This is a genomic window from Psychromonas saccharinae, assembly GCF_051201515.1.
In the GTDB taxonomy this organism is placed as follows: domain Bacteria; phylum Pseudomonadota; class Gammaproteobacteria; order Enterobacterales; family Psychromonadaceae; genus Psychromonas.
The window spans coordinates 2,883,574-2,941,244 of record NZ_CP195153.1; the positions used below are offsets into that span (position 1 = coordinate 2,883,574).

Sequence of the window (57,671 nt, forward strand, 5' to 3'; positions counted from 1 at the left end):
AGGACAGAGGAGTGAAAAGCAACACAGACTAATGCACAACCATATCCGTCCATTAAAAAGATATTTAAGTATTCGGATATCACCGCTTAGCAATCAATTATGAATAATGCCATAATTCAGCGTGCCCTTCGCTCTTGTCCTTAGATAGCTACCGTTATTTTTAAGGAAAACAATGAACAACTTACAATCTTTATTACAAAGCCTAGATAGTTTTATCTGGGGACCACCCTTGCTTATTTTACTTGTCGGTACAGGTGCTTATTTCACTTTCCGTTTAGGGTTATTACAATTCCGCCATTTGCCAACGGCATTAAAGATGGTGTTTAGTAAAAGTAAAGCAGGAAGCGGCGATATCTCTAGTTTTGCTGCATTGTGTACGGCACTTTCAGCAACCATTGGAACCGGCAATATTGTAGGTGTAGCCACCGCAATCAAGTTAGGTGGTCCGGGTGCATTATTCTGGATGTGGCTTGCCGCTGTTTTCGGGATGGCAACAAAATATGCTGAATGTTTACTAGCCGTCAAATATCGCAAGGTCGATGATAAAGGCGAAATGGTTGGTGGGCCAATGTATTACCTTCGCTACGGTGTAGGTTCGAAAGTATTAGCGTCTTTATTTGCTGTATTTGCAATTGGTGTTGCCTTTTTCGGTATTGGTACCTTCCCACAGGTAAATGCTATCGTTGATGCTTCTCACCTTTCCTTTGGTATATCACGCGAGTTATCAGCAACCGTACTTACCATACTAGTCGCGATCGTTACGATTGGTGGCATAAAATCAATTGCAAAAGTAGCCGGCAAAGTTGTACCTGCAATGGCACTATTCTATATTTTAGCCTGCTTAAGTGTACTTATTACCAATTCTGAGCACCTTATCGGCGCAATTCAATTAGTGTTAACCTCTGCTTTTTCTTCAACGGCAGCAACTGGTGGCTTTCTGGGCGCGGGTATGATGCTAGCCATTCAATCGGGTATCGCACGCGGAGTTTTTTCAAATGAATCCGGCTTAGGCAGTGCGCCAATGGCCGCAGCGGCAGCAAAAACAGATTCCTGTGTTCGTCAGGGGTTAATCTCTATGACAGGAACTTTCTTTGACACGATAATTATTTGCACCATGACTGGTTTGGCGCTTATTTTAACTGGTGCATGGCAAACAGAATTAGCCGGGGCAGCCATGACAACACATGCTTTTGCGGTAGGATTAGACTCTGATACAGTTGGCCCATTATTGGTTTCTATCGGTTTAATCTTTTTTGCCTTCACCACCATTCTTGGCTGGAATTATTATGGTGAACGTTGTGTGGTTTATCTTTTTGGTACTAAAGGTATATTGACCTACAAAGTTATCTTTATTGCATTAATCGCTTCAGGTGCATTTTTACATTTAGATATGATTTGGATTATAGCTGATATTGTTAATGGATTAATGGCTATACCTAATTTGATTGGTTTAATCGCACTACGCCACGTCGTGATTGCAGAAACTAAATTATTTTTCAAGCTGAATGATGACATTGATGTCGATGGTATTCCAGCTCAAAACTAAATACATAATAGCCTTTACTATTAACCCGTAAAGGCTATTACAAATACATATTTTAAACGTTAAAATAAATTTTATTTGCCCAATTTTTATACCTTCAAATCCCATCCACATAGCAATATGACAATAACCATAAAAACAGTCAGATTATATTTACAACCTCCCCTAAAAAAAGTACTCTTGCGCACTTTCCGTTATCCAGATTTTAGTCTCTGTAACGACTCTATTTTTATACTTTTTTAAGGTGAACAATGTGACGGCGAAAACACTAGCTGAAGCAGCAACAATAACCAGAAAAAAACATTCTCTGGCAACCATTTTAACTTTTATTATCCCTTCATTAATTGGTTTACTGTTGTTTATGACGCCAATTAGCTATCAGGGAGCAATAACCATTCCTATTGCCGTTATTGCAAAGGGGTTACTCGGTGTTTTGGGTGATTCATCAACAACACTTTTACTAGCCATTGTATTATTTACCGCACTAATCACACTGTTAAATCGACTTTTAAATATTACATTTATTAATAATAATACATTTTTAACTGGCTTATTCACGGTTTCTCCAGTGTGGTTTATAACCCGTATATTAGGTGCATTGTTTATCGTGATGGCATTCTTTAATGTTGGTCCAGAAGCGATTTATTCAAGTAATACCGGTGCATTAGTATTAAATGATTTATTGCCCGTTTTGCTATGCGTATTTATCTTTGCCGGCATGTTACTGCCCTTATTGTTAAATTTTGGCTTACTTGAATTGTTTGGCACATTATTAACAAAAGTCATGCGTCCAGTCTTTAATTTACCCGGCCGCAGCGCCATTGATTGTATGGCATCTTGGTTAGGCGATGGCAGCGTAGGTATTTTATTAACCAGTAAACAATATGAATCTCGCTTCTACACTCAACGTGAAGCCGCAGTTATCGGTACGACCTTTTCTGCCGTCTCAATTACATTTTCATTAGTTGTTATTTCACAGGTTAAGCTTGAACATTTATTTGTACCATTTTATTTAGCCGTTTGTGCGGCCGGTCTTATCGCAGCGATTGTCGTTCCAAAATTGCCACCGCTTTGTTGGAAAAAAGATCATTATATTAATGGTGAAAAACGCTCAAAAGAAGATGAATTAACACCCGAAGGCCATAATGTTTTCTCATGGGGTCTGGCAAATGCGTTACATCGTGCGGATAACTCAACGGGATTTAAAGCGACTTTTATAGACGGCATTAAAAATGTAATTGATATGGTATTTGGTGTTATTCCGGTCATTATGGCGATTGGGACTATTGCATTAGTTGTAGCAGAATACACCCCTATTTTTGATTATTTAGGCTATCCATTTATTCCATTTTTAGAATTATTACATATTCCAGAAGCGACTGAAGCCTCAAAAACCATTGTCGTCGGATTTGCTGATATGTTTATCCCTTCAATTCTAGCTGCATCGATTGAGTCAGATATGACACGCTTTGTCATTGCAGCCATGTCAGTAACACAACTTATTTATATGAGTGAAGTTGGTGCATTAATGTTAGGAAGTAAAATTCCCATTAATGCCATCGAATTATTTGTTATCTTTATCTTACGCACATTAGTAACCTTGCCCGTTATTGCTGGTATTGCTCACTTGATTTTTTAAAACGATTGGTGAATTAGGTGGACATCTCCACTCGTACAAGTATATCGTCAACGTTGCGCAAGAAAAAATAAGAACAAAGCATTTGATTGAAAAATAGCTAGGTATTAACGTTGCAAACAACAACGCTAGCAATAATTTTAACAAGCAAAATTGGTTTGATATTGATGCGGATAGTTATAACTTAATTCGCAACTACTTTTATAGGAATGAGACATGGATATCTCGGTTTATTTACATGCATTAACCGCATTGTTTGTTATTATCGATCCTATTGGGGCGGCGCTAATTTTTAATTCACTGACACGTGATAGCGATGAAAGCTACCGAAAAAAAATGGCAATAAAAGCAGTAATCATTAGTGCAATCACATTGCTATTATTCGGTAATTACGGTGAAACCTTCTTTGCTCACCTTGGTATTAATATTAATTCATTACGTATATCGGGTGGTTTACTGCTTTTCTATACGGCATTCAATATGATCACCCAATCAACAACTGTATCGGCATCGGGTAAAAATCAAGATATTTCCGTATTTCCCATGTCTATCCCTCTCTTGGCAGGCCCTGGTACATTAACATTATCAATATTATTGTTTTCACATACGGACAATACGGCTGGTACTATATCGGTTTATTTAGCTATTCTTAGCACATTAATGTTAACGCTCGTATTAATGCTGTTAGCTAAATACCTGAAAAAAGTAATTGGTAAAACCGGAGACGAGATTTTAAAACGATTCCTAGGTGTGATACTTGCTGCGCTTGCTATTCAATTTATTTATGATGGCATTGTTAATATTGGGACATAAAAAAAGGCACCGAATAAAGTGCCCTTTTACTTTAACTTGTTCTATTAAAGAATAGAACTTAAGCCTTTTTGTAGCAGAGAACTAGCAGTACTATTATCACTGCTTGTAAAGTAACTAGTTGCAATACTTGCAAACTGAGAAATCATATCAGAACTTAACCCTAGTGCTTCAAATTGCTTGGTTAACGTTGCAATGGTATTAATTGATGATGCAGCACCACCCGCACTAGCCAATAAGTCAGTCACACCACTTGTGCTATCGCTAGATGTTAAAGAAGGTGCAGCTGCTAATAATGTACTCATATTAGGTACACTATCACTTAAAGAGCTGAAATCATCAGTCGATAATGAACCCTGAGCGACTTGCATCAACGATCCTAATCCACCTGTTGCTTGTGTATCCGTCACACCTAATTGAGATGTTAAAGCTGACAATAAGCTACTTGAAGTAGAGCCTGAAGTTGCAGAAGCAACGGCTGCAGTTGTTGTTGCAGTAGTCGCCGTTGATTTAACAGCATCCACAGCAGAAGTCATCTGAGATTTTGCTGCATCAGTAACAGTTTCAACTTGTGCTTCAGTCGTTGTTTTGACTTCTGCAGCTGTTGTCGTTTCTTCATCACTACCAAATAATGAGTCTAAAAAACCTGCATTTGCAACACTTGTTGCTGATACTAATACGGCTGCTGCCAATAGTTTCATTTTCATAATAATTCCTATTTCAATTTATTGTTTAACGGCGGAATAATAACAGTAAAATGTGATTTACACACTATTTCTTAATATTCTACCTATTTTTGAATGAAATAAGCAAGCTTTCGTGCTATGGAGCTTGGTAAAAATTTTGCCCCTAACACACTCATTTTATTAACAAAACCAGGAATAACGATCGCCTTATGTTGATTGGCTAAGGCATATTTAACAACCGCATGTTTATCCATCACAAAATGTTTAAATAATGGGGATTTTGGCATATTAGCCTGCTCAAAAAACTCCGTATCCGTCGGACCAGGACAAAGTGTACTGACTTTAATGCCTTGTTTTTTCAGCTCTTCATAAAGTGCTTCAGAAAAAGAAAGCACAAAAGCTTTGCTGGCATAATAAACACTCAAATTAGGCCCTGCCACAAATGCAGCAATGGACGCCACATTAATAATAAAACTACCATCATGTTTCGCTAATAATGGAATTGCAAGGTGTGATAAAGAAACCAAACTACTAATATTGACCCGTAGCATATCCATCTGGCGCGATAATGCGATGTCTGAAAATTGCCCACGCTGACCAAAGCCGGCATTATTAATAACCCCATTTAACGGCAATCCTTGGCTGTTTATATAATCCATTATTTGTTGTCCGCTGGATGCATCGTTTAAGTCAACGCACAGGCAAAACACACGGACATTCGCATGCTTTTTGATTATATCGCGCTGAATATATTGCAACCTTTCTAAACGACGTGCAACTAGCAAAAGAGAATTCCCCTGCGCCGCTAATTGAAAAGCAAATTCTTCGCCTAGACCTGAGCTTGCTCCCGTAATAAGTATGAGCTTTTCCATTTAATAAAAACCTTTTTCGATAAAACTTAATTGTACTGCAGTTTGCTCATGCTTAATTTTATTTTCGAGTCCCACTGACACACCAATTAATCGAATATGTTTACCTTGATGTTGTTGCAATAGATGATGCAATAAAATAGAAAGAAGTGAAAGCGATACCCTTGTTGATTTTCGCTCCGTGGTTTTTTGAGTAAAATCTGAAAATTTCAATTTAACACCAACCCGTATAATCGACTTTTGATCTAATACTTTTACTAACCGTCTTTCCAATTCATTAAATAAGCCAGTCAACTTTTCAAGGCATTGTATTTCACTATGCAAATTCTGCCCAAAGGTATGCTCAACAGCTAATGACTTTCTTTCTCGATTTGGTTCCACACAGCGATTATCAATCCCCTGACTAAAGGCAATCAATCGCGCGCCCTGCTTACCAAATTCGGACAATAATAAGGTAGGTTGATATTGTTGAATATCTAAACAGGTAAATAACCCTCGTTGCGCTAACTTTTCCTGGGTAACTTTCCCGACACCGGGAATCTTTTTTAGGGGTAAGGTTTTAATAAACGCATCGACCTGCTCTGGCACAATCACACATTGACCATTAGGCTTATTTTCATCGGACGCAATTTTGGCAAGAAATTTACAGGGAGCAATACCTGCCGAGGCGGTTAAAGCGAGTTCTTCAAAAATAACTCGCCGAATATCCTGCGCAATATAAGTAGCCGAGCCTTTAAACAACGTACAATCGGTAACATCTAAATAGGCTTCATCAAGGGATAACGGTTCAACTAAATCCGTATAACGAAAAAAAATTTCTCGAATTTTCTTCGAGATTTCAACATAAACGGGCATTCGGCCCGCGACTAGAACTAGGTCTGGGCATAATTGTTTGGCTTGAAAGGTCGGCATAGCGGAATGTAAACCGTATTCACGGGCAATATAGTTACAGGTAGACAGTACCCCTCGATGCTCACTTTTTCCACCAATGGCAAGTGGCACATGACACAGTGCAGGATTATCTCGCATTTCGACCGACGCAAAGAACGAGTCCATGTCGATATGGATTATTTTACGTTGTTTTACCGCTGCCAGATCAGACAAATTAATCACCTGTTTATATAGACAGTCTTTATTTTCTGTTATTTTGCAAATGATGTCTAGTCATGAAGAGGATTGAAGTGATATTCATTAAGAAGGCTACGTATAAAAATCAATTATAATAAGGCTAACATGCTGTATTATATTGAAATTTCATTTAACAAACAGATAGTTATATTTATAAAACAGTCTTTATTTCTGATGGAGATCTTATTAGTGTTTAACTTTATAAGTAAAAATTAAAAGCAATCTAACAATAAGATTGCTTTTTTATACATTATTTTGTTGATATTTTTTGTAACAATGCATTTGCTTGCTTAGATAATACTTCATCAGCACCTAAGCTAATTGATTTTTCAGCCAATGAACTTGCCTGTGGGTATTGTCCCTGTTGATAACGTAATTCTGCTAAACGAAAGTAACTTTCAGGATAACGAGGTGCAATACGAATCGCACGTTCTAACGAACCTTCTGCGCCCAGCTGATCTCCACTTTTAAGTTGCTGCTGAGCACGATCTAACAAGGAGTGCACCACAATATTTGCTTGCACAGCTTTATCTACCGGTGCTTCTTTCATACCTTCAGAGGGATCTTTTATGTCCTTTGGCTGCGTAATCAAATCCTTGACTTCAGGCGTTTGCTTATTACCTGATTTAGACCCCGTTGGTGAAATAGTTGTACATGCCACCAAAAAATACGGGACACAAAATAGCGTTACCTTTTTTAATGTATTCATTATCTTCTCTCATTTATTCCAATAACTCATGGAACCAATTTAAAACTTTATCAACACCATGTAGACATTTTATTTCCTGCAAAGGTTCTGAACCCTGTGCAAATGGTAAAGGGATCGCATTACTACAGGTATCTTGACTTCCAACACCACTCTCACCATCTACCCAGCTTATGGTGATATTCTTAGGCGGGATATTTTGTAAGGGTAATTGTGAACGTTGTTTAAAAATATCAGCCCAAACGCGTAATGCACCACTAGATCCGGTCAATCCACTCGACTCATTATCATCTCGTCCCATCCAAACAACGGCTTGTAAATCACCAGAAAAGCCCGCAAACCAGCTATCGCGTAAATTATTGCTCGTCCCCGTCTTGCCTGCAACCGCAAAGTTGGGAATCAACCATTGCAATGCTTTTCCTGTTCCTTCATGTGTAACAGCTTGTAGAGCATAACGTAAAAGATAAATTGTCGCTGCATCAAATCGTTTTTCAATTGCCAATGGGTAATGTTTTAATTGTTTGCCACTCGGGTCAATCACCGCACTTATTGCTTGTAATGGCGTATAAAAACCATCTGCAGATAAGGTTTGATACATTTGTGCAACTTCAAGTGGGCTCATTCCTACTGCACCTAACGTAATCGCAGGTAATTCAGGAATATTTTCAGTAACACCTAATCGATGGATAGTATTTACAACATTGTCTAATCCAATTTGATTACCTAGTCGTGCCGTTGCTTGATTATAAGAATGCGCTAATGCACGATAAAGCATAACTTGACCATGATCTTTACGATCATAATTTTTAGGAGACCAAACATCACCGTTAGGTAATTTTTGCTGGTAACTATCGTCATTTAATAACGTCGCAAGTGTAAATTGCTGCGATTTTTCTAATGCGGATAAATAAACGGCGGGTTTAATTAAAGAACCAACCTGTCTGCGAGAATCAATCGCACGATTAAATCCAGCGTAACGTGCATCGGCTCCACCCACAATAGCCAGTACCGCCCCAGTATTTGGACGAGTGATAACGGCAGCACCTTGAAGTGGGACCGTTGTTTTACCGGAGGTATGTTTTTTAATCGCTGCGGTTAAACTTTCTTCTGCAGTTGATTGAACAAGTGGATCGAAATGCGTAAAAATAGAAAGACCGTCTGAGCTCAAGGATTCTGCGTCATAATCACGTTGTAACTGACGACGAACTAAATCTAAATAAGCAGGGTAACGTTTACCGCCACTTACAGAATGTTCCCCCACCGTTAAGGGTTGTGCTTTTGCTAGCATTGCCTGATTTTCATCTAAACTTTTCTCACGAACCGCAATATCAAGCACTAAATTACGACGCAATAAAACACGTTCAGGATTTCGCCAAGGATTGTAATAGCTTGCACCGCGCACTAAAGCAACTAAGAGCGCTTGTTGTGAGATGGATAAATCTGCGAGAGGTTTATTAAAGTAGTATTGACTCGCTAACCCAAATCCATGAATAGCACGAGGGCCATCCTGTCCTAAATAAACTTCGTTAATATAGCTTTCTAGTATCTCTTGCTTAGTAAAATGTACTTCTAATAACACCGCCATAACTGCCTCCTGTGCCTTTCGCCACAGGGTACGTTCAGAACTCAAATAATAATTTTTAATTAATTGCTGGGTCAACGTAGAAGCACCTTGAACAATCCCGCCTTGCTTAATATTCGCAATTGCAGCACGCGCAATACCACGAAATGAAATACCGTAATGCTGATAGAAGTTATTATCTTCAACGGCAACTAGCATATCTTGTAGTGTCTGAGGAACTTCGGATAATTGGACCAGTAAACGATCTTCATTATGCGAAGGATAAATTCCGCCAATGACAACTGGCTCTAGGCGTATTAAAAAAGCACTATCGTCACTACTTAAATCACTAACTGTTCCTTTATTAAAGGTCAGTTTAATTTTTCGAGCAGGTTCAATCTCATCACTAAATTGAAATTCTGGGGTGTAGACCGTCACCGAATTACCAATTACCGCAGCCTGTTTAGGTTGAGAGACCTGTTTAACAAATTGATATCCCAATAATTGTAATTCCGTTTTTAAATCATCCTGAGATAATACAGCGCCTTGATATAATTCAAGAGGACGCGCATAAACAGTTGAAGGTATAGACCATTTTTTATCCGTAAACGTATGGCGAATAACATTATCTAAATAAAGTGTGGCTGCAATCCCTAACACAACCAATAACAACAGCACTTTTATCCATAACTTCCCAATCCATTTACCAATAAAATTAAACACTATTTTCTCCAACTCATTAATAATACCAATCGTAATAATTAGCTGATCTATTTTGCTGGTTAAAATAGTTTATTTCTTTGTTGAAAGTTTCGTTAAGGGAAAAACCATTAAAGAATTAATGTCTTTATATTAATTCTCACGTTAGAGGATTCACTTGTTAATCTCTCGGTAGTGGCAACTTTCGCCTCAAACTAAACCATTTTCCAGCTCAAAATTTAGATCACATATTTAATACAATTGGTATAATTTAGCCACCTACAGACGGTAAATGACTCAACATATAAATGCAAAATGCCTATAACCATTTAAGTAACTGCGACATCACAAGGAATTACAGGACCCGTTCACCAAAATGAAATACACAACATTCACCTTCATGCATTTTGTTCCACTGTTCATTTTTAGTAAGGGGTCGGGTGGCAATCACGGTAACCACATCGGTATCGGAGGTTTCTTTTTTAAAATCGACGGTCATATCTTCATCAATAAGTTGCGCCTCTCCAAAGGGAGCACGTCGCGTTAACCAATGGAGATTATTGGTGCAGTAACACACAAGATATTCGCCATCTGTTAGTAACATATTAAAAACGCCCATTTCACGCAGTGTATCAGCGTAACCGGCGATTTCCTTAAACATGCCAATAATATCTGTTGGTTCCGTCTTATGATTTTGATAAAGCTTATCAATAATCCAACAAAAAGCGCGCTCACTGTCTGTTTGGCCAATTGGATGAGCTCTTCCCATGGGTAAACGTTCATAGCCAGTTAATTGACCATTATGAGCATACGTCCAATTTTTTCCCCATAATTCTCTGGTAAAAGGATGGGTATTTTCTAAGCTGACATCGCCTCTATTGGCTTGGCGAATATGACTAATAACAGACTTACTTTTAATTGGATAGTTTTTTACTAGTTCAGCGACCTTGGAATGGCAACTCGGTTCAGGATCTTTAAAATCACGACAACCCTTTCCTTCATAGAAAGTAATTCCCCAACCATCTTTATGCGGCCCTGTATCACCACCACGTTTAACTAATTCACTGAAACTAAAACAAATATCAGTCGGGACATTGGCACTCATGCCAAGCAATTCACACATTTTTACAATAACCTTTAAAGGAATTAAGCCATTTTCTGTTCAATCAAGTAAATCAAAATATGTATAATTTTTATATGTACTTCTTGAATACGATCTGCAAAACCAAAATGCGGTACTCGAATTTCCACATCCGCTAATCCCGCCATTTTACCACCGTCTTTACCGGTTAAAGCAATCACCGAAATACCTTTTGATTTTGCAGTGTTTATTGCTTCCAAAATATTCGCCGAATTACCGCTTGTTGACAGGCAAAACAGTACATCACCAGCACGCCCAACGCCTTCTAAGTAACGGGAGAATACAAAATTATAGCCATAATCATTACTCACGCAGGATAAATGGCTTGGATCAGAAATAGCAATGGCAGGATAGGCAGGACGATGTTCTCTGTATCGGCCCGTCAGTTCTTCAGCAAAATGCATTGCATCACAATGAGATCCGCCATTCCCACAAGCAAGTACTTTACCTTCTTGCTTAAAGGACGCAGCAAGTAAATCGGCAGCATCTTCGATATGTTGTAAATTCTCAGGATCGGCAATAAATGCCTTAAGCACTTTTTCAGCTTCTAATAATTCATCTTTAATTATTGCTAAATTCATCATATTTATACCTATTATTCTTCAATATGCACCATGTAAATAGTCTCTTTATCATTAACATTTACATTCATCTCACGCTCAAATGCGTCTATCTTACACGCTTAATCAAACGACGATAGCCTATAACACTCAAGCGTGTTAACAACATCAATAAAACACTCGCTTCGACTAGCACGATTGATCAATATTAATTCAATAGAATATGACTGATAGTGCGTACACCGTGCCCTTTTGCACCCGTTGCCCACAATCCATTACCGTTTGGTTGGTAGCTACCTGATAAATCAAAATGCAGCCAATTCGTTTCTGGTTTTTGAATAAATTTAGCTAAGAATGCTGCAGCTGTCGATGCGCCTGCCATTCCTTCTCCACTATGAATATTCGCGATATCGGCAAAGGAAGAACCAATTTGATCAAGGTGGAAATCAGCAAAAGGCAAACGCCATAACATTTCGTTAACTTGCTTCGCAGATTGCTCTGCTTGTAAAGAAAATGAATTATCCATACTCAGTAGCGCATTGTACTCACGACCAACGGCAGCTTTTGCGGCACCCGTCAATGTTGCAGCATCGATAATAAACTTAGGCGAACTTTCCTGTGCAGCAATAAGACCATCTGCTAATACTAATCGTCCCTCGGCATCGCTATTCAAAACTTCAACCGTTACGCCATTTTTATAGGTGATAACATCCCCTAGTTTCAGGGCATTACCACTGATCAAGTTATCAGCACAGCAGAGATATAATTTAACCCGTTTATTAAGACCATTAGAAATTGCCAATGCCAACGCGCCAGCTAGCGTCGCGGCTCCGCCCATATCACTTTTCATCGTCGCCATTGAACTACTTGGTTTTAAACTATAACCACCAGAATCAAAAGTGATCCCTTTTCCGACTAATGCATAATCGACAGGGGCTTCGTCGTCACCGGTTGGATTATAATCAATAATCAGCATACAGGGTGGTCTTCCACTACCTTTACCTACGTGATAAATCCCTTGGAAATTGTAACGAAGTAGCGCCTCGCCCGAACGAATTTTATAATGGACATCGGCTTGTTCAGGTTTTACATCTTGAATTAATGTAAATGCATCTTCACAAAGCTTTTCTGGAGACAATGCATCTGGTCCGAGATTAATCATTTCTCGCACCCATTCTATAATGCGTTTTTGCTCTTTTAAGCCTTTCAATTCAGCATCATTAATTTCAGAAAAATCAATATCGGCGCCATTTTTTGCATTATAAAATCCCTGCGAAAATGCCCAACATAATTCACTATTCCATTCATCCCCTTGCAATTTCACTTGTGTAATCGCCATTGAATCTAACTTACGCGCCGCTTGTTGAACTTGGCGAAATTGCGAAGTTTTTTTACCTAAGTGAATAACAGCTTGGCCTTCTAAAAAGCTCAATAGTGCATTTTTACCCCAAGCTTCAGAAGCAGGGTCAAAGCTTAAGGAAACGGTAAAAGGATTACTCATAGTTATACCTATTATTTTTATAGAAACAAAAACGCAAGCCGAAGCTTGCGTTTAGCATTATGGTTTACTCACATTTCAGAGATCCAGCATTGCTGTACCGCATCTAATTTGCGTCCACTACAATGAATAGGATCGTCATCAAAACCATCCAACCACGCATTTTTTCGATCTAAATGAGTCAAATTAAAAGGCGTTGGATCTTGTTGAAAATATTTACCTAATAAAACTAAAGTAAAGTCAAGAATGTTTAATAATGTAAACATGGCATATTCTCTATATTTAGCTTTATTCTCAATTGATAAGTTTAATTCTCAGACACAATATTAACGGTGTATTTAGGAATTTCAACGACTAAATCTTGATCGGCAACACAAGCCTGACAACCTAAACGTGATTCGGGTTCAAGCCCCCATGCTTTATCTAGCATATCATCTTCTAATTCGTCACTTTCTTCAAGTGAATCAAAGCCTTCTCGAACGACTACATGACAAGTTGTACATGCACATGATTTCTCACAAGCATGCTCAATGTCAATATTATTTTTCAATGCAACGTCTAAAATACTTTCTCCTGGTTTAGCATCAACCACTAAACCATCGGGACACAGCTCTTCATTGGGTAAAAATATTATTTTTGGCATAACTGACACACCTTTCTATTGTTAAATTTCATCGACCGAATGCCCCGTTAGTGCTTGTTTAATTGATTCATCCATTCGTAATGATGCGTAGTTAGCCGTTAAGTTATCAAAGGATTTTAATGCGGCTTTAATCGCCTCTACATCGTTTTGTTCACTAATTTGCAGGAGTGTATCAATATTTTCATTAATATTCTTATATTCAGTAACTGAAAGTAATGCTTTACCATCTTTATTTAAAGCTGCAATGACGTTTTCAACCACGCGTTTAACTTCAACTTTCTGTTCTATCAACATGCGTGCTTCGATATCCTGTTGTGCAAATATTGCCGAGTCTGACAGCATTTCCATTACCTGATTATCACTTAACCCATAGGAAGGCTTAACCTCAATTTGAGCCTGTACACCCGATGACTTTTCCATTGCACTCACACTCAAGAGGCCATCGGCATCAACCTGAAAAGTAACACGAATATGTGCAGCCCCAGCGGCCATTGGTGGAATATCGGTTAAGACAAATTTAGCCAGTGAGCGACAATCCGATACTAACTCTCGCTCTCCCTGCAACACATGAATCAGCATTGCTGTTTGCCCATCTTTAAAGGTGGTAAACTCCTGAGCTCGTGCAACTGGAATAGTCGTATTACGAGGAATCACTTTTTCAACCAATTCGCCCATGGTTTCTAATCCTAAGGATAACGGTAAAACATCGAGTAATAACATCTCTGAATCGGGTTTATTGCCGACAAGAATGTCAGCCTGAATCGCAGCGCCAATTGCGACGACTTTGTCAGGATCAATACGAGTCAATAATTCTCGCTTAAAATATTCACTGACTTTTTCACGTACTAATGGAACTCGTGTTGAACCACCGACCATCACCACTTGAGTTAATTCATCCAATGATATTTGTGCATCACGAACGCAACGCTTGCAAACTCGGATAGTTTTATTTATCAAAGATTGGATTAAGGTTTTAAAGATTTTTTTATCTAAAATACCCGTCCAATCAACATGGCTTAATGTAATCTCGACCTGACTTTGATTACTTAAGGCTTGTTTTGCATGCCGCGCCACCTGTAATAATTCCTGTTGTAACTCAGGTGAAATAATATTATTGATATTGGCTTCCGATTTAATCCAATTAACGATGGCGAAATCAAAATCATCACCACCCAATGCAGAATCCCCTCCCGTTGCCAATACTTCGAAAACACCTTTATTTAATCGTAAAATAGAAATATCAAAGGTGCCTCCACCTAAGTCATACACAGCAATAATGCCTTCTTGGCCTGAATCTAAGCCGTAGGCAATGGCCGCAGCAGTTGGTTCATTTAATAATCGTAAAACATGCAGTCCGGCTAAGCGTGCGGCGTCTTTAGTACCTTGACGTTGTGCATCATCAAAATAGGCAGGAACAGTAATCACCACGCCGTCAGGTTCTCCTTGAAGGGATTCAATGGCACGTTGATTTAATGTTTTAAGAATTTCACTGGCAACTTGGATGGCATTCACAACGCCATTACGCGTTTCAATTTGAACCAGCCCGCTTTGGTGTTCGCTAAACCGATAAGGCAGATAGGTTGTATCAACATCTTGTATTGCACGTCCTATTAAACGTTTAATAGAAACAAGCGTATTTAAAGGATCGGTTAATAAAAACTGCTGTGCATCATGACCAACACTGATTGCAACGTCTCCTGCTTCATTAACGCCACCGTAATGCACAACGGAAGGCAACATATCCTGTTGTTGATGGTCAACCAAGGTTATCGCTTCACCACTTCGCACACTTGCAACCAATGAGTTAGTTGTGCCTAAATCAATACCAATTGCTAATTTATGTTGATGAGGTGCAGCAGACAAACCCGGTTCTGCAATTTGAAGTAATGCCATTAAATATGTTCCTAATTATTTTAATCGAATAATTTTTCTTCAAGCAATGCAAGCTCTTCTTGCAACTTAAACATAAACTTTAACTTGCGAATACTGTCAGCGCTACCGGCTAAATTATCAATACCAAGTTGTTCTGCTAACAATGCTTCAAGTTCACCTACCTGCTCACTCAGAACATTAGAAAATGCACTTAATTGGTCTTCATCATCCTCAGTAAAATTTTCCAGTTTTTCACGCCATTGCATTTGTTGAATGAGAAAATCCGTATCCTGCAAGGTATTCTGTAACGCAATATCATATCCTGACAACGCGAGTAAATATTCAGCACGTAAACAACTATTTTTTAATGTTTGATAAGCATCGTTTATTTCCGTGCTTTTTTGCATTGCAACAAGTCGCTCAGCATCCGAGTGCATCACAAAATTATCGGGGTGAAATTGTTGCTGAAGTTCGCGATATGTAGAAGATAAATTGGTTTGGTCGACGGAAAACATAACAGGAATAGAGAATAATTCGAAGTAATTCAAAACAGTTTCCTAATTGAAAAATGAAAAACACCTTTATCTTAATAAATTAAATAATAAAGGTGTCATTATTAGGGGAATGATATAGATGTTTAAAGTTAACTACACATTAAAGCTTTCACCACAGCCGCATTCATCATCGACATTCGGATTATTAAACTGAAAACCTTCATCGAGCCCTTCTTGTATAAAATCGAGTTCAGTCCCATCAAGGTAGACGAGGCTTTTTTTATCAACAATAATATTAACACCATCGGTATCGAAGATTAAATCATCGTCATTAAGTTGATCGACAAACTCAAGAATATAAGCCATTCCGGAACACCCCGACGTTTTTACGCCTAATCGCAAACCTAACCCCTTGCCACGGTTAGCAATAAAAGCAGCGACTTGTGTTGCTGCAGATTTTGTCATTGTTATCGCCAAAATCAACTCCAATACTTTTTAACATTTTCAGGGATAAGGTTATACCGATTAGAAATAAACAATCTATTCAATTTTTATTTATCTGGATGTTTACTTTTATAGTCATCAATAGCCGCTTTAATTGCATCTTCAGCCAAAATAGAACAATGGATTTTAACCGGCGGCAAGGCGAGCTCCGTTGATATTTCGGTATTAGTAATGGCACTTGCTTGGTCTAATGTTTTACCTTTGACCCATTCAGTAACTAATGAGCTTGAAGCAATCGCACTGCCACATCCATAGGTTTTAAATTTAGCGTCTTCAATCACACCGCTATTATTTATTTTTAATTGTAATTTCATTACATCACCACAGGCAGGAGCCCCCACCATACCCGTAGCGACATTTTGGTCATTTTTATCAAATGAACCAACGTTGCGAGGGTTTTCATAATGATCAATTACTTTTTCACTATAAGCCATGATTTCTTCCCTTGAATTTAGTGGTGAGACCACTCAATGCTATTAATATCGATGCCTTCTTTGTACATATCCCAAAGTGGTGACATATCTCGTAAACGGCCAATATTTTCACGAATAATCTTGATCGCATAATCAATTTCTTCTTCGGTGGTAAAGCGACCAATACTAAATCGAATTGAGCTATGCGCTAATTCATCATCACGACCGAGAGCACGTAATACGTAGGAAGGTTCAAGGCTCGCAGAAGTACAAGCACTCCCAGAAGAAACAGCTAAATCTTTGAGTGCCATCACTAATGACTCACCTTCCACGTAGTTAAAGCTGATATTAATATTACCTGCAACCCGTTTTTCAAGGGAACCATTAACATAAACTTCTTCCATATCACTCAAACCATCAAGTAAGCGAGTACGTAAAGCAAGTATACGTTCATTTTCAACGCCCATTTCTTCCTGTGCAATACGAAATGCTTCTCCCATAGCAACAATTTGGTGAGTAGGTAACGTCCCACTTCGCATGCCACGCTCATGACCGCCACCATGCATTTGAGCCTCTAAACGAATACGCGGCTTACGACGAACGTATAATGCACCGATACCTTTTGGCCCATAAACTTTATGTCCAGAAAATGAGATTAAATCAACTTTCATTGCTTGAACATCAATGACAACTTTACCTGCACTTTGTGCCGCATCAACATGTAAAACAGTTTTATTTGCACGACAAATTTCACCGTAAGCGGCAATATCTTGAATAACACCTATTTCATTATTTACATGCATCAAGCTCACTAATACAGTATCTTCACGTAGTGCTTCTTGTAATTGTTCAGGCGTAACAATCCCATCCGTTTGCGGTTCAAGATACGTCACTTCGTAACCTTCTCGCTCTAACTGACGACATGTGTCTAATACCGCTTTATGCTCAGTTTTAGCTGTAATAATATGTTTACCACGTTTACCGTAAAAATGCGCCACGCCTTTAATTGCAAGGTTATCGGATTCTGTCGCTCCAGAAGTAAAAACTATTTCACGAGGATCTGCGTTAATTAAATCTGCAATTTGCTCTCGTGCAATATCAACAGCTTCTTCTGCTTGCCAACCGAATCGATGTGAACGCGACGCTGGATTACCAAAATCTCCATCCATAGTGAGATATTGCATCATTTTTTCTGCAACACGAGGATCAACAGGTGTTGTTGCAGCGTAATCCAGGTAAATAGGTAATTTCATTTTGCTCTCCACTACGCCAACTTAGAGCTCATTCACTTCTAGTTGTGCAGTTTGATTGTATTTAATATTTTGTAATTCTGAAATATGTTGAACATGATCCGACGTCATTAACTCTTCAAGTGTAATATTATCAAGAAAAGTATTAATACGATCGCTCAACTGACCCCATAGGGCATGCGTCAAACATTGTGTACCTTGTTTAGCACAACCACAATTCTCTGTACAAGTACGAATTGTCACGGTTTCATTAACCGCTTCAATTATCATTGCAACAGAAATATCACTGCGTGCTTTACCCAGTTTATAACCACCACCGGGTCCACGTACACTACTGACAAGCCCTTGTTTACGTAACTTAGCAAACAATTGCTCTAAATATGAAAGAGAAATACCTTGGCGGTCTGAAATATCCGCTAATGGTACAGGTCCACCGTGTTCTTTAAGTGCGACATCTAATATTGCAGTGACCGCATATCGGCCCTTTGAGGTTAGTTTCATAATACTTCACTTCTATTGCGGGTAAGAATAATTATCAACAAATGCGTTTTAAATTATAATACCCGACCAAATTAGTCAAGTAAAAAACCACATACTTTACTCGGATTTATTTCCTTCTATTTCAGCAGATTTAGTCTCGTTAGCTGGCAGTGATTTTTGAATACTACTTAATATACCACGCCACATCCGTAATTCTTTTATTTCTGGACGAGCTCGGTTAAAGAAACGTCGTAATTTAGTCATCACTAAACCAGGATGTGCAGGAACGATAAAGCGCGTATCCACTAATGTTTGCTCTAAATGATTAAACATTCCTTCTATCTCTTCCGCTAACGGGTATTCTTCTTCCTGAACAGGATAAACTTTAGAAGCTAAAAATGCCATTCGAATTTCGTAACTTAGGGTTTGCACTGCCATCGCTAAATTAAGTGAGCTATATTCTGGATTGGCAGGAATAAATACATGAAAATGACACTTCTGTAATTCTTCATTAGTTAACCCACTATTTTCCCGGCCAAACACTAATGCAACAGGATATTTAGCACCTTCTACTACTGCTTTTTCACCCATTTCACGTGGATCAAGCATTGGCCAATCTAATGTTCTTGGTCGAGCACTGGCACCAATCACTAATCCGCAATCCGCAATGGCTTCATCTAAGGTCGAAAATACTGTGTGACTTTCGAGAACATCAGTTGCCCCCGCAGAAAGGGCTTTTGATTTACCGTCAACTTCACACTCAGGATCAACAAGTACTAAGTTTGATAACCCCATTGTTTTCATAGCACGCGCAGCACTGCCTATATTTCCCGGATGGGAGGTACCAATCAGTATGATACGAACATTATCTAGCATTTATATTCCTTGGTATAATTATCAAACACGACGATAACACTGACTGCAAGCTTGCCAATTATCAGGTTTGATAGGGGCTAAAATTAAAGAGTGCAAAGTTTAGCACTATTTATATCCATTACCAATCAAGATGCATTGGTCAGCCACATTCAAAAATTAAAATATTTTCGTTATGCTCACGTCTTGATTTAATCCTCTAGATCTTCAATCTTTATGACTGTAATTCGTTCACCGCTCTGTTTAACTTTTGTAACTACTCAGCACCCTTTAAAATTTCATGAATTTTTGTCATAAATAGAGTGTTAATACTCAGGGATAAGCCATTTATGCTTAGTTCAAGGCGAAAAAGCCCAGTTTAGTGGTTTAAATGAGCATTTTTCAACGATGAAATAAGCTTAAAGGGCGACGGCCTGAGTAGTTACTAACTTTTTTGTATTTAAAATAGCGATGGGCATGAAGTATAAAAAAGCAATCTAAATGGTATTAACAATTGCAGATTAATCCAATCCCTGTATAATTTTGCGCCGAAGGAATCTCCCTTCCTACCAAACTAGATAAATAAACAATCTTCTCGATAAGATATTTATCTAGTTTGGTTAAATGTTCTTTTAAAATCTAATGGTGATCCAATGCATCCAATGTTAAATATTGCGATTCGTGCTGCCCGCAATGCAGGCAAAGTAATCTCAAAAGGCTTCGAAAATCTTGAATCTGTTGAAGTTGAAGAAAAATCGTTAAATGATTATGTAAGTAGCGTCGATAAAGAAGCTGAACTTGCAATTATTGGTACTTTACGTAAATCATACCCAGACCACAGCATCATTGCTGAAGAATCAGGTATTGATGAAGGTAAAGATAAAGATCACCAATGGATTATTGATCCTCTTGATGGAACTACTAACTTTATTCATGGCATCCCACATTTTGCTGTTTCAATTGCATTAAAAATTAAAGGCCGCACTGAAGTCGGTATTGTTTTTGATCCAATTCGTAATGAATTATTTTCTACCGTGCGTGGACAAAGCTCACAAATCAATGGTTACCGCACGCGTACTAACACAGTGCCAAAATTAACTGGTACTCTTTTAGCAACGGGCTTCCCTTTCAAACAAAAACATCATACCGATGTATACCTAGCTATCTTTAAAGACTTCTTTATGGATGTTGCAGATATGCGCCGTTCCGGTTCTGCTGCACTTGATTTAGCTTATGTTGCAGCAGGTCGTATGGATGGTTTCTGGGAATTTGGTTTAAAACCATGGGATATTGCAGCAGGCGAATTATTACTTAAAGAATCAGGCGCTATGATGACTGACTTTAATGGTGGAAATGATTACATGAAATCAGGTAACGTTGTTGCAGCAAATCCAAAACTATTAAAAGAAATGTTAACGGTTATTCGTAAACATAATAGCTAAAAACTTACATTCGCTTTTAGCGATCAATATTCAGTAAAATAACGCAGTGATCGTCATGGTCTCTGCGTTTTTTTATGCAGCAATCTTTAACTCTGCCATTCTAATACCAATCGTAATAATTAGCTGATCTATTTTGCTGGTTAAAATAGTTTATTTCTTTGTTGAAAGTTTCGTTAAGGGAACCACCATTTACATCAACTTTCGCCTCAAACTAAACCATTTTTCCAGCGCAAAATTTAGAGCACATATTTAATACAATTGGTATAAACTCCTCACGATTGCCTTATATCAGTTAGCTTTGCACATAAAAAAACCACTAACATCTTAACGATATTAGTGGTTTTATAAAAACTAAATTTGTGGTTATAAATTACTGACCGAGTTTCCCATGACAGTGTTTGTATTTTTTACCTGATCCACATGGACAAGGTTCATTACGACCCACTTTGCGCTCGGATCTTACAAAACTTTCGTTACTCGCACTATCATCTTCTTCTGCTTGTTCACCATTACTCGCTTGCGCATGTTTCATTTCCATACGCGCTTTCTCTTCTGCTTGGCGACGTTGCTCTGCAATTTGATCCACTTCTTCTTTACTTTGAACTTGTACTTTAGAAAGAATCGTCACCACATCATGTTTTAATTTTTCCAACATGCTAAGGAACATTTCAAAAGATTCGCGTTTGTATTCCTGTTTCGGATCTTTTTGCGCGTAACCACGTAAATGAATACCTTGACGAAGGTGATCCATTGACGCAAGGTGATCTTTCCATAATGCATCGATGGTTTGTAACATTACTGATTTTTCAAAGTTACCAATGATATCTTCACCCACTAGTTCTTTTTTAGCTTGGTATGCTTCTGTTGCATGGGTGATGATATTCTCTCGAATGGTTTCTTCTTGAAGATTTGGATCATCTTTCAACCATTGTTGAATCGGCAACTCAATTAAGAAATCAGCCTTCAAGCGACGCTCTAAACCTTCTAAATCCCATTGCTCAGTTAATGATTGTTGTGGCACGTATTCATCAACACAACTATTAAAGACATCATCCCAAATATGCTCAATGGTTTCAGTGATTTTTTCACTGTCCATTACACCATTACGTTGCTCGTAGATAATTTTACGTTGTTCATTAGCAACATCATCATAATCAAGCAAGGATTTACGCATATCAAAGTTACGACCTTCAACTTTACGTTGTGCATTTTCAATCGCACGTGTTACCCAAGGATGCTCAATCGCTTCACCATTTTCCATACCTAATTTCTTCATCATATTAGATACTTTTTCCGATGCAAAAATACGCATCAGAGGATCTTGCATTGATAGGTAGAAACGGCTTTCCCCCGCATCCCCTTGACGACCCGAACGACCACGTAGCTGATTATCAATACGACGAGATTCATGACGTTCTGTACCAATAATGTATAAACCACCCGCCGCTAATACTGCATCGTGATCGGCTTGCCATTTGGCCGTTTCAGCTTCAATTTGTTCAGGTGTTAAATCGCCTAATTTCTCTAATCGAGATTGTAGATTACCACCTAGTACAATATCGGTACCACGACCCGCCATATTCGTTGCGATAGTAACCGAACCTAATGCGCCAGCTTCTGCAACAATATCTGCTTCTCTTTCATGGAATTTAGCATTCAAGACATTATGCTTGATATTTGCTTTATTCAGTAATTTAGACAATATTTCAGATGTCTCGATTGAAACAGTCCCTACTAGAATAGGCTGGCGACGTTCTGCGCGATCTTTAATATCTTCGATAATAGCTTGGTATTTTTCATCTTCAGTTAAATAAACTAAATCGCCCTTATCTTTACGAAGCATTGGCTTATTGGTTGGAATAACGATGGTTTCTAAACCATAGATAGATTGAAATTCAAATGCTTCAGTATCGGCTGTACCTGTCATACCGGCTAATTTCTCGTATAAACGGAAGAAATTCTGGAAGGTAATCGATGCTAAGGTCTGGTTTTCATTTTGAATTTGAACCCCTTCCTTCGCTTCTACCGCTTGATGAAGACCTTCAGACCAACGGCGCCCTGGCATGGTACGTCCCGTATGCTCATCAACGATAACAACTTCACCTTTTTCATTGATAATATAATCAACGTCTTTTTCAAATAAGGTGTGTGCACGTAATGCCGCATTAACATGATGTAAAATACTGATGCTTGTTGCTGAATAAAGCGATTGATTTTCAGCTAATAAACCACGCTCTTGAAGAATACGTTCCACTTTTTCTTGACCACGTTCGGTAAGCAGTGATTGTTTATTTTTTTCGTCGGTAGTGTAATCACCGTCACCCGTATATTCTTCTGTATCTTCTTTATCCTGCTTAGTTAGCAAAGGTATAACCGTATCTATTTTGGTATAAAGTGTTGCATCGCCATCGGTAGGACCAGAAATAATTAATGGCGTTCTTGCTTCATCAATTAAGATCGAATCAACTTCATCGACAATAGCATAATGAAGAGGACGCATAACACGTTGACCAGCTTCAAAGGCCATATTATCGCGTAAATAATCGAATCCGAATTCGTTATTGGTACCATACGTAATATCAGCAGCATAGGCCGTACGTTTTTCTTCTGGCTGCATACCTGATAAGTTAATACCGACGGTTAAACCTAAGAAATCAAACAGTTGAGCATTCCACTCTGCATCACGACGTGCGAGGTAATCATTAACCGTAATAACATGCACACCTTTACCGGTTAATGCATTTAAATAAGCCGGTAATGTCGCTGTTAATGTTTTACCTTCCCCCGTACGCATTTCTGCAATTTTATTTTCATTTAGAATCATCCCACCGATAAGTTGAACATCAAAATGACGCATACCAAATACACGTTTAGATGCACTACGCACAACAGCATAAGCTTCAACTTCAATTGATTCTAAACTTTCACCACCAGCGATACGTTCTTTAAACTCAGCTGTTTTCGCTTTTAATTCAGCATCTGAAAGCGCTTCAACCTCTGGCTCTAATTTATTAATCTCATTAACAATTTTACGAAGTTTTTTAAGGTAGCGGTCATTACGACTGCCTATTATTTTGGTCATTAGTTGTGTGATCATTTTATTGTTCTCATTATTTATAAATTAATTATTTTTTCTAAACGGCTTTACGCTGAATATAATAATTAGGATTGATTGGTTTGCCGTTTCGTAATACTTCATAATGTACATGAGGCCCTGTGGAGCGTCCTGTCGTTCCCATGATTGCTATTTGTTGTCCCTTACTAACGATATCTCCTATTGATACAGTGACGGCTTTTGCATGTGCATAACGCGTCACCATTCCATTGCCATGTTGAATTTCAACTAAAAAACCATAACCTGTATGTTCACCTGCCTCTGTCACGACCCCTGCTGCTGTAGCAATAATAGCCATGCCAGTTTGTCCAGCAATATCAACACCGTTATGCTGTGTTAATTTCCCAGTGAAGGGGTCTTTACGCGCCCCGAAAGGAGATGAAAGCCACGCATGTTTACCTGCAACTGGCTTTCCTGAAATATATGCCTGATTATTTAAGTGGAGATGATTTAATGTAATTTCAAGCTTATCAAATTGTTTTTCCCGTTTTTTTAGGCTTTGATCAATATTATTAACTTGATCCCGTAAATCCATATATTCAAAATGAAGCTCACTGGCTTCAATCATAGGACCGCCTTCAGGTACAGACATTTCCAAGTTAAATTCCTCGGTAGGTAATTGAGACTTTTCAATAACCCGTTCACCCAGGGCGTTTAAACGATTCATTTGAGCCTGTAATTCACCAATTTTATTGGCAAGCACGAGTAATTTTTCATCACTTTCAGACTTTATAGCTTGTATTTCTTGTGCTTTACTTATTTCATTATTCTGTAACGTTATCGTTTTAAATTGTTGTAACTGTTGCTGATAAACCTGTTGAACAGCAGTAAAACTGGCGATAATGAGTAAAAGAAAACCAAACAAAATAACAAGTAGTTTCTTTTTTGTTAAAGAAAACGTATGTTGTGTTTCCTTCATTGAATAAATTACCGTTATACTCATATCTCTGCTTTCACTGTTGATAAAAAATAATGAATAGATCACGTACACCGAAACCTGTTTCTTTTTTACTTAAAAAAAACGGGTTACAACAAAACACAAATCTAATTACAAAATTAGATAGTTTACTACAAAGCTATTTGAAACAACATAATATAGCCGGTTGTAGAATAGGAAATTTACAAAATGGGAGTTTGTTAATAGAAATTCCCGATGCAACTTGGCAATTACGCTTACAATTTATGCGTAATGATATTTTATCTCTCTTACGACAGGAAGCACCTGCTCTACTAAAATTGAAATTTAGTGTAAATCCAAGATTAAAAGAACTTGCCGATAAACCTAAACGCAAGCCTCGAAAACATATTAAACCAGCGAGTAAAATGCCAAATGATGTAGCGCAATCTTTTTTATCTTTAGCAGAAAATGCAGACCCTGCATTACAAAAAGCACTTCGTTCCCTCGCTAAATATTCAAAATAGGCTAACTAATTATATCTACGATTTATTTATACCTATGCTATATCCAAATGCAGTGTCAGGCGCAAACCGGATATTAGAGCAATAGCTATCAAGGGGATAATGATTAATTATTGTATCTAGGAATGTCATAAAAACAAAAAAGGAGCATCTAAGCTCCTTTTATATCAATATAGGTGACTAGTTTGAATGCAGCATGCTGTTTAATTCAACGGCACTTTTATTCACTAAACATTCAATTTGCCCAGTCATAGAATTACGTCGGAAAAGTAAGTCGTTTTTATTCGCTAATTCACGTGCTTTAGCAAATCCCGCTTCTTTACCTTCATTATCCAACAATTTAATTTTAGAACCAGCAGTGACATAAAGACCAGACTCGATAGTACAACGGTCGCCTAATGGAAATCCTAATCCAGCATTAGCACCTAACAGGCTGTTTTCTCCAATACTGATGACCATTTTACCGCCGCCACTCAGTGTCCCCATAATTGAAGCACCACCACCGATATCACTACCTTCACCAACCATAACTCCGGCTGAAATACGGCCTTCAACCATACTAACACCCGTTGTACCTGCATTGAAGTTGATAAAGCCTTCATGCATTACCGTTGTGCCTTCACCAACATGCGCACCTAAACGTACACGCGAAGTATCAGCAATACGTACGCCAGCAGGCACTACGTAGTCAACCATTTTAGGAAATTTATCAACGCAATCAACAATAATCGTTTCACCATTTAAACGCGCTTCAATTTGACGTTCTGCAAGCTCAGGTAGATCGATAGCCCCTTTATTTGTCCATGCAATGTTATGTAAAACACCAAAAACGCCATCTAACACTACACCGTGTGGTTTAACTAAACGATGTGAAATAAGTTGTAATTTTAAGAAACCTTCAGCAGCGGTAACAGGCGCTTCATCTGTTGCTAAAATAACTAATACAAGTGGCTGTGTTGACTTTGCAGCAGCAACTGCAAAATCAGCATTTGCTGTTTCATTTGCACCATTAAACGCAGCCGCTAATTGCTCTGCGACCTCGGCAGTAACTTCAATAACTTGATTACCTTCTTTATATCCCACGATACCACCAATAACGGCAACAAGATCGTCACTTGGTGCCAGTAAAGGATTTGGAAAAAATGCTTCGATTATTTTTTGTTCGCGGTTTTTAGTAGCAGTACCAAAGGCAAGTGCAAATGTAGACATGAATTAAGCTCCGAATGAAAGTTCAGTATGTTATATCACCTAATCAATAAAACAGCCTCATATCAGTAGGCAGATGAAATAACGTATAAGATAAAATATTTGATACAGCATAATAAAGAAGTCGTTAATAGATTTAAAGTTAAATAGGTAAGAATTAAAGAATAAACAAGGTGAACAAAGCTGCAAAGACAACTAATTAACGCTTTTAGAGGACTTTTTCTGATTATGGAAATAACGACGTATTAATTTAAATTGATAAATAATCAATATAAATAACAACTCCAACAACAAACTGCTAACTAATGCAGCTGCTAAACCGATAACAATGGCATCTCTATTTAGTACAATTTCAGCTTTATAATTATTTTTTGTTTCGATAAAAAGTGGTTGATTAATTTCGCCAACAAGAAATAAAAGACGACTCACTAATCCACCTGTTAATGCCTGTTTTTTAGCGCTCAAATCCTCAACCCGATTGACACTATTTTGAATAACTACCGCTTCCTTATTAAAAACTACATCATCACTTTGATCATGCTTTGTAATAAGTGCATTTATATCCCCTAAAAAATAAAGATCAGCGAGATGTTGATATTGTTGTAATTGAGATTGAGCTTCTAAGTAATGAGCATCCAAGCGATGCTCATATTGCTGAAGAAAATGCGGTAACTGCAATCCAAGCAGCAGGCTTAAAGCAAAAACTAACTTCAAGCAATAACGCTGCAGAAATTGAATAAACACGCTTATTTAAAACCGCGAATCTTACGTAATGATTCATAAGCAGATTGAATATCCTGGGCTTTTTCCTTGGCCAAAATCATCATCTCTTCTGGCAATCCCTTTGATGCTAATTTATCGGGATGATGTTGACTCATCAGTTTTCGATATGCACGCTTTATTTCTTTATCTGTAGCTGATTTTTCTACCCCTAACACCTTATAGTAATCATCTTCATTAACCGTTTGCTGTTGACCTTGATAAGAACCGCCTTGTTGTCTTTGATGGAACTGTTGTTGCCCTTCAATCATTTGTAATAAGCGTTCTAATTCAAAACGTGAAAAACCAAGATATTCAGCAATTTTATAAAGAATTTCTTTTTCTTTTTCTTCTATCAGTCCATCAGCATAGGCGGTTTGTATTTGAATCCCCAAAAACATTTGTAAAACATTACGATCGCCCCTGACCATTTGTGCAAATTCAGTCAGTTTCTCTTTTAATGGAAAGTCAGGCTCTTTACCTAACGAAAATGAGGCCTGTGCTTGCGAACGCGCTTCACCACGTAAACGCATTTGATCCATATACGCATTAGCAATTTGTATATCAATTTGCGTAATATTCCCCTTTGCCTTCGCCAAATGTCCCATTACAGAAAAAGTGGTGTCAAAAAACACTTTTTGCTTTTCTTGGCTGCTCGCTGCATTACCAAAAATGCCATCCTGTACATTAAAATTAATCGAAGTTGCACGGTCGAAACGACTACCTAACCAAATGCCCAACAGCATGCCAAAAAAACCGCCGAACATATATCCGAAGATACCACCGAGTACTTTTCCCCAAATGCGCATAACAATAAAAACCTTATTAATAAAAATACGAAAGCAATAATGTCGCTATTTTGACTAACTATTCGACTATTTACCAATTATTTACGTAAAATAAGCAAATTTAGAGAATTTATAGACAACAAAGATTGGAGCCTACATCACTTTGCTCTATCATAACGAATTCTAGTTTTCATGATTAAAGCTTAATGCTTTGAGTACTCAAGATACTTTGGTGAATGATCAATGTTAAAAAAACTCTTCCTATTATTAGTCGTATTACCCTCTCCTTTTGTATCTGCAGATGAAACAAATACTGATCAAGTTGACGATAATAACAACTCGAGTAATACAGCTGACTCCGAGAAAGTTCCTCGCTCAACGGATTATTTCTTCAGTCAATGTTATTTCAATGTTCCCCCCGTTGTTGTTGATAACAATCCTTTACCCTTAAATCAACAACCCATTAATATTGATTCAGATAAGATTCACAGTATTGATAATAAACTTTCCTTTGAAGGTGATGTTGAATTAACACAGGGTATAAAAAAATTAAAAGCAGATCGATTAACCTATTCCCAAAATGATCAAATGGCATCTGCAGAAGGAAATATTAATTTTGTTACCGGTGATTTAACACTTAATTCAGATAGTATCGAAACCCAATTGAGTACCGATGAAACCACCATGAAACAAGTTGATTATCAATTTCATGGTCAAGGAGGACGCGGTAACGCTGAACAAATTTATGATAACGGCCAGGATCTTTATGAATTAAACGCCACCTCTTATAGTGCGTGTCCACCAGGAGATACAACCTGGTCAATTAATGCCTCAACGCTTTACATTGATAATGAAGAAGGCGTTGCTAGTGCCTATAACGCAGTACTTAGAATTAAAGATGTGCCTGTATTGTATTTACCTTATATAACTTACCCCACCAGTGATAAGCGCAAAACAGGAATATTATTTCCTACCTATGAGTTTGCAGATACGAATGGATTCACTTTCACTCAGCCTTTGTACATTAATATTACCGATAATATGGATGCGACAATAACACCTGTTTATATGGCGAACCGAGGCACAATGGTTAAGGGGGAATATCGTTATTTATTTGATTTTGGTGATGGTAAATTTGCTACCGAATACCTAGAAGATGATCGTATTTACAATGACACCCGTTATTTAAATCATTGGGAACATTCTCTTGAATTAACAAAAAATTGGAGTTTCAGCGCCGATTATACCCAAGTAAGTGACGATGATTATTTTGATGATATTGATACCGATTACGGTACTTATACGGATAGTCAGCTATTGCAAACCGCAACATTAGGTTATAGCCAAACAAGCTGGGAAAGTGAATTGGAAATTCGAGATTTCCAAGTACTAGATGCCGATGAAGATAATATTTCCCACAAGGTATTGCCAAAATTATCATTCAGCAAATTTGCACCACTGGGATGGAAAGGTTTAGAATTTGATTGGTATTCCGAAATCACTCGGTTTGACCACAGTAGTGATGATGTTTATACCGGAACGCGTATTCATTTAGAGCCCAAACTAACATTACCACTTTATTACAATTCGTTTTTTGTTAACACTGAACTTAAATATCGTATGAGTTATTACCAACAATCTATCCCAGATGATACGAGTTACGATTATGATGACTTAGCCGAAAATACAACACGTTATATCCCGTCTTTTAAAATAAAAACAGGGCTAAATTTTGAACGTGACTTTATATTTTCTAATAGTAATTTTAAACAAACATTAGTTCCTCAAGTACAATACTTATACGTACCTTATCGAGATCAATCTGAAATAGGGATCTATGACAGTACTGAAATGGAACAGGATTATTATGCATTATTCCGTGACAATCGTTTTTCTGGCTATGACCGAATCGCCGATGCTAATTTATTAACATTTGGTTTTTCCAGTAGTATATTGAATGATCAAGGTCAGGAAAAAGTCCGTTTTGCCATTGGTCAAAATTACTATTTCACCCCCTCTAAAACCAATACACCGGACTATGATGATGACTCAACGGATGATGAAACAATCAGCGGTACATCAATCATTGCTGACTTTGATGTTAATTTAAAAGACAAATACTTTTTCCATGCAGGATCCGAATGGGATGCTGACAATAATGAAATTGAAAATAGTAACTTAGCAATCGAAAAACGTTGGAAACATGATACCTACGCACAAATTAATTATCGTTATATTGCGATTGAAGAAGATGGTGATGACGATGACCTAGTAAACCAGTTAGGCTCAAAATTTAATTGGTCTATAAATGAACAGTGGACCTCATTCGGAAGCTATTACTATGACCTTGAATATTTACACCCCTATGAAAGTATTGTTGGTGTTAAATACCAGTCTTGCTGTTGGTCCCTTGGATTTACTTATAATAAATATTTAACTTCAATGGATACCGATACCGAAGAATATGAAACAGAAACAACCTATGAAATTAATTTTGAACTTAAAGGCTTAGGTGGTGCCGCATCAGGTAGCGGTTCTGATAGCTTATTTGATTATGGCCGCCCTTTTTACTTACAATAATGGAACAAAAATGAAAATAATTAATAACATGCTCCTGTCATTTTTTTGCGTATCTGTGCTTACCTCTCAGGCCTTTGCAGAAAGACAACCATTAGACCACATTGAAGCCGTCGTTAATGAAGATGTTATCTTAACCAGTGATTTGAATCGGATTGAAAAAGAAGTAAAAAGTCGTTCCCTGGAAAATGGACAATCTTTACCCGATGAAGCAGCCTTAAAAAAACAACTGATCGATAAGTTAATTAGTGATCGCTTACAGTTACAAATTGCAGAACGCATTGGTTTACGCATTAATGATGCACAATTACAACAAACACTTGAAAACATAGCGAAAGAAAAACGGCTAACACTGACCCAATATCAACAACAGTTGAAACGTAATGGTGAAAGCTATCAAGCATTTGTTGATAATATTCGTAATGAATTAACGATCAATGAAGTACGACAAATTCAAGTACGCCGTCGTATTAATATCTCTGATTTAGAAGTCGAGCAAATGGTCAAACGAATTAATGAACAGGGCCAAAAAACAACCCAATTTCACTTTATTCACATACTGTTAAAAGTAGATAGCAATAATTCAGTTGCAGAACAAAATGCAGTCGATTTACGCGCTAAACAAATTCTATCGCAAATACAACAAGGGGCCGATATATCTTCATTAGCCTCGAAATACTCTCAAGGTCCAAAAGCACTCGAAGGCGGTGACTGGGGTTGGATGACAATCGATCAAATGCCAACATTATTTTCCGATGTATTTGATGAAATAAAAACCAAGAAAAACCAAGTTATTGGTCCCTTCCGTAGTAAAATTGGTATCCATATTATTAAAGTGTTAGATAAAAAAGGTTCACAGAATGTAGAAACGGTTGAAGTAAATGCCCGCCATATCCTACTAAAACCAAATGTTGTCTTAAGCGATGAAAAAGCACAAACATTATTAACCCAATACCGCCAAGAAATCGTTGATGGTAAAGCTACGTTTGCTTCATTAGCGGAAGCACATTCACAGGATCCTGGTTCTGCGGTTAAAGGCGGAGAACTAGGTTGGGCAGATCCCACTATTTATGTTCCTGAATTTAGAGATTTGGCATTATCATTACCTATTGGTGAAATCAGTCAACCATTCAGAACAGTTCATGGATGGCATTTACTGCAAGTCATGGACAAACGAAAATCAGACACCACTGAGCAAGCAACGAAACAGAAAGCTTACTCAATTATATTTCAACAACGATTTCCCGCTGAAGCATATGCTTGGCTGAATGAAATTCGTCAAGAAGCATATATAAAAATCACTAATCCAGATTATATCCTTGAGGCACAATAATGGTTAATTCTATCGTCATTACTGCAGGTGAGCCGAGTGGCATCGGCCCTGATCTTGTTTTACAACTTGCAAAACAAACATGGCCAGTTCAGCTTGTTGTATGCAGCGATAAGCAATTACTGATTGAGCGAGTCAAAATACTCAATGAAAATATAACCATCATTGAATATGACCCAACACAACCAGCTAAACCTTCCCAACACGGCGAGTTAACCGTTGCTCACTTGCCCGTTGTTGAACCTGTACAATTGGGAGTGTTAAATAAAAAAAATGCCCAATTTGTATTAGATACGTTACGTTTTGCAAGCCAAGGTTGCTTATCAGGTGAATTTTCAGCCGTAGTCACTGCACCGGTACATAAAGGCATTATTAACGATGCAGGCATCCCATTTAGTGGTCATACCGAATTTTTTGCAGAGCAAGCAGATGTTGATTTAGTGGTAATGATGTTGGCAACAACCGGATTACGCGTTGCTCTCGCTACGACTCACCTTCCGCTTGTTGATGTATCAGGCGCCATCACCGAAGCACGCTTAACGGAAGTCATTGAAATTTTAAATGCCGAGCTTCAAAAAAAATATGCGATTGCTTCGCCAACGATTTACGTTTGTGGATTAAACCCACATGCTGGTGAAGGCGGACATATGGGGCATGAAGAAATTGACACCATTGAACCAACCTTAGCAAAATTACGTGGCAACAATATTAATTTAATCGGCCCTTTACCCGCCGATACATTATTTCAAGAAAAATATTTAGAAAAAGCTGATGCCGTATTAGCCATGTATCATGACCAAGGTCTCCCTGTGTTAAAATACAAAGGATTTGGAAAATCGGTCAATATTACCCTAGGACTGCCCTTTATTCGCACGTCAGTGGATCACGGCACCGCGTTAGATCTCGCCGGTACTGGTAAAGCAGATTCAGGTAGTTTATTCTGCGCCGTCGAAGAAGCAATTACCATGAGCAACAGTATTAAGTAACACCTAAAGAACAAGGCAAATTTTACATGAATGGAAAAACCCACTTAGGGCACACAGCACGAAAACGTTTCGGTCAAAACTTTTTGCACGATGATTACATCATTGACTCAATCGTTGCCGCTATCGCACCACAGCCTGAAGACAATATCGTTGAAATTGGTCCTGGTTTAGGTGCACTAACCGAGCCAGTTGCTGAAAAAGTAAATTGCTTAAATGTTGTCGAATTAGATAAAGATTTAGCAGCGCGCCTACAAAAGCATCCAACTCTAGGTGATAAATTAAAAATAACTCAAGCAGACGCGATGCAATTTGATTTTGGTCAGCTAGCTAGCGAAGAGCGACAGCTGCGTGTATTCGGTAACTTGCCTTACAATATTTCTACTCCCCTAATGTTTCATCTTTTTAGCTTTGCAAACAAAATCAAAGATATGCACTTTATGCTTCAAAAAGAGGTCGTTAATCGTCTTTGCGCAGGACCAAACTGCAAAGCCTATGGGCGATTAACCGTCATGGCACAATACTACTGTAAAGTCATTCCAGTATTAGAAGTCCCACCAACCGCATTTATTCCAGCACCTAAAGTTGACTCGGCCGTCGTTCGTTTAGAGCCTTATGATCATCCTCCTTTTGTGGCTAAAAGTTTAAAAGTACTCAACCAAGTTTGCTCAATGGCGTTTAATCAACGACGTAAAACAATTCGTAATGGTTTACGCGATTTATTGACCGTAGAACAATTACAAGAAATTGGGATTGATACCACCAAACGCGCTGAAAACATTAGCGTTGAAGACTATGTCAATATTGCTAATTATGTTTATGATATGAAGGCTCAATAGATACGTGGCCACTTATATTATTGGTGATATACACGGTTGCTATGATGAATTGCAGTCTTTACTTACTCAGGCACAATTCAATCAAAATACCGATGAACTATGGTTTACCGGTGATCTTATCACCCGAGGTCCAAAGTCACTTGAAACCTTGCGTTTTATAAAAGGATTGGGTGATACAGCTAAAATTGTATTAGGTAACCATGATCTGCATTTATTATCAATTAATGAAGGTATTTTCCCCAATCATAAAAAAGATAATCTGACGCCAATCTTTGAAGCACCTGATTGCAATACGTTACTAACATGGCTTCGTTTTCAACCATTGATGCGCCGTCATCCAGCATTCAAATTCGCACTAGTCCATGCCGGTGTTTACCCTCGATGGTCACTAAAGAAAGCAGAAAAATTAGCAAAGGAAATAGAAGTTCAACTGCAATCGGAAAATTATAAACAGCTGTTAATTGATATGTACGGAGGAGCTCCCTGCTCTTGGTCAAATAACTTAACAGGTATTAAAAGAATGCGCTTCATTATCAATGCATTCACTCGTATGCGTTATTGTTTACCGGACGGTAGTTTAGATTTTAAAAATAAACTATCACCCGAACAAACAAACAATGCCAACTTAACACCTTGGTACGAGGCGATAACCCTTAAGCCAAATCGCTCAATACTATTTGGTCATTGGGCATCCCTGATGGGCAAAGTAAATAAATCAAATATCTATGGGCTTGATACAGGGTGTGTATGGGGAAATAGTTTAACCATGCTACGCTGGGAAGATAAAAAATACTTTTCAGTCCCCTCAACAATAAAATAATACTCGTTCAACTCATTAGATGATCGACTTGAAAAATGAAAGCAAAATATTGATTACTGATTGCTCTAATTGCAAAATCAATAACACAGCTAACATGTATTTTAATCACCATACATGCTTAAACTAGGTCAGCTTAAACCAAACGCCTAAGTTTCCCCTTAGGCACTGCTTTCTTTTGTTTACGACTATGCATTAAGGTATACACACCACTTGAAACAATCAATAAACTGCCAAGTATTGTCATAATATCTAACTGTTCAGAGAACACAAAAACACCAATGATTAAGGCAAACAATAATCGCGTATAGCGAAATGGCGAAACGACGGAGACATCCCCCGTCCGCATTGCAATGGTTAACGCATTATAAGCCCCTACCCCAAAAACAGTCGCGCCAACTATTTGTAAACTTGCTATTGTATTTAACGCGAGTGTTTGTTCATTATAAATCAGCATACCTAACCCCGTTGGGATTAAGATAAAAAAACCATAAATACCTAATTGCATATTAGACAATACAGACGGCGCTGCTCTGGTTGCTAAATCTCTTCCCGCAAATCCAATCGTAGCAACCACAGCGAACAAAGACGCGACTTCGAAACCATCCAAACCAGGACGGATAATCATTAACACCCCAATAAAGCCAGCAAAGACAGCAACCCAACGACGTAGATTTATTTTCTCACCAAAAAATAGGCCAGCCCCAATCATGGCCATGAGTGGTGTCGCCTGTAAAATTGCAGAAGCACTAGAAAGCGCAGTTAGAGTAATAGCTAAGGCATAGGTTAATCGTCCTGTTATTTCGCACAATACACGTAGAAAAATAGCGCGGCATAAAATAGCTGGATGAAATACCTGTTCACCTCGTTGCCGTGCTAACAGCACAAAAATAGCCGTCCCCCCACATCCAAAAAGTACTAGAATCAAACCAATAGGCACACTTGTCGCAGCAGCTTTTACAAACATATCTTCGATAGCAAAAGCCGCCATGGCAATAACCATAAACAAACTCCCTTTCGTATTATCCACCATGATGCTCCATTTATTAAAAGTATGATTAACTAATATCAAATTTACAGTGGCAGGTCTATTGATTTCATATCGGAAGGAATAGAGTAAAAAAAGAAATAACTAATAGAAAAAGATGATAGAGAAAGGTTAGCCAACATACAATCAGAGATAAAAAAGCAAGCTATCTATTGATCAAAACAGATAGCTTGCTACCATCAGTAAAAATATAATTTAGTTAATTAAAGAACCTAACACTTCCGTATCTTTTTTAACAAAATCAGTAAATTGTTGCGCATTTAAGTTATGAATCGTCATCGCACCTTTAGCCATAAAAGACTTAAACTCTTCAGATGCCATTGCTTCATCGAATGCTTTACCGAGTGTCTCAATAATTTCATCTGGTGTATCTTTAGGAGCACCAATTCCACGCCAAGTCCCCGTTGTTACATTTACGCCTTGTTCTTTTAACGTAGGTACATCAGGAATAAATGCGATACGATCTTCTGACATTACGCCCAATGCTTTTAGTTGACCAGAACGCAACTGAGCAATCGCTTCACCAGGCGTCACCATAGTCACTTCTGTATGGTGTCCAAGCACAGCAGGAATAGCTTCAGATGCGCCGTTGTAAGGAATGGCGTTAAGTCGAATGCCTTGGTCTTTTTCTAATGTCATTAAATAAAAATTTGGTGCCGCTGTAGAAGCAAATTTAACTTTACCAGGATTCGCTTTCGCCTCTTTAATCAAATCATTAATGGTATTATATGGGCTGTCAGCAGCTACTAACACAACCGCTGGATCTAAATTGACCATACGAATTAGTTTAAAATCATCTGCACTATGTTGCATTAACCCCATTTGAGGTAACGATGCAATTTCACGGGTCACAACCGTTAATGTATAACCATCAGCGCGTTGTTGAGCACCGAAACTCATACCAACAGCACCAGCACCACCGGTACGATTCATCACTGAAATATTTTTACCCAAAATATCTTTTGCACTATTTGCTAACGTCCGACCAACGGCATCGGTACCACCGCCAGCACCAAACGGTACAACAAGACGAATATTTTTAGCAGGATAGTCGGCAGCCATCGATGTTGCACAGGTAAGTACACTCGCAGCAAGCAAAATGGATTTAAATATTTTTTTCATAGTAAAGACCCTTTCCTATAATTAGATATTGGACAGAAATAGTTTATTTCACTATTCATATCCCACTTAAATAACAACTAAACGTGCATTAATTTGAGTTGAATTCAACTTCAGCCTCATTCATGGATGTTTATCTAAAATGCTAGGCCACCCTATTTGATGAGCCACTTATTACAACGCTTTACTGCATTTAATCAGGATCGGATCACAAAAGTTAACCATGCATTGTGATGGTGATCCTATTGTTGTTTTATTTAAAGCGCTTATTACCCAGTGACAAAAACAATAACGATTAAACTAAGTAATGGTAGTTATCGACACGTTTTTCATGATTGACGATCAGAGATTAAAAACACCTTCAAAATAATACGAATATAGTGACCTCTCCCTCAGTTTAGACGTTCAACAAGCGCATCTCGATTATAGAATGTATTTCTGTGTCTAATATATTTGGACAAAACAATAATAATTTTAAATGACTTTTACTAAAGGAAATACCTAGATGAAACTAACAATGAAAGCCAAACTAATTATTAACTTATGCCTGCCGCTTTTAATTATTAGTATTTTTTTCATCTACAACACCTTACAAACAAAAAACACCGTTCTAAACCAAGAAAAAATAAATGTAAAAGAAAAAGTCAGCTTACTGTTACATGAAAACCTACAGGGCCAGGTTGATACAATGGCTCGCACAATGACACAATTTTATAATCAATCCACACTTGAAAATATTAAACAAAACTTACATCAAGATATTGATACTTTCAAAGCAGCAATTGAAAACATTTATAACATTAGTGAATCACCCGATTTAGCCGAAAAAAACATTATTGCCTTTGTAAATAGTTACCGTTGGGGGAATGGACGGTACTTTTTTGCCTACGAAGGAAGTTATATGAGAAGTAAAACCTTTGGTATTGCGCCTAATACAGCAGGAGCTGAAGGGTTCGACAAAATCGATGCCGACGGTAACTTTGTTGTACGCGGTATTATTTCAGCAGCAAAAGCGGATAATACCGGTTTTAGTCAATACCCCTATCTCAACCCTAAAACACAACAGGTTGAAAATAAAATCACCGCCTCATTTTACTTTGAACCACTTAATTTAGTGTTTGCAACCAGTGAATACATCAATACGTTAAAACAACAATCTATCAATGCAGCCTTACAAACTATCACGGCAGCTAAATACGGTGAAAATGGCTATTTCTGGATCCAAGATAAAACAGGAAAAATACTAGCACACTATCAAACTGAAAAAATTGGCAAGACAAACTCGGAAAGCCAAACACTAACGGAAAAAATAAAAGGCAAAACGGAAACATTTATTACCCTTCCTTATCAAAATACAGTCACCAATAAAGCCGAAAACAAACTTATTTATGCCCGCCATATTTTTCCTGAATGGGGATGGACAATTGCAACGGGAGCCAATGAAAGTGAAATTACAACGGTTCAAAAAAGCTTAACAGATGCCAGTGAGAGTATTTTCGATTCAAAAATATCGTCCACTATTACTGTTTTCTCAGTGCTATTAATTTTGTCATTTATTATTGCTATTTGGGTAGTTAGTGCAATTATGAAGGGCTTAATCACACTGAAACAACGCATAGATATACTTTCTACGGGTGAAGCTGATTTAACATCTCGCATTGAGGTTACTTCCAATGATGAACTAAGTGATATTAGTCACTCTGTGAATAAATTCATTAGTTACCTGCAAAGTATGATTATTGATATCTCAGAGGCATCACACCATATAACCGAAAGTGTCATTCAACTTAAACAACAATCTGAATTAAATAACCGAGAGTTAATCGACCATGCTTCTGAAACAGAACAAGTAGTAAGTGCTCTCACTCAAATGAATGCAAACTCTGAAAGTGTTGCAAGACACGCCGCCGATACGGCAGAGAATACCCACAAAGCCAATGAACAAGCAATAATTTCCAAAGACACGGTATCTGAAGCATCTAGCAGTGTGATTGCATTAGTTGGGGAAGTCCAATCTGCATCAACAAATATCAACACCATGAATGAGAATACATTACAAATAATTAATGTATTAAGTGTTATCGGTGAAATAGCTGATCAAACAAATTTACTCGCACTAAATGCAGCCATTGAAGCAGCTCGAGCTGGAGAGCAAGGCAGAGGCTTTGCAGTGGTAGCCGATGAGGTACGTTCCTTAGCCGCAAGAACGCAAACGAGTACGGCTGAAATAAACGCCATATTAACCACATTACGTCAAGATGCTCAAAATGCAGTCACCGCGATGGATACAACAAAATCAAGTTGTGAACGTACCGCTCACAATACTGAAAAAGTAACAGACAGCCTTAATATCATGACTGATTTTATTGTGGAAATTAATACATTAAACACTCAAATAGCAACGGCATCCGAGGAACAAAGTTCAGTAAGTGAAGAAGTCAGTCGAAATATGCATAACATTAATCAAATGGTTCAGGCACTAAAAACCAACGGTCAAGCAACCGTCGATAGTACCCAAAAACTCACCCGTGCAAATGAACAATTAGACACATTGGTTGGAAAATTTAAATTAAAATAAAAAAAATCTCATTTGTAATAATCCCGTTACTATTGCATAGACAGAGCGTTAATCAACAAAACATTAGCTTAATTTTGAGAGAAAAAGAGAAAAATTAAAATATTTTTTAGCTTATTTCTCTCAATTATTTACATCTATATAAAATGCTAGCAAACACAAAAAACACATTACATAAAATTAACAACCAGATAACATAAAACTAGTGGTTAAATACTTTACGCCACAATAGAATCAATTAAAGAAAACATTCTAATCAATAACAATTAAACTTAACGAGATTTTTTATCTCGATATAATATATCTATTATTCATGTTTTCACCACTAACATTCACTGTCTCTATTATTTTAGAATCCTATTATTTAAGCAAATTTTGCTCCTTAGCTTTCTCTACCTAGATTGCATCGCATTGGGGTTACGTCTATTATTTCTGTTACCAGAATGGAAACTAAGGTATTAAAAATGAAAGAAATGATCGTAAAAAACTTTATGGATGTTAATTTTGCGAAAATAAATATGGAAATGCCTGTTATTACCGCATCAATAGAATTAATCAAAAAAGAAGCACTGGGCGGGCCCGTTGTAGATATCGATAATAAACTAATTGGTTGGATTTCAGAACAAGAATGTCTCCATGTTACAACTCAATTTGCTTACCATAATCACAGTATTAGTCTGGTAAAAGATATTATGCGAACAGAAGTACTCAGTGTTCAGGCAGATCAAACCATCTTCACCCTAGCTGAGAAAATGATTGGAAAACAACCGAAAAACTACCCAGTGATTAACGGTGAAAACAAAGTGATTGGTGTTATTTCACGTCGTCGGGTACTCAAAGCTCTGCTTGATAATAACTTCTAATTGGATCAAATCCTTGAAATTTAACCATCAGACATTTTCTGATGGTTTTCCAATTATTCGCGCTCTAATGTTACAAATTGATAATTATGTGCATTTTTATCATCGGCAGTATGCGCTTCCCGATCGATTTCATTCCAATCCGCTATTGCCTGATAATCAGGAAATAGCGTATCACCATCCACATTAAGATCGATAAACGTTAGGTATAAACGCGTTGCCTTAGATAAAAATTGTTGATAAATGGTCGCGCCTCCAATAACCATCACTTCTTCGACATCAGCCACTAATGCCAATGCTTGTTCAACGGTTTGTACACAAGTAACCCCCTCGATGTGCAAATCATTATCTCGGGTTAGCACGATATTCATTCTTCCCGGTAAAGGACGGCCAATAGATTGATAGGTTTTTCGCCCCATAATGACAGGCTTGCCAAGTGTCACACGTTTAAAAAATTTAAGATCACCCGGTAAGTGCCACGGCATTTTATTATCTAAACCAATGACGCGATTTTCTGCCATTGCCACAATCATTGAAATCTTCATTCGAATCCTTATCTATGTCATTTAACATCAAGATTATCATAAAATAAGTTTTTGATATTACAGTTTATTTAAAAAAATGATGCCTAAAAAATATTGATTTTGTTATGATAATCAACATACAAATTATTAATAGGAAATATACATGTCACCCACATCTAAAAAAGGCATTATTAGTGGCCTTGTTATTGTTTCATTTATCGTGTGGTTAGTCTCTATATACTGGGGACTAATGCCATCTACTTACGATATAAAAGCAAAAACAGCAGAAACTGCAAAAGAAAATAACCATGAAATTGTCACTGGCTACACAACAACAAGCACGTTAATTGACCTTACAAGTTGGTTAGTGGAAAAACCAGGCGGCTTTACACTAAACGACATGACGCCACCAGGAATATTAATGGATAATATGCCCTCTTTTGAATATGGCGTATTAGAGCAAGTACGTGACTTAGCATTAGTCATGCGTTTAGATTTCAGTCGTTCACAATCTCAATCTGCGAGCGATAAAGATCTTGAAATTGCACAAAGTAAGCTCAATATTTCTCAAAAAAGCTGGGCATTACCAAGCGCTGAAAGTGAATATAAAGATGCAATCACCGCCTTAAAACGTTATCGACTTCGTTTAGTCGACTCGAACCAATCCGATGCACAATTTTATACGCGTGCCGATAACCTTAGTGACTGGCTACGCAAAGTTGAAAAACGTCTTGGTTCTATTTCTGAACGTTTAGCGTCAAGCGTTGGTCAAGAACGTTATAACACTGAATTAGCCGGTGATACAACCGCAAAACAAGCAACTTATACAGCAGATCAAACACTGGTAAAAACAGATTGGATTGATATTGATAATGTTTTTTATGAAAGCCGTGGTGCAACTTGGGCAATTTTAGAACTGTTAAAAGCGATAGAAATTGACTTTGATGATGTATTAGCGAAAAAGAATGCAAAAGCGAGCTTAAAACAAATTATTCGTGATCTAGAATCAACCCAAGAAACAGTATGGAGCCCAATTATTTTAAATGGTAGTGGTTTTGGACTTGTTGCAAATCACTCTCTAGTCATGGCTAATTACGTTTCTCGTGCGAATGCAGCGTTAATCGATTTACGTACATTGTTAGAGCAAGGTTAAGGAGCAGATTAACATGAAAGGTGCAGGCGGTTCATCGGGTGGCGTTGGCCAGTTTTTTATCGGCTTAATCATGATGATTGGTGGTTTTTATCTGTTACTTAATGCAATTTCTGTTTCTTCACATTTTGCATTAAGCCACCGGATTTATGGTTTTTCAGGACTCGGTAATCAATTTTCAATCACGAGTGGAATGGTGATGATCCCTTTCATTTTTGGTATTGGTATGGTGTTTTATAACAGCAGAAATATTATTGGTTGGATCCTGACTATCGGATCTATAACAGCCCTTATTTTTGGTGTCATCACCTCGATTCATTTTTCAATGCGAAGTATGAGTGCATTTGATTTGATCGTTATTCTCGTTCTTGCAATTGGCGGATTAGGCTTATTTTTACGTTCCTTGAAATCGCTTGAGTAAATAATATTCACCTTACAAATAAACATAAAAAAGCCGTTAACTAAGTAACGGCTTTTTTATTAACTGTCGATATTACCCACAACATTTTTTATATTTTTTACCGCTACCACAGGAGCAGGGGTCATTACGGTTTGGCGTTTTCTCAAAGCGTATTGTTTTTGGCTTATTCAAAATAACTTCAAGCTCACTTATATTTTCATCGGCCTGAGGTTCGATATTAATATCTGCAAATAATGCATTTTCTTTTACCAGTAATTCAACTTCCGCTTTTCGTTGCTCATTATTAACTACCAAGCTTAATGGCGCTTCTTGTGAACCTGCTTTAACAGCACGTTTCGTGTTATAACCATAACTTGAATGTTTTGGTTTTTTCTCTTTTTTGCCTTTGAAAAAAAATTTATCAGACATATGGAAACCCTATTCTCTTATCAATTGCGCGCAGCTTACACAATTGGACGGCCGCGGTAAATTAATATTGATGGTAGTGATAATCCAAAACTTAATGCACCGATAATAAATAAAGCGCGTAATCCGTTTTCAATCACCAATTGCATTAACTCTAAACTATAACCGCCAGAATGTAATTCAACGATCCCAACCATGGTTGTAAAGGCAAAACTACCGGGAATCATTGGAATTACTGACGCCACAGTAAATACAGGGCGAGGCACTAAATGTTTCCTCGACCAATATAAGCCTAAAAACCCCATACTACTCGAGGCAATTAATGTTGCCCACTCAATAGGCATACCAAAATGCATCATTAAATAACGAAAGCTATGCGCAAAGGCACCACCAATCGCACAATATTTTAATAACTTTTTGGGGACATTAAACAACATCGCAAAACCCACTGCTGGAATCCATGAAAACCAAGCGTCGATCAATAATTCTTTTAGTAACTGTAAAATATCCATTAACATATTAACGATTCCTTGGTTAAACTATCCAGCTCCAAACGCCAGTCACAACCATCGATAGCACAATGCCTATCGATGCACTAATGGTCAGTAGCGTTGCAAAAACCCAACGCGCAATGCCGGTGCTAATATGGCCCTTAAGCATATCTGAAGCCGCATTAATTAATGGAAAACCGGGGACTAGTAATAATACACTGGCAGCCATTGCAATTTCAGGATTTGCACCAAATTGATGAATAACACCAATACTGGCGATAGACGTCGCCAAAAAAGCCGCCGCCGCAAAGTTTACAAAGGGATTATGTTGACGATGCCCTAACTCCTGCCGCAAAATCATGGCACAGGATGATGCAAAAAAAGTGGTAATATAAACGGGCCAATCGCCACCAAAAAAGTGGCTAAAGCTAGAGCACGATAAACCAACCATCAATACCACTACCCAACGATTATATTTGTATGGGGTCAAACGATTAAGGCGTTTTTTAACTTGCTTACCATCTAAAAGTTGTTTTTCTAGCATGATACAAATGCGCATGACTTCACACACCATATGCATATTGATTCCACGGTCATAACAACGTCTCGTAGTGGTAACACATCGTTCTCCAAACCGCGTAGTAATAACAATGGCATCGCTGCTTACCGACAGTTCGACATTGTCGGCACCGAGTGCCATACCGAAGCGTTGAGTAACCTGTTCAATAATACGACTTTCAGCACCATGCTGAAGCAAAATTTGACCACCACGTACCGCAATACGTGTTAATTCATTTTGCTCTTCTAGACTTAAACTTGCCATAAATTCCTTTTTCCCCACGAACAGATTATTCAAACCATAATTAAGATTAAAGTTGCGACTCTGCTAATTTTAGATCTAATGTCGCTTTTAACAATTTAAATAATAATATAGCTGCGTCGATCTCTTCCTTGCGATTAGTTAAACTTTCGATGTTTAATCCCAATGGAATCCCCAACGGAATACAAGCTTGAATAACCTGTTCAAAATTATTGCGACTGATCAGCAAAGATTCCTTTAATGGGTTTTCAGATTGTAAAATACGTAAACTGGTTGCTTCCGGTACAGAAATACCCAACCATTTAATAAATTCGAGGGTTTTAGCACTACCACAGGGAGAGAACGTCAGTATCACGCGTTTGGGTTGAACCCCCAACTTATTACACTGCATTGCATAACGCGTTAACATATCGATGGTTGCTTGGGCATTATAAACCGCCTGAGAAATGAAAAATTCACAGCCCTGCTCTTCCTTTGCTAATAGACGAGCATGTTCATCACCTTTCTTTAAATGGCGTTCAGCAATCGTCACACCTCCTAAATAAAAATTCGATTTATGTGCTTTTAATGTTTTATAGGCATCGGATAAAGACAGTTTAATCTCACCTTCCGATGACGGACTGCCAACCAATACAATGTCGCGTACTGAGAATTGGTGCCAAGCATCGGACAACCAATGATTAAAATCAGCAGCATCACGTTGCGACACGCTTTTATAGGTAATAACCGGTTTTTCTGATTTATCGTGTAATAACTTAGAATACAAACGCGAATCATGGGTATGCTTAAACGGGAATGGACGAGGCTTATCAATACGTGAAGTTTCATCCTGAATATCATAGACAATCAATCCGTCATAATCGATGCTCTCTAATCTACCTAATAATTTATCAGCAATGCCTGAAACTAATTCAATGTCAGTATCTTCTTTAGGTGGTGTTGTCCCAATAAAATAAACCCCTTTTTTGGGATCACTGGATTTACTTTTTAATGCCGAATCTGACATATTAATTTGTCCTAACTTATAAACTTAAATAATAACCTGAAATTGTCGCATATCTCGCCACCAAATGAAATCAAGCAAGGGCTAAAACATAAACCATAACTAACTTTCATTTTGCTCTTGGTTGGCATATTACGATAGTTTGGGTATAGTCTTAATCCACAATAATTATAAACAGAAAACATATGCGCAACCCTAGATTTTATGACCCGCAAACGCTAACCGTATCAACGGAAGTTGAACTAGGCGATGATGCGATACAACATATCCGAGTTTTACGTTTAAAAGCCGGCAATGACATCACCCTTTTTAATGGTCTCGGCGGCCAATATAATGCCACCTTAATCGATGTCCAAAAACGCAGTTGTACCGTCCATATCAACGCCTTTGAACAAACTTATAATGAAAGTCCGCTTCATCTCCATTTAGGGCAAGTGATATCCCGTGGCGACAGAATGGAGTTTGTTATTCAAAAAGCGGTCGAATTAGGCGTTAATGAAATAACTCCTTTAATTAGTGAGCGTTGTGGCGTAAAAATAAATGCTGAACGGATGCAGAAAAAACAACAACAATGGCAAAAGATAGCCATTGCAGCCTGCGAGCAATCGGGTCGTAATATCATTCCTAGAATCCATAATACCGAGCAATTACAAGCTTGGTGTAGCGCCACCGATACTGCCACTAAATTAACTCTGCATCCTAGAGCAAAACATTCAATTAATACATTACCAAGTGATATCAATGCAATTCGATTGCTTATTGGCCCTGAAGGGGGATTAACCGATGAAGAGATTAAATTAACAGAGACATTACACTTTACTGAAACATTACTCGGGCCCCGCGTTTTACGCACAGAAACGGCAGCCTTAACCGCTATCACAGCATTACAATGTCGCTTTGGCGATCTTGCATAATTACACGAACAAAGGAACAAATATGACTATTAAAATTGGTATTGTCATGGATCCAATCTCTGACGTAAAAATTCATAAAGATTCTAGTTTCGCCATGTTATTAGAAGCGCAATCTCGTGGCTGGGAACTGTATTATTTAGAGATGAAAGATTTGTATCTCGATGATGGCCGTTGTTTTGCCACCAGCAAGAAATTAACGGTTCAACGCGATCCCGACAATTTTTACCAACTTGAGCCTGCAACTGATCATCCTTTAGCTGATTTAGATGCGGTACTTATGCGCAAAGATCCTCCCTTTGATACCGAATATATTTACGCGACTTACATGCTTGAACGCGCTGAAGTTGAAGGCTGCCTAATTGTAAATAAACCACAAAGTTTACGTGATGCAAATGAAAAACTATTTACCGCTTGGTTTAATGAATTTACACCAACCACAATCGTCACTCGCAGTGCTGACAAAATTCGAGAGTTTCATGCAAAACACCTTGATGTGATTTTAAAACCACTTGATGGTATGGGTGGTGCTTCTATTTTTCGTATTAAAGAAAATGATCCAAATATTGGCGTAATTATTGAAACACTAACGGAACATGGACAACGTTATTGTATGGCACAAGCCTTTATACCTGACATTAAAAATGGTGATAAACGTATTCTGATTGTTGATGGCGAACCCATGCCCTATGCACTTGCACGTATTCCAGCAGAAGGTGAAACGCGCGGAAATTTAGCGGCCGGTGGACGTGGTGTTGCACAACCTTTATCGGAAACCGATTGGCACATTGCCAACACAATTGCTCCTACCTTGAAAGAAAAAGGACTAATTTTTGTTGGTCTTGATGTAATTGGTGATAAAGTAACTGAAATTAATGTTACAAGTCCTACCTGTATTCAAGAAATAGATAAAGCTTATGGTACCAATATCAGTGGTAAATTAATGGATGCCATTGAAAAACGTATAAACAACGCGAAGTAATATTGAAAATAGCTGCCATACTGACGGTATGGCATCATCAACATAGGGAATATCATATGACTAAGGACAAAATAAGTAGCACTAATGATAGCCCCGCCATTGTGCACCACAATAGCGATCTCGCGGCTGACGATACAACCGAAGTAGTAGATAGTTTGAAAAACCATCTACTTATTGCAATGCCCGCTTTAACCGATCCCTACTTCAAACAATCCGTTGTTTATCTTTGCGAACATGATGAACAAGGTGCAATGGGATTTATTATTAATTACCCGGTGAAATTAACACTCCAGGAATTATTAAAAAATGTAGAAAGCATCTCTTATCAACCTGAGCCGCCTTTACTCGAACCGGTTTTTTTAGGTGGGCCGTTGGAACTAGAGCGTGGCTTCGTGTTGCACTCCCCGCTTCCCGATAACTCACAAAGTACCATGCTCAATGAACAACTAATGATGTCTAATTCAAGTACTATATTAACCAGTTTAGGGACCGATAATGCGCCTGAAAAATATTTAGTCACGCTTGGTTATGCAAGTTGGGATTCAGGTCAATTAGAAGAAGAGATTAAAGAAAATAATTGGCTCACGGTGAAGAGTGAAAATGAACTTATTTTTAATACGCCAATTGAAAAACGTTGGGCAGAGTCCTTACATCGACTCGGTATCACCCCAGATCAACTTTCAACAACTGGCGGCCACGCATAATAATATTGAAAAGCACGCGGCTAAATAAACAAGGTAATAAATAAAGCATGACAACACCATTCGCTCCAGCAACATTACTTGGTTTTGATTTTGGAACCAAAAGTATCGGTGTATCAACCGGTCAAATGATAACAGCAACAGCACAACCCATTGCTGCTATAAAAGCAAATGACGGCATCCCAAGCTGGGATATCGTAGGCAAGGTCATTGCAGAGTGGCAGCCTGACTTAGTTATTGTCGGATTACCATTAAATATGGATGGTACAGAACAACCCATTACCCAACGTGCCAAAAAGTTTGCTAACCGACTCAATGGTCGATTTGGTGTTAAAGTTGCCTTACAGGATGAACGTTTAACCACAGCAAGCGCAAAAGAGTTTATTTTCAGTCATGGCGGCTATAAAGCGCTCGATAAAGGCAAAATAGACAGTGTTTCAGCCGCTTTGATTTTAGAAAGCTGGATGGAAAACTATTACGAATAATACTGCTGATGAATTAAAAACCGCCCGACCTCTATTCACATTACCTTTAAAAAGGTAAAAGCACAGCAAGCCGTAAAATGAATTTTTCTGTCTATTGATAGGGTCAAACGGCGTTTTTCTCCAACCCTATCAAAACATATATTTCACCTAAATATCATAAATCATGATCTATATCACACTTACCAATCAATCGATTGATTAATATAATTCAATCAATTGATTGAACATTGGGAATAGATATGGATCTTACAAGTTCAGACATAAAAGACCGTTTATTAATCGCAGGATTAGAGTTATTTGCAAAGCGTGGATTTCACGGTGTCAGCATTAGAGAGTTAGCGACACAAGCTAACGCAAACTCATCGATGATCACCTATCATTTTGGTGGAAAAAAAGGACTGTATCTCGCTGTTTACCAATATATTGCCGATCTATTAAATAGCAGAGTAAGCGAAGTGTTTATTGAAAACGAAGTACTGCTAAATAATTTAAATAAGCAAGATGCTGCCCAAAGAAATCAAAATATTCTTGCAATTTTAAAGGATATTTCCGATAAATTTATGACATTAATGCTCAGCCAACATTCAATATCAATTGCTAAATTATTACTTGCAGAACGAGATGATAAGTCCGATGCTTTTATGATTTTATATAATGCCTACATCAATCCCGTCTTAAACCATATCGCTAACTTACTCGGCCAATTAATATCAGAAAACCCGCATAGTATTAAAGTAAAAACCCTCGCGATTAACTTTATCGCTCAACATGTGATATGGCGAATTATGCACAATATCGGAGAATGTTTTATTCTCGAAAATGAACACGATCAATTAATAAATTACCAACAAGATATTCAATTTCATATTTTTGCTCAGTTAACAGCAGAAATTAAGGTGGCTTAAATGAATAAAAAAATGGTGCTATTCATCCTAATTATAATTGCCATGAGTAGTTATTTTTATTATCAAAAAAAACAACAAGCACAACAAATGGCAACGCCTATTCTGTATGGAAATGTCGATGTACGCAGTGTTAATTTAGCATTTCAACAGACAGGACGGATTGAGACTCTGTTCGTTGATGAAGGCGCTCAAGTGGTCAAAGGTCAATTATTAGCACAATTAGATAACACTCATTTTACGAATACCTTAGCCATTGCAAAGGCTAATTTAAATCTGGCCAAAGCACAGCTCGCTAAGGTGTTATCTGGTTCACGAGCGCAGGATTTAGAAGCCGCTCACCAAGATATAAAAAGATTACAAGCCAAATTGACATTAGCCGATAGCACACTGCAACGTCAGCAACGTCTTCGGAAAACAGGCGCTGTTAGCCAAGGTGATTTAGATAATGCCAAGTCCACCTACAATGAAGCATCGGCAGCTCTTGCCGTTGCAGAACAAAAATTTTCCCTATTAAAAGAAGGCGCAGATAAAGAAGATATTGCCATTGCGTATGCGCAAATTGATATTGCACAAGCACAATTGAGTGCAGCACAAACTACACTCGATGAGACACAATTATATGCGCCTGATAATGCCCTCGTACAAACGCGTATTTTAGAACCCGGTTCAATTGTAGGTATCAATGTACCCGTTCTTTCGCTTTCAGTACGATCACCCGTTTATATTCGCGCCTATATAAGTGAAACGCTATTGGGTGAAATTTCACTCGGTCAGAAATTGAAAATCTATACCGATAATAGAAAAACACCTTATCAAGGCCATATCGGTTTTATTTCTGGTACCGCTGAATTTACCCCTAAAACAGTAGAAACAGCATCATTGCGTACGGATCTTGTCTATCGATTACGCATTCTTATCGATGGTGATGATGAGGGATTAAATCAAGGACAACCTGTCACCATTAAATTTCAACCAATGACACATGCAAATGAATAAATCAGTCGTTGCAAATATTCAATCGGTCAGTAAACGATTTGCAAACGTAATCGCCATCGATACTATCACCGCACAAATCAAGGCTGGAAAACTAACGGGATTAGTCGGCCCCGATGGCGCAGGAAAAACGACCTTAATGCGACTATTAGCCAATTTAATGCAGCCAACGTCTGGCACTATCGATATTACATCAAGCCAACAACAAAGTAATATTGCAGAACTTGTTGGCTATATGCCGCAACGATTTGGTTTATATGAAGATTTAACCGTGATGGAAAATATGCGCCTTTATGCGCAGTTGCGTGGCATCGACGGAGGGCAACAGACAACACTATTTACTGAATTATTAGCATTTACCAAACTAGCACCTTTTATAAACCGCTTAGCGGGCAACTTATCTGGAGGGATGAAGCAAAAATTAGGATTAGCATGTGCATTAATGGCCAAACCCAAACTACTGCTCTTAGATGAACCAGGTGTTGGTGTTGATCCCGTTAGTCGCCAAGATTTATGGGCAATGGTACAAGCATTAACCGACGATGGTATGGCCGTCATCTGGGCAACGGCTTATATGGACGAAGCACAACAATGCGATACGGTTCTATTGATGGACAAAGGCCAATTCTTATATCAGGGCAGCCCCAATGAATTAATGGTTCGCTATAAAGCAGAAAAATTCGAAGATGCCTTTATCGAACTGCTGGGCGGCTTTTCTCTGACCCATTCTGAATTAGCAGAAAGAATGCCTGCAATTAAATTGCCTCATCTACAAATAGAAAGTAACAGTGACACAAAGCCTACGATGGTGGAATGTACGCATTTAACTAAAAAGTTTGGCAACTTTTGTGCCACAGATGACGTTAGTTTTGCCGTAAAACAAGGCGAGATATTTGGTCTTTTAGGGCCCAATGGTGCCGGAAAATCAACGACGTTTAAAATGCTCTGCGGCTTACTATCGGTAACAACAGGTAGTGCAAAAGTCGTTGGTTTAGAATTAGCCCACTCGGGTAAACAAGCGAAGTTACACCTCGGTTATATGGCTCAAAAATTTTCATTGTATGATTTACTGTCAGTCAAACAAAACCTTAACTTTTCTTCTGGCGTCTATGGCTTAAAGGGTAAAGAGCGGAAACAGCGTATTAATGAAATGATTGAAACATTCCATTTACAACCCTTTTTAAATCGTTCACCGACAGAACTTTCTTTAGGGTATAAACAACGATTAGCACTGGCTTGTGCATTAATGCACCGCCCTGCTGTTTTATTTTTAGATGAACCTACATCAGGTGTCGATCCCTTAACCCGACGCGAGTTCTGGATGCATATTAAAGCCTTTGCCGCTAAAGGCATGACGATTATGGTAACAACCCATTTTATGGACGAAGCTGAATATTGTGATCGCATCGCTCTGATGTACCACTCCCAGCTTATTGCCCTAGATACACCTGAAAAATTAAAACAAAGTGTGGCGAATAATGGAGAGACAATCGATATGGAAACCGCCTTTATTGCCCTAATTCAACGCAATGAAGCCGAGCGTAATAGTCAGGCGGTAGAGCAATGAGTAAGATAATAAAAGGAATGCGTTTAAACGCCTTAATTTATAAAGAAATACTTCAAATTATGCGCGATCCCTCTGCAATTGTTATCGCTTTTATTTTACCCATTGTATTGCTATTTTTATTTGCTACAGCTGTTTCATTAGATATAAAACAAGTCCCAATTGGTATTGTTCAATCATCCAATAGCCAAGATGCTAATACACTTTACAGTGCATTTAAGGGAAGTCATTATTTTAAAGTCTATAGCGGAAGAGATCGAGAGCAGGTTGAAAAACTGTTAATCGATGATGTCATTGATGGATTTGTGGTAATCCCAAGTAACTTTAAGACCCGCTTAGTAAATAAAGATTATAATGGACTGGTACAAGTTATCACCGATGGTACCCAACCTAATACCGCTAGCTTTGTCACTAATTATACGAAAAACGTTGTTCAAAGCTGGCTCACAAACAAAGGTATTCAATCAAAACAAATACCGATAAACTCGCGTGTTTGGTATAACCCTGATATTGAAAGTAAACAATTTCTGGTACCGGGTGCGATTGGTATTGTAATGACCATGATAGGCACCATGCTAACAGCTTTAGTTATCGCTCGAGAGTGGGAACGCGGCACCATGGAAGCACTACTTTCAACCCCAACAAGTATTGCTGAAATTTTATTAGGAAAACTAATCCCTTATTTCCTATTAGGTATGATAGCCACACTCATGTCGGCAATGTTAGCACAATGGTTCTTTAATGTTCCTTTTCAAGGTTCTTGGTTTGCTTTAATTTGTATCTCCGCAGCATTTATGATCCCCGCGCTGGCGCAAGGCTTGCTTATATCTACTTTAGCCAAAAATCAATTTATAGCATCTATGGTCGCACTCTTATCTGCTTTTTTACCTGCATTTTTATTATCTGGTTTTTTATTTGAAGTAGATTCGATGCCATTTCTTATACGCTTACTCACTGAAATTCTAGCGGTGAAATATTTTATTACATGTATTCAAGCGGTCTTTTTAACTGGGGATGTATGGGCACTATTTCTGCCAAATATAGGTGCAATGTTACTGATCGGTATCGTATTATTTGCAATTGCTTTTAAGAAAACACATAAAAGCCTAGAGTAAATTAATTAGTCATCATTTAATAGGCAGTGTTTAGTTGGATTTTAAAAGAGGAAAATCATGTTTAGTATCCTTTTCGCACAAATAATCAAAGAGTTTTTAAGTATTCTACGCGACTCGAAAACCCGTATTATTTTAATCGGCCCACCGCTCGCGCAGCTATTTATTTTCTCCTACGCGATTACCCTAGAAGTCGATAATGCCACCATCGCAGTATTTAATCAGGATACAGGTAGTTACTCACAAGCCTATATTGATAAACTATCCCACTCGTATATGGTAAGAAAAATAATACCAATATATAGCCAACAACAATTAACAGCGGTATTAGATCAAAGAAAAGCGATACTCAATGTGACAATTCCTCAAAATTTCTCAGCGCAATTAGCACAAAAAGAATTACCACATTTACAAGTGATCGCCGATGGCAGACGGGCAAATGCAGCACAAATTGCAATGAACTATATTCAACAAATAAGTAATCAATTTATAACCGAAAAACTGACATTATCAAAGCCAGTTTCTCCGGTAATTGAAAGACATTGGTTTAACCCAAACCTATCTTATCAATGGTATGTGGTGCCGAGTTTATCGGGAGTATTAGCCATGATTATCTCCCTGCTATTAACCGGGTTAAGTATTGCAAGAGAAAGAGAATTAGGAACCTTTGATCAACTCCTTGTTTCCCCCGCAAGCAGTAGTGAAATTATTTTAGCAAAATTATTCCCGCCCATTGTGATTGGTATGGTATTGGGAAATTTAATGATTACTGCGGGAGTGGTGATTTTTTCAGTTCCCTTTGTCGGTTCTTTATTTCTATTAGAAGTCGCATTATTTACATTTATGCTGTCAATATCAGCCGTTGGACTCTGTTTTTCAGCAATATCAACTACTCAGCAGCAGGCAATTTTAGGTTGTTTTGCCCTTGCCGTTCCATTGATTCTATTATCTGGATTTTCCACCCCCGTCGCCAATATGCCAAACGCATTACAACACGTCGCATATTGGGTGCCGCTAACCCATTATCTCATCATCGTTCAAGGCACCTTTTTAAAAGCGATACCCGCGAATATTATTATTGAACATCTTATTCCCATGATCATGGTGGCATTTGTTAGTTTGACTGCCGCCACCTATTTAGTAAGAAGTAAACTACAATAATCCGGCTCAACAGTAACTATTCTTGCTCAATTGCGGCTGCTAGTTTTTTATATTGATCCGCAATATCACTACCAAATAAAGGATCATGATGGGCATTATGCTTCCATTGTTGTTCAATATTCAACCAATCGTCGGGTGTAAAACTCTTTTCTATCGCAGGCAATAAACGTTGATCTTCATAATTCATATGATTGACTTGTAAATCCACAAAATTCTGCAATTTTTCTATGCACTCATTTTTAGGCACAATCGCATCAAGTAATACCATATTCAATAATTCATCTAATTCAACGGTTACTTTTTTCAAATGCTTATGCTCTTCATGTAATCGAAGGTTATCTTCTTTAGATTGTTCATGATGTGCTGAATAATAATCATAAATAAAATCTTCCAGGGGGTGATGATATTTATCAGAATAAGTGCGAAGGTAATTAATAATTGATTTGGTAACCCGGTAATCTATCTGCTGATCCATTTCAAGTGACGAGATATGTTTTGTTAATAACTTCAAAAGTCGACTTATATTAATATGATCATTCTTAATAATCTTTAGCATAATTAGCACTCTATTGATGAAAAAAACAACATTTAGTATAAATGATTTAACAAAAATAAACCTAATAAACAGTTCACATAATACATTATTACTTCAAAAATAATACAAATCGCTTACCAATGAATAATCGACTTCCCTTTCTGAATTAAAATATCATTCACTTGATTAAAATGATTACATCCGAAAAAACCACGATATGCTGATAATGGAGAAGGATGCACAGAGGTCAATATATTGTGCTTGGTAAGGTCAATGAGTCGCGATTTTTTTTGAGCATAACTTCCCCATAATAAAAATATAACATTATCCTGCACATTATTTATTTCACTAATCACATTATCGGTAAATGTTTCCCATCCTTTCCCTGCATGACTGCCAGCAAGCCCTTTTTCGACAGTCCATACTGAATTAATCATTAATACACCTTGTTTAGCCCAATGTTCTAGGTTCCCCGATTCGGGTATTTTAAATTCAGGGATGCTTTGTGCTAACTCTTTATAAATATTACGTAATGAAGGCGGAACTTTAACCCCTTCTGGCACTGAAAAACTCAACCCATGGGATTGTCCGACACCATGGTAGGGATCTTGACCTAATATAACCACCTTAACACTGTCTAATGGCGTTAACTTTAACGCATTAAAACGTAATGCTTTAGGAGGAAGAATGGTTTTCCCTAACAATTCTTCCTCTTCCAAGAATTTTTGTAATGTAATGAAATAAGGCAATTGTGCTTGATTTTCTAGAAATGCTTTCCAACTCATATTATTTCCTAAGGAGATTATATTTTAACAAATAGACACAATAACCATCTTTAAATAATGGTTATTAAGAATTAATGTTAAAAATAAATTATAAAAATGTAAAAATAGTGGTTATTATTAGATGGTAATTATTAACCAAATAAACATTAAAACCCAATAAAAACAACACTTTCAGAAAATGCATTGACATCAATCAATGATAGTTGATTTAAAACTACAAAAAAAATGTGGTTTTTGATTTACATCAATTATTTTTGTTCATATAATAAACCCATCTTAAAGAAAGAGGTTAAAAACTAAATTCTTTAACTTTGTTTTAACTTTCTCAATCACTACTAATGTAAGGAGCATATCATGGCTTTAGGAATTCAAATTACTAAATCTGACAATTCATCTCTACTTAACTCTTTTTGGTTATTAGACGAAGCAAACTCTCAAGCACGTTGTCTGTGTGTTAAAGATAATGCTTACGAAGAAGATCAAGTTGTATCTATTGCCGATTTAGGTGATATTGAATATAAAGAAATTGCTGTACAAGCACCATCAATTCAAGAAGGTGGTCAACACCTTAATGTTAATGTTTTACGTCGTGAAACATTAGAAGATGCAGTTAAACATCCAGAAAAATACCCACAATTAACAATCCGTGTTTCTGGTTATGCAGTACGTTTTAACTCACTAACTCCTGAACAACAACAAGATGTATTAACTCGTACATTTACTGAAACACTATAATAGTATTACTACTTTGTGTTTAGAAACAAAAAAGGGAAGTTAATACTTCCCTTTTTTATACCCGTTAATCAAAAATAATTAATTTTTCTTCTTACGAATCAACCCTTCTTGAATTGTCGAAGCCACCAAAACACCATCACGCGTAAAAAATTGACCTCGTACTAAACCTCGGCCATCGGATGCTACAGGGCTTTCAACCGCATATAATAACCAATCATTTAAATGAAAATCATTATGGAACCACATGGAATGATCAATCGTGACCATTTGTACGCCTTCAGTGAAATAGGAAACACCATGAGGCTGCAGTGCCGTTGGTAAAAAATTAAAGTCAGAGGCATAAGCCAACAGATAACGATGAATAAACGGCTCGTCTGGCATTTTTCCATTTGCCTTAAGCCAAATTAGTCGTTTTGGCTCAACTTTATCGGGATCAGCAGGATTAATAAGTGTCACTGGTCGCATCTCGATTGGTTTTTCAGCAACCAAAGTCTTACAAATAAAATCAGGTAAAATATCTGAATGCAATAATGCCATTTCCTGTTCAGAAATTAACTCTTCAGGTGGTGGTGCATCGGGCATCGTATCTTGATGTTCAAAACCTGGCTCCTTAGCTTTAAAGGATGCCGTCATAAAAAAAATAGCTTTACCATTCTGTACCGCTTTAATACGGCGCGTTGAAAGCGAACGACCATCTCGTATTCGCTCAACATCATAAACAATTGGTAAACTCGTATCTCCTTTTAACAGGAAGTACGAATGAAAAGAATGAACACGATATTCTTCAAGAACGGTTGCCTTAGCAGCAGAAATAGCTTGGCCCATTACCTGACCACCGAAAACCACTCCTAAGCCAAGATCTTGGCTATTACCTCGGAATAGATTTGCTTCTAGCTTCTCTAAACTAAGCTGATCTAAAAGATCGTTTAATACTTTACCCATTTGAACTCCTAAAAAAAAAGCGTGCTATGACGCTTTTTTTTATTTCAAAACTACCTCTTGTATCGATTTTATATCAAAAAATATAGAATTAATCAGAGAGGTATCACTCCTTCATGGTGTTTATAAAGACATTAATAATTCACGTACTTTTGCAAAATCAACGGGAAACTCTTTAGACAGTAAATCTAAATCCGCACGCGAAGCTAATGCTTCTGGAATAAAGATGTCACGGCCTAAAATAGCTTCAACACTTTCTTTAAACTTAGCAGGATGTGCAGTGCATAAGAATAAACCTGTTTCATCATCTTTAAGTTGTTTGGTTAACTCACTGTAAGCAATTGCCCCATGAGGCTCACATAGGTAACCTAATTTATCTAAATCTTTTAATACTGATTTAGTTTCTTCATCGCTCAACTTACCGTAACCTAATTCAGATAAAGACCAGCCTTTTACTTTAAATAACTCTTCAATACGCGGCCAGTTATTTGGTTGACTTACATCCATTGCATTTGAAAGTGTCGCAATTGTTGGTTTTGGTGACCAAGTGCCTTCGGCAAGATAGCGTGGTACCGTATCATTTTCATTGGTTGCCGCAATAAAACGTTTAATTGGTAAGCCCAATGCTTTTGCTAATAAACCAGCAGTTAAATCGCCAAAGTTACCACTTGGTACAGAAACAACTAAGTTATTGCGTTGTGCAGCATCTAATTGAGCAAATGCTTCAAAGTAATAACAAATTTGTGCTAATAAACGACTGATATTAATTGAATTTGCAGAGTTCAAACCAATTGCTTGTTTTAATTCCTGATCATCAAACGCTTTTT

General features: G+C 37.7%; 57 protein-coding genes and 1 riboswitch (2 of these 58 only partly in view). Of the genes, 24 read left to right on the plus strand and 33 right to left on the minus strand.

The window, feature by feature from the left end:
• A riboswitch (glycine riboswitch) is annotated at positions 1–17 on the plus strand; it begins 82 nt to the left of the window's first position.
• Between the two features lie 155 nt (positions 18–172).
• From ACR30L_RS12760 to ACR30L_RS12770, 3 genes are all read left to right on the plus strand, one after another.
• Entirely contained in the window at positions 173–1,546 is a 1,374-nt protein-coding gene (locus tag ACR30L_RS12760; protein ID WP_435234636.1) for an alanine/glycine:cation symporter family protein, read from the plus strand.
• Between the two features lie 358 nt (positions 1,547–1,904).
• A complete protein-coding gene (locus tag ACR30L_RS12765) occupies positions 1,905–3,182 on the plus strand; it encodes a YjiH family protein (RefSeq protein WP_435237907.1) in 1,278 nt (425 codons plus the stop codon).
• Positions 3,183–3,395: 213 nt separating this feature from the next.
• A complete protein-coding gene (locus tag ACR30L_RS12770) occupies positions 3,396–3,992 on the plus strand; it encodes a MarC family protein (protein WP_435234637.1) in 597 nt (198 codons plus the stop codon).
• A gap of 44 nt (positions 3,993–4,036) precedes the next feature.
• Here the strand turns inward: ACR30L_RS12770 and ACR30L_RS12775 are convergent, their stop codons facing one another.
• The 17 genes from ACR30L_RS12775 to trmJ all read right to left on the minus strand — a co-directional run bounded on the left by ACR30L_RS12775 (position 4,037) and on the right by trmJ (position 19,369).
• Entirely contained in the window at positions 4,037–4,696 is a 660-nt protein-coding gene (locus ACR30L_RS12775; protein ID WP_435234638.1) for a DUF2780 domain-containing protein, read from the minus strand.
• Between the two features lie 83 nt (positions 4,697–4,779).
• Positions 4,780–5,547: an SDR family NAD(P)-dependent oxidoreductase gene (locus ACR30L_RS12780; RefSeq protein ID WP_435234639.1), complete on the minus strand. Its 768-nt coding sequence runs from the start codon at positions 5,545–5,547 to the stop codon at positions 4,780–4,782.
• Complete coding sequence (gene dinB, locus ACR30L_RS12785; RefSeq protein ID WP_435237908.1) at positions 5,548–6,639, minus strand: DNA polymerase IV; 1,092 nt, start codon at positions 6,637–6,639, stop codon at positions 5,548–5,550.
• A 283-nt stretch (positions 6,640–6,922) separates the two neighbouring features.
• Positions 6,923–7,381: a tetratricopeptide repeat protein gene (locus tag ACR30L_RS12790; protein WP_435234640.1), complete on the minus strand. Its 459-nt coding sequence runs from the start codon at positions 7,379–7,381 to the stop codon at positions 6,923–6,925.
• Between the two features lie 13 nt (positions 7,382–7,394).
• A complete protein-coding gene (gene mrcB / locus ACR30L_RS12795) occupies positions 7,395–9,662 on the minus strand; it encodes a penicillin-binding protein 1B (RefSeq protein WP_435234641.1) in 2,268 nt (755 codons plus the stop codon).
• Between the two features lie 331 nt (positions 9,663–9,993).
• A complete protein-coding gene (locus ACR30L_RS12800; RefSeq protein ID WP_435234642.1) occupies positions 9,994–10,761 on the minus strand; it encodes a class II glutamine amidotransferase in 768 nt (255 codons plus the stop codon).
• A gap of 23 nt (positions 10,762–10,784) precedes the next feature.
• Positions 10,785–11,360 (minus strand): D-sedoheptulose 7-phosphate isomerase, encoded by a 576-nt coding sequence (gene lpcA, locus ACR30L_RS12805; protein ID WP_435237909.1) that lies wholly within the window; start codon positions 11,358–11,360, stop codon positions 10,785–10,787.
• A gap of 187 nt (positions 11,361–11,547) precedes the next feature.
• Complete coding sequence (gene pepB / locus ACR30L_RS12810) at positions 11,548–12,840, minus strand: aminopeptidase PepB (RefSeq protein ID WP_435234643.1); 1,293 nt, start codon at positions 12,838–12,840, stop codon at positions 11,548–11,550.
• A gap of 68 nt (positions 12,841–12,908) precedes the next feature.
• A complete protein-coding gene (iscX, locus tag ACR30L_RS12815) occupies positions 12,909–13,103 on the minus strand; it encodes a Fe-S cluster assembly protein IscX (protein ID WP_435234644.1) in 195 nt (64 codons plus the stop codon).
• A 41-nt stretch (positions 13,104–13,144) separates the two neighbouring features.
• Positions 13,145–13,480, minus strand: a complete 336-nt coding sequence (gene fdx / locus ACR30L_RS12820; protein ID WP_435234645.1) for an ISC system 2Fe-2S type ferredoxin — start codon at positions 13,478–13,480, stop codon at positions 13,145–13,147.
• A gap of 21 nt (positions 13,481–13,501) precedes the next feature.
• The gene (gene hscA / locus ACR30L_RS12825) at positions 13,502–15,373 is read right to left on the minus strand and encodes a Fe-S protein assembly chaperone HscA (RefSeq protein ID WP_435234646.1); all 1,872 of its coding nucleotides are present in this window, start codon (positions 15,371–15,373) and stop codon (positions 13,502–13,504) included.
• A gap of 20 nt (positions 15,374–15,393) precedes the next feature.
• On the minus strand, positions 15,394–15,900 hold the full coding sequence (gene hscB, locus ACR30L_RS12830) for a co-chaperone HscB (RefSeq protein ID WP_435234647.1): 507 nt from the start codon (positions 15,898–15,900) through the stop codon (positions 15,394–15,396).
• A 99-nt stretch (positions 15,901–15,999) separates the two neighbouring features.
• Complete coding sequence (gene iscA / locus ACR30L_RS12835) at positions 16,000–16,323, minus strand: iron-sulfur cluster assembly protein IscA (RefSeq protein ID WP_435234648.1); 324 nt, start codon at positions 16,321–16,323, stop codon at positions 16,000–16,002.
• Between the two features lie 74 nt (positions 16,324–16,397).
• The gene (gene iscU / locus ACR30L_RS12840; protein WP_435234649.1) at positions 16,398–16,784 is read right to left on the minus strand and encodes a Fe-S cluster assembly scaffold IscU; all 387 of its coding nucleotides are present in this window, start codon (positions 16,782–16,784) and stop codon (positions 16,398–16,400) included.
• Positions 16,785–16,801: 17 nt separating this feature from the next.
• Positions 16,802–18,016, minus strand: coding sequence for an IscS subfamily cysteine desulfurase (locus tag ACR30L_RS12845; RefSeq protein ID WP_435234650.1), 1,215 nt, complete (start codon positions 18,014–18,016; stop codon positions 16,802–16,804).
• Positions 18,017–18,037: 21 nt separating this feature from the next.
• Complete coding sequence (locus ACR30L_RS12850) at positions 18,038–18,514, minus strand: Rrf2 family transcriptional regulator (protein WP_435234651.1); 477 nt, start codon at positions 18,512–18,514, stop codon at positions 18,038–18,040.
• A gap of 96 nt (positions 18,515–18,610) precedes the next feature.
• Positions 18,611–19,369 carry a tRNA (cytosine(32)/uridine(32)-2'-O)-methyltransferase TrmJ gene (gene trmJ / locus ACR30L_RS12855; RefSeq protein WP_435234652.1) on the minus strand — a complete coding sequence of 253 codons (759 nt, stop codon included), beginning with the start codon at positions 19,367–19,369 and terminating at the stop codon, positions 18,611–18,613.
• A 629-nt stretch (positions 19,370–19,998) separates the two neighbouring features.
• Between trmJ and suhB the strand changes: the two genes are divergently transcribed.
• A complete protein-coding gene (gene suhB / locus ACR30L_RS12860) occupies positions 19,999–20,787 on the plus strand; it encodes an inositol-1-monophosphatase (protein ID WP_435234653.1) in 789 nt (262 codons plus the stop codon).
• 370 nt (positions 20,788–21,157) lie between these two features.
• On the opposite strand, the gene secA is transcribed toward suhB, so the two are convergent.
• Both secA and ACR30L_RS12870 read right to left on the minus strand, forming a co-directional pair.
• Complete coding sequence (gene secA, locus ACR30L_RS12865; RefSeq protein ID WP_435234654.1) at positions 21,158–23,884, minus strand: preprotein translocase subunit SecA; 2,727 nt, start codon at positions 23,882–23,884, stop codon at positions 21,158–21,160.
• 37 nt (positions 23,885–23,921) lie between these two features.
• Positions 23,922–24,845 carry a M23 family metallopeptidase gene (locus ACR30L_RS12870; protein WP_435234655.1) on the minus strand — a complete coding sequence of 308 codons (924 nt, stop codon included), beginning with the start codon at positions 24,843–24,845 and terminating at the stop codon, positions 23,922–23,924.
• 29 nt (positions 24,846–24,874) lie between these two features.
• Between ACR30L_RS12870 and ACR30L_RS12875 the strand changes: the two genes are divergently transcribed.
• Positions 24,875–25,324 carry a DciA family protein gene (locus ACR30L_RS12875; protein WP_435234656.1) on the plus strand — a complete coding sequence of 150 codons (450 nt, stop codon included), beginning with the start codon at positions 24,875–24,877 and terminating at the stop codon, positions 25,322–25,324.
• Positions 25,325–25,501: 177 nt separating this feature from the next.
• Here ACR30L_RS12875 and dapD read toward each other — a convergent pair whose 3' ends face one another.
• From dapD to djlA, 3 genes are all read right to left on the minus strand, one after another.
• The gene (dapD, locus tag ACR30L_RS12880) at positions 25,502–26,530 is read right to left on the minus strand and encodes a 2,3,4,5-tetrahydropyridine-2,6-dicarboxylate N-succinyltransferase (protein ID WP_435234657.1); all 1,029 of its coding nucleotides are present in this window, start codon (positions 26,528–26,530) and stop codon (positions 25,502–25,504) included.
• Between the two features lie 192 nt (positions 26,531–26,722).
• Positions 26,723–27,241, minus strand: coding sequence for a DUF2937 family protein (locus tag ACR30L_RS12885; RefSeq protein WP_435234658.1), 519 nt, complete (start codon positions 27,239–27,241; stop codon positions 26,723–26,725).
• 32 nt (positions 27,242–27,273) lie between these two features.
• Positions 27,274–28,095: a co-chaperone DjlA gene (gene djlA, locus ACR30L_RS12890; protein ID WP_435234659.1), complete on the minus strand. Its 822-nt coding sequence runs from the start codon at positions 28,093–28,095 to the stop codon at positions 27,274–27,276.
• 222 nt (positions 28,096–28,317) lie between these two features.
• Here djlA and lptD point away from each other — a divergent pair, with 222 nt between their 5' ends.
• The 5 genes from lptD to ACR30L_RS12915 are packed head-to-tail and all read left to right on the plus strand — an operon-like array spanning position 28,318 to position 34,623.
• The gene (gene lptD, locus ACR30L_RS12895) at positions 28,318–30,654 is read left to right on the plus strand and encodes an LPS assembly protein LptD (protein ID WP_435234660.1); all 2,337 of its coding nucleotides are present in this window, start codon (positions 28,318–28,320) and stop codon (positions 30,652–30,654) included.
• 10 nt (positions 30,655–30,664) lie between these two features.
• Positions 30,665–31,984: a peptidylprolyl isomerase SurA gene (gene surA, locus ACR30L_RS12900; RefSeq protein ID WP_435234661.1), complete on the plus strand. Its 1,320-nt coding sequence runs from the start codon at positions 30,665–30,667 to the stop codon at positions 31,982–31,984.
• On the plus strand, positions 31,984–32,967 hold the full coding sequence (gene pdxA / locus ACR30L_RS12905; protein ID WP_435234662.1) for a 4-hydroxythreonine-4-phosphate dehydrogenase PdxA: 984 nt from the start codon (positions 31,984–31,986) through the stop codon (positions 32,965–32,967). The genes surA and pdxA overlap by 1 nt, the downstream gene beginning before the upstream one ends.
• Positions 32,968–32,993: 26 nt before the next feature.
• Positions 32,994–33,803 carry a 16S rRNA (adenine(1518)-N(6)/adenine(1519)-N(6))-dimethyltransferase RsmA gene (gene rsmA / locus ACR30L_RS12910; protein ID WP_435234663.1) on the plus strand — a complete coding sequence of 270 codons (810 nt, stop codon included), beginning with the start codon at positions 32,994–32,996 and terminating at the stop codon, positions 33,801–33,803.
• Between the two features lie 4 nt (positions 33,804–33,807).
• On the plus strand, positions 33,808–34,623 hold the full coding sequence (locus ACR30L_RS12915) for a symmetrical bis(5'-nucleosyl)-tetraphosphatase (protein ID WP_435234664.1): 816 nt from the start codon (positions 33,808–33,810) through the stop codon (positions 34,621–34,623).
• A 133-nt stretch (positions 34,624–34,756) separates the two neighbouring features.
• On the opposite strand, the gene ACR30L_RS12920 is transcribed toward ACR30L_RS12915, so the two are convergent.
• Both ACR30L_RS12920 and ACR30L_RS12925 read right to left on the minus strand, forming a co-directional pair.
• Positions 34,757–35,653, minus strand: a complete 897-nt coding sequence (locus ACR30L_RS12920; RefSeq protein ID WP_435234665.1) for a DMT family transporter — start codon at positions 35,651–35,653, stop codon at positions 34,757–34,759.
• A gap of 210 nt (positions 35,654–35,863) precedes the next feature.
• A complete protein-coding gene (locus tag ACR30L_RS12925; RefSeq protein ID WP_435234666.1) occupies positions 35,864–36,790 on the minus strand; it encodes a tripartite tricarboxylate transporter substrate binding protein in 927 nt (308 codons plus the stop codon).
• A gap of 502 nt (positions 36,791–37,292) precedes the next feature.
• On the opposite strand from ACR30L_RS12925, the gene ACR30L_RS12930 reads away from it, so the two are divergent.
• Together ACR30L_RS12930 and ACR30L_RS12935 are read left to right on the plus strand one after the other, a co-directional pair.
• Positions 37,293–39,365, plus strand: a complete 2,073-nt coding sequence (locus ACR30L_RS12930) for a methyl-accepting chemotaxis protein (protein WP_435234667.1) — start codon at positions 37,293–37,295, stop codon at positions 39,363–39,365.
• A gap of 461 nt (positions 39,366–39,826) precedes the next feature.
• The gene (locus ACR30L_RS12935; RefSeq protein WP_435234668.1) at positions 39,827–40,225 is read left to right on the plus strand and encodes a CBS domain-containing protein; all 399 of its coding nucleotides are present in this window, start codon (positions 39,827–39,829) and stop codon (positions 40,223–40,225) included.
• A gap of 53 nt (positions 40,226–40,278) precedes the next feature.
• On the opposite strand, the gene folA is transcribed toward ACR30L_RS12935, so the two are convergent.
• On the minus strand, positions 40,279–40,767 hold the full coding sequence (gene folA, locus ACR30L_RS12940) for a type 3 dihydrofolate reductase (protein ID WP_435234669.1): 489 nt from the start codon (positions 40,765–40,767) through the stop codon (positions 40,279–40,281).
• A gap of 142 nt (positions 40,768–40,909) precedes the next feature.
• Between folA and ACR30L_RS12945 the strand changes: the two genes are divergently transcribed.
• On the plus strand, positions 40,910–41,899 hold the full coding sequence (locus tag ACR30L_RS12945; protein WP_435234670.1) for a DUF2333 family protein: 990 nt from the start codon (positions 40,910–40,912) through the stop codon (positions 41,897–41,899).
• 13 nt (positions 41,900–41,912) lie between these two features.
• Positions 41,913–42,317: a hypothetical protein gene (locus ACR30L_RS12950; protein WP_435234671.1), complete on the plus strand. Its 405-nt coding sequence runs from the start codon at positions 41,913–41,915 to the stop codon at positions 42,315–42,317.
• A 72-nt stretch (positions 42,318–42,389) separates the two neighbouring features.
• On the opposite strand, the gene ACR30L_RS12955 is transcribed toward ACR30L_RS12950, so the two are convergent.
• From ACR30L_RS12955 to ACR30L_RS12970, 4 genes are read right to left on the minus strand one after another with little or no spacing between them, the layout of a single operon-like run.
• Positions 42,390–42,725, minus strand: a complete 336-nt coding sequence (locus ACR30L_RS12955) for a PBPRA1643 family SWIM/SEC-C metal-binding motif protein (protein WP_435234672.1) — start codon at positions 42,723–42,725, stop codon at positions 42,390–42,392.
• 35 nt (positions 42,726–42,760) lie between these two features.
• Positions 42,761–43,240, minus strand: coding sequence for a threonine/serine exporter family protein (locus ACR30L_RS12960; RefSeq protein ID WP_435234673.1), 480 nt, complete (start codon positions 43,238–43,240; stop codon positions 42,761–42,763).
• 16 nt (positions 43,241–43,256) lie between these two features.
• On the minus strand, positions 43,257–44,036 hold the full coding sequence (locus ACR30L_RS12965) for a threonine/serine ThrE exporter family protein (protein ID WP_435234674.1): 780 nt from the start codon (positions 44,034–44,036) through the stop codon (positions 43,257–43,259).
• 46 nt (positions 44,037–44,082) lie between these two features.
• Positions 44,083–45,039, minus strand: coding sequence for a methylenetetrahydrofolate reductase (locus ACR30L_RS12970; RefSeq protein WP_435234675.1), 957 nt, complete (start codon positions 45,037–45,039; stop codon positions 44,083–44,085).
• Positions 45,040–45,221: 182 nt separating this feature from the next.
• Here ACR30L_RS12970 and rsmE point away from each other — a divergent pair, with 182 nt between their 5' ends.
• From rsmE to ACR30L_RS13015, 9 genes are all read left to right on the plus strand, one after another.
• Positions 45,222–45,950 (plus strand): 16S rRNA (uracil(1498)-N(3))-methyltransferase, encoded by a 729-nt coding sequence (gene rsmE, locus ACR30L_RS12975; protein ID WP_435234676.1) that lies wholly within the window; start codon positions 45,222–45,224, stop codon positions 45,948–45,950.
• A 22-nt stretch (positions 45,951–45,972) separates the two neighbouring features.
• Positions 45,973–46,929: a glutathione synthase gene (gene gshB, locus ACR30L_RS12980; protein ID WP_435234677.1), complete on the plus strand. Its 957-nt coding sequence runs from the start codon at positions 45,973–45,975 to the stop codon at positions 46,927–46,929.
• A gap of 56 nt (positions 46,930–46,985) precedes the next feature.
• Positions 46,986–47,633, plus strand: a complete 648-nt coding sequence (locus tag ACR30L_RS12985; RefSeq protein WP_435234678.1) for a YqgE/AlgH family protein — start codon at positions 46,986–46,988, stop codon at positions 47,631–47,633.
• 47 nt (positions 47,634–47,680) lie between these two features.
• Complete coding sequence (ruvX, locus tag ACR30L_RS12990) at positions 47,681–48,115, plus strand: Holliday junction resolvase RuvX (protein ID WP_435234679.1); 435 nt, start codon at positions 47,681–47,683, stop codon at positions 48,113–48,115.
• Between the two features lie 239 nt (positions 48,116–48,354).
• Complete coding sequence (locus ACR30L_RS12995) at positions 48,355–49,020, plus strand: CerR family C-terminal domain-containing protein (RefSeq protein ID WP_435234680.1); 666 nt, start codon at positions 48,355–48,357, stop codon at positions 49,018–49,020.
• Complete coding sequence (locus ACR30L_RS13000) at positions 49,021–50,016, plus strand: biotin/lipoyl-binding protein (RefSeq protein ID WP_435234681.1); 996 nt, start codon at positions 49,021–49,023, stop codon at positions 50,014–50,016.
• Positions 50,009–51,580, plus strand: coding sequence for an ATP-binding cassette domain-containing protein (locus tag ACR30L_RS13005; RefSeq protein WP_435234682.1), 1,572 nt, complete (start codon positions 50,009–50,011; stop codon positions 51,578–51,580). The genes ACR30L_RS13000 and ACR30L_RS13005 overlap by 8 nt, the downstream gene beginning before the upstream one ends.
• Positions 51,577–52,692 carry an ABC transporter permease gene (locus ACR30L_RS13010; protein WP_435234683.1) on the plus strand — a complete coding sequence of 372 codons (1,116 nt, stop codon included), beginning with the start codon at positions 51,577–51,579 and terminating at the stop codon, positions 52,690–52,692. The genes ACR30L_RS13005 and ACR30L_RS13010 overlap by 4 nt, the downstream gene beginning before the upstream one ends.
• A 57-nt stretch (positions 52,693–52,749) precedes the next feature.
• Positions 52,750–53,850: an ABC transporter permease gene (locus ACR30L_RS13015; protein WP_435234684.1), complete on the plus strand. Its 1,101-nt coding sequence runs from the start codon at positions 52,750–52,752 to the stop codon at positions 53,848–53,850.
• A gap of 16 nt (positions 53,851–53,866) precedes the next feature.
• Here the strand turns inward: ACR30L_RS13015 and ACR30L_RS13020 are convergent, their stop codons facing one another.
• Both ACR30L_RS13020 and ung read right to left on the minus strand, forming a co-directional pair.
• Positions 53,867–54,406, minus strand: coding sequence for a hemerythrin domain-containing protein (locus tag ACR30L_RS13020; protein WP_435234685.1), 540 nt, complete (start codon positions 54,404–54,406; stop codon positions 53,867–53,869).
• A gap of 113 nt (positions 54,407–54,519) precedes the next feature.
• Positions 54,520–55,170: a uracil-DNA glycosylase gene (gene ung / locus ACR30L_RS13025; RefSeq protein WP_435234686.1), complete on the minus strand. Its 651-nt coding sequence runs from the start codon at positions 55,168–55,170 to the stop codon at positions 54,520–54,522.
• Between the two features lie 354 nt (positions 55,171–55,524).
• Between ung and grcA the strand changes: the two genes are divergently transcribed.
• Positions 55,525–55,905 (plus strand): autonomous glycyl radical cofactor GrcA, encoded by a 381-nt coding sequence (grcA, locus tag ACR30L_RS13030; RefSeq protein ID WP_435234687.1) that lies wholly within the window; start codon positions 55,525–55,527, stop codon positions 55,903–55,905.
• Positions 55,906–55,983: 78 nt separating this feature from the next.
• On the opposite strand, the gene tesB is transcribed toward grcA, so the two are convergent.
• Both tesB and thrC read right to left on the minus strand, forming a co-directional pair.
• A complete protein-coding gene (gene tesB / locus ACR30L_RS13035) occupies positions 55,984–56,847 on the minus strand; it encodes an acyl-CoA thioesterase II (RefSeq protein ID WP_435234688.1) in 864 nt (287 codons plus the stop codon).
• Between the two features lie 120 nt (positions 56,848–56,967).
• A protein-coding gene (gene thrC, locus ACR30L_RS13040) for a threonine synthase (protein ID WP_435234689.1) crosses the window boundary here: on the minus strand, positions 56,968–57,671 show its 3' portion. Its footprint extends 574 nt past the window's final position; the window shows 704 of its 1,278 coding nt (coding positions 575–1,278); the start codon falls outside the window, past its right edge; the stop codon is at positions 56,968–56,970.

Excerpts from the sequence above, each read along its gene's own strand:
- ACR30L_RS12760 (WP_435234636.1), top strand. The coding sequence starts at position 173 with ATGAACAACTTACAATCTTTATTACAAAGCCTAGATAGTTTTATCTGG.
- ACR30L_RS12765 (WP_435237907.1), top strand. The coding sequence starts at position 1,905 with ATGACGCCAATTAGCTATCAGGGAGCAATAACCATTCCTATTGCCGTT.
- ACR30L_RS12770 (WP_435234637.1), top strand. The coding sequence starts at position 3,396 with ATGGATATCTCGGTTTATTTACATGCATTAACCGCATTGTTTGTTATT.
- ACR30L_RS12775 (WP_435234638.1), bottom strand. The coding sequence starts at position 4,696 with ATGAAAATGAAACTATTGGCAGCAGCCGTATTAGTATCAGCAACAAGT.
- ACR30L_RS12780 (WP_435234639.1), bottom strand. The coding sequence starts at position 5,547 with ATGGAAAAGCTCATACTTATTACGGGAGCAAGCTCAGGTCTAGGCGAA.
- ACR30L_RS12790 (WP_435234640.1), bottom strand. The coding sequence starts at position 7,381 with ATGAATACATTAAAAAAGGTAACGCTATTTTGTGTCCCGTATTTTTTG.
- ACR30L_RS12800 (WP_435234642.1), bottom strand. The coding sequence starts at position 10,761 with ATGTGTGAATTGCTTGGCATGAGTGCCAATGTCCCGACTGATATTTGT.
- lpcA (WP_435237909.1), bottom strand. The coding sequence starts at position 11,360 with ATGAATTTAGCAATAATTAAAGATGAATTATTAGAAGCTGAAAAAGTG.
- pepB (WP_435234643.1), bottom strand. The coding sequence starts at position 12,840 with ATGAGTAATCCTTTTACCGTTTCCTTAAGCTTTGACCCTGCTTCTGAA.
- iscX (WP_435234644.1), bottom strand. The coding sequence starts at position 13,103 with ATGTTTACATTATTAAACATTCTTGACTTTACTTTAGTTTTATTAGGT.
- fdx (WP_435234645.1), bottom strand. The coding sequence starts at position 13,480 with ATGCCAAAAATAATATTTTTACCCAATGAAGAGCTGTGTCCCGATGGT.
- hscA (WP_435234646.1), bottom strand. The coding sequence starts at position 15,373 with ATGGCATTACTTCAAATTGCAGAACCGGGTTTGTCTGCTGCACCTCAT.
- iscU (WP_435234649.1), bottom strand. The coding sequence starts at position 16,784 with ATGGCTTATAGTGAAAAAGTAATTGATCATTATGAAAACCCTCGCAAC.
- ACR30L_RS12845 (WP_435234650.1), bottom strand. The coding sequence starts at position 18,016 with ATGAAATTACCTATTTACCTGGATTACGCTGCAACAACACCTGTTGAT.
- ACR30L_RS12850 (WP_435234651.1), bottom strand. The coding sequence starts at position 18,514 with ATGAAACTAACCTCAAAGGGCCGATATGCGGTCACTGCAATATTAGAT.
- trmJ (WP_435234652.1), bottom strand. The coding sequence starts at position 19,369 with ATGCTAGATAATGTTCGTATCATACTGATTGGTACCTCCCATCCGGGA.
- suhB (WP_435234653.1), top strand. The coding sequence starts at position 19,999 with ATGCATCCAATGTTAAATATTGCGATTCGTGCTGCCCGCAATGCAGGC.
- secA (WP_435234654.1), bottom strand. The coding sequence starts at position 23,884 with ATGATCACACAACTAATGACCAAAATAATAGGCAGTCGTAATGACCGC.
- ACR30L_RS12870 (WP_435234655.1), bottom strand. The coding sequence starts at position 24,845 with ATGAGTATAACGGTAATTTATTCAATGAAGGAAACACAACATACGTTT.
- ACR30L_RS12875 (WP_435234656.1), top strand. The coding sequence starts at position 24,875 with ATGAATAGATCACGTACACCGAAACCTGTTTCTTTTTTACTTAAAAAA.
- dapD (WP_435234657.1), bottom strand. The coding sequence starts at position 26,530 with ATGTCTACATTTGCACTTGCCTTTGGTACTGCTACTAAAAACCGCGAA.
- djlA (WP_435234659.1), bottom strand. The coding sequence starts at position 28,095 with ATGCGCATTTGGGGAAAAGTACTCGGTGGTATCTTCGGATATATGTTC.
- lptD (WP_435234660.1), top strand. The coding sequence starts at position 28,318 with ATGTTAAAAAAACTCTTCCTATTATTAGTCGTATTACCCTCTCCTTTT.
- surA (WP_435234661.1), top strand. The coding sequence starts at position 30,665 with ATGAAAATAATTAATAACATGCTCCTGTCATTTTTTTGCGTATCTGTG.
- pdxA (WP_435234662.1), top strand. The coding sequence starts at position 31,984 with ATGGTTAATTCTATCGTCATTACTGCAGGTGAGCCGAGTGGCATCGGC.
- rsmA (WP_435234663.1), top strand. The coding sequence starts at position 32,994 with ATGAATGGAAAAACCCACTTAGGGCACACAGCACGAAAACGTTTCGGT.
- ACR30L_RS12920 (WP_435234665.1), bottom strand. The coding sequence starts at position 35,653 with ATGGTGGATAATACGAAAGGGAGTTTGTTTATGGTTATTGCCATGGCG.
- ACR30L_RS12925 (WP_435234666.1), bottom strand. The coding sequence starts at position 36,790 with ATGAAAAAAATATTTAAATCCATTTTGCTTGCTGCGAGTGTACTTACC.
- ACR30L_RS12930 (WP_435234667.1), top strand. The coding sequence starts at position 37,293 with ATGAAACTAACAATGAAAGCCAAACTAATTATTAACTTATGCCTGCCG.
- ACR30L_RS12935 (WP_435234668.1), top strand. The coding sequence starts at position 39,827 with ATGAAAGAAATGATCGTAAAAAACTTTATGGATGTTAATTTTGCGAAA.
- folA (WP_435234669.1), bottom strand. The coding sequence starts at position 40,767 with ATGAAGATTTCAATGATTGTGGCAATGGCAGAAAATCGCGTCATTGGT.
- ACR30L_RS12945 (WP_435234670.1), top strand. The coding sequence starts at position 40,910 with ATGTCACCCACATCTAAAAAAGGCATTATTAGTGGCCTTGTTATTGTT.
- ACR30L_RS12950 (WP_435234671.1), top strand. The coding sequence starts at position 41,913 with ATGAAAGGTGCAGGCGGTTCATCGGGTGGCGTTGGCCAGTTTTTTATC.
- ACR30L_RS12955 (WP_435234672.1), bottom strand. The coding sequence starts at position 42,725 with ATGTCTGATAAATTTTTTTTCAAAGGCAAAAAAGAGAAAAAACCAAAA.
- ACR30L_RS12960 (WP_435234673.1), bottom strand. The coding sequence starts at position 43,240 with ATGTTAATGGATATTTTACAGTTACTAAAAGAATTATTGATCGACGCT.
- ACR30L_RS12965 (WP_435234674.1), bottom strand. The coding sequence starts at position 44,036 with ATGGCAAGTTTAAGTCTAGAAGAGCAAAATGAATTAACACGTATTGCG.
- ACR30L_RS12970 (WP_435234675.1), bottom strand. The coding sequence starts at position 45,039 with ATGTCAGATTCGGCATTAAAAAGTAAATCCAGTGATCCCAAAAAAGGG.
- rsmE (WP_435234676.1), top strand. The coding sequence starts at position 45,222 with ATGCGCAACCCTAGATTTTATGACCCGCAAACGCTAACCGTATCAACG.
- gshB (WP_435234677.1), top strand. The coding sequence starts at position 45,973 with ATGACTATTAAAATTGGTATTGTCATGGATCCAATCTCTGACGTAAAA.
- ACR30L_RS12985 (WP_435234678.1), top strand. The coding sequence starts at position 46,986 with ATGACTAAGGACAAAATAAGTAGCACTAATGATAGCCCCGCCATTGTG.
- ruvX (WP_435234679.1), top strand. The coding sequence starts at position 47,681 with ATGACAACACCATTCGCTCCAGCAACATTACTTGGTTTTGATTTTGGA.
- ACR30L_RS12995 (WP_435234680.1), top strand. The coding sequence starts at position 48,355 with ATGGATCTTACAAGTTCAGACATAAAAGACCGTTTATTAATCGCAGGA.
- ACR30L_RS13000 (WP_435234681.1), top strand. The coding sequence starts at position 49,021 with ATGAATAAAAAAATGGTGCTATTCATCCTAATTATAATTGCCATGAGT.
- ACR30L_RS13005 (WP_435234682.1), top strand. The coding sequence starts at position 50,009 with ATGAATAAATCAGTCGTTGCAAATATTCAATCGGTCAGTAAACGATTT.
- ACR30L_RS13010 (WP_435234683.1), top strand. The coding sequence starts at position 51,577 with ATGAGTAAGATAATAAAAGGAATGCGTTTAAACGCCTTAATTTATAAA.
- ACR30L_RS13015 (WP_435234684.1), top strand. The coding sequence starts at position 52,750 with ATGTTTAGTATCCTTTTCGCACAAATAATCAAAGAGTTTTTAAGTATT.
- ACR30L_RS13020 (WP_435234685.1), bottom strand. The coding sequence starts at position 54,406 with ATGCTAAAGATTATTAAGAATGATCATATTAATATAAGTCGACTTTTG.
- ung (WP_435234686.1), bottom strand. The coding sequence starts at position 55,170 with ATGAGTTGGAAAGCATTTCTAGAAAATCAAGCACAATTGCCTTATTTC.
- grcA (WP_435234687.1), top strand. The coding sequence starts at position 55,525 with ATGGCTTTAGGAATTCAAATTACTAAATCTGACAATTCATCTCTACTT.
- tesB (WP_435234688.1), bottom strand. The coding sequence starts at position 56,847 with ATGGGTAAAGTATTAAACGATCTTTTAGATCAGCTTAGTTTAGAGAAG.